The organism is Thermopolyspora sp. NPDC052614 (assembly GCF_040678635.1).
Taxonomy (GTDB): Bacteria; Actinomycetota; Actinomycetes; order Streptosporangiales; family Streptosporangiaceae; genus Thermopolyspora.
In genome coordinates this window covers 1-57,671 of the sequence record NZ_JBFATZ010000004.1, presented here as the reverse complement: position 1 = coordinate 57,671, position 57,671 = coordinate 1, and the positions used below count along the sequence as shown (strand labels likewise).

General features: G+C 71.9%; 45 protein-coding genes, 3 pseudogenes and 1 riboswitch (1 of these 49 running past the window's edge). Of the genes and pseudogenes, 37 read left to right on the top strand and 11 right to left on the bottom strand.

All coding sequences use genetic code 11. From position 1 onward, the window contains the following. From AB0K60_RS09870 to thiE, 3 genes are all read left to right on the top strand, one after another. Nucleotides 1-295: the final stretch of an FAD-dependent oxidoreductase gene (locus AB0K60_RS09870; RefSeq protein ID WP_364050781.1), read on the top strand. The gene continues 890 nt to the left of window position 1, outside the view; the window shows 295 of its 1,185 coding nt (coding positions 891-1,185); its start codon lies off the left edge, out of view; the stop codon is at nucleotides 293-295. 503 nt (nucleotides 296-798) lie between these two features. Beyond that, a complete protein-coding gene (locus tag AB0K60_RS09865; RefSeq protein WP_364050778.1) occupies nucleotides 799-1,173 on the top strand; it encodes an Rv2175c family DNA-binding protein in 375 nt (124 codons plus the stop codon). Further along, nucleotides 1,151-1,789 carry a thiamine phosphate synthase gene (gene thiE, locus AB0K60_RS09860; protein WP_364050775.1) on the top strand — a complete coding sequence of 213 codons (639 nt, stop codon included), beginning with the start codon at nucleotides 1,151-1,153 and terminating at the stop codon, nucleotides 1,787-1,789. Before AB0K60_RS09865 ends, thiE begins: the two co-directional genes overlap by 23 nt. 80 nt (nucleotides 1,790-1,869) lie before the next feature. Here thiE and AB0K60_RS09855 read toward each other — a convergent pair whose 3' ends face one another. Further along, complete coding sequence (locus AB0K60_RS09855) at nucleotides 1,870-2,937, bottom strand: polyprenyl synthetase family protein (protein WP_364050772.1); 1,068 nt, start codon at nucleotides 2,935-2,937, stop codon at nucleotides 1,870-1,872. Nucleotides 2,938-3,090: 153 nt separating this feature from the next. On the opposite strand from AB0K60_RS09855, the gene metF reads away from it, so the two are divergent. After that, complete coding sequence (metF, locus tag AB0K60_RS09850; RefSeq protein WP_364050769.1) at nucleotides 3,091-4,011, top strand: methylenetetrahydrofolate reductase [NAD(P)H]; 921 nt, start codon at nucleotides 3,091-3,093, stop codon at nucleotides 4,009-4,011. A gap of 218 nt (nucleotides 4,012-4,229) precedes the next feature. Here the strand turns inward: metF and AB0K60_RS09845 are convergent, their stop codons facing one another. Then, nucleotides 4,230-4,796: a GNAT family N-acetyltransferase gene (locus tag AB0K60_RS09845; protein WP_364050766.1), complete on the bottom strand. Its 567-nt coding sequence runs from the start codon at nucleotides 4,794-4,796 to the stop codon at nucleotides 4,230-4,232. A gap of 82 nt (nucleotides 4,797-4,878) precedes the next feature. Continuing rightward, entirely contained in the window at nucleotides 4,879-5,355 is a 477-nt protein-coding gene (locus AB0K60_RS09840) for a YbaK/EbsC family protein (RefSeq protein ID WP_364050763.1), read from the bottom strand. A gap of 168 nt (nucleotides 5,356-5,523) precedes the next feature. Between AB0K60_RS09840 and AB0K60_RS09835 the strand changes: the two genes are divergently transcribed. Both AB0K60_RS09835 and AB0K60_RS09830 read left to right on the top strand, forming a co-directional pair. After that, on the top strand, nucleotides 5,524-6,339 hold the full coding sequence (locus AB0K60_RS09835) for a L,D-transpeptidase family protein (RefSeq protein ID WP_364050760.1): 816 nt from the start codon (nucleotides 5,524-5,526) through the stop codon (nucleotides 6,337-6,339). Nucleotides 6,340-6,888: 549 nt separating this feature from the next. Then, nucleotides 6,889-7,332, top strand: coding sequence for an SAV_6107 family HEPN domain-containing protein (locus AB0K60_RS09830; RefSeq protein WP_364050757.1), 444 nt, complete (start codon nucleotides 6,889-6,891; stop codon nucleotides 7,330-7,332). Between the two features lie 447 nt (nucleotides 7,333-7,779). Here the strand turns inward: AB0K60_RS09830 and AB0K60_RS09825 are convergent, their stop codons facing one another. Both AB0K60_RS09825 and AB0K60_RS09820 read right to left on the bottom strand, forming a co-directional pair. Next, nucleotides 7,780-8,274: a transcriptional regulator gene (locus AB0K60_RS09825; protein WP_364050754.1), complete on the bottom strand. Its 495-nt coding sequence runs from the start codon at nucleotides 8,272-8,274 to the stop codon at nucleotides 7,780-7,782. Between the two features lie 313 nt (nucleotides 8,275-8,587). Next, nucleotides 8,588-9,829 (bottom strand): arginine deiminase, encoded by a 1,242-nt coding sequence (locus tag AB0K60_RS09820; protein ID WP_364050751.1) that lies wholly within the window; start codon nucleotides 9,827-9,829, stop codon nucleotides 8,588-8,590. A gap of 242 nt (nucleotides 9,830-10,071) precedes the next feature. Between AB0K60_RS09820 and pyrR the strand changes: the two genes are divergently transcribed. The 23 genes and pseudogenes from pyrR to rpe all read left to right on the top strand — a co-directional run bounded on the left by pyrR (nucleotide 10,072) and on the right by rpe (nucleotide 40,998). Next, nucleotides 10,072-10,737, top strand: coding sequence for a bifunctional pyr operon transcriptional regulator/uracil phosphoribosyltransferase PyrR (gene pyrR / locus AB0K60_RS09815; RefSeq protein WP_364050748.1), 666 nt, complete (start codon nucleotides 10,072-10,074; stop codon nucleotides 10,735-10,737). Further along, entirely contained in the window at nucleotides 10,734-11,666 is a 933-nt protein-coding gene (locus tag AB0K60_RS09810; protein ID WP_364050745.1) for an aspartate carbamoyltransferase catalytic subunit, read from the top strand. The genes pyrR and AB0K60_RS09810 overlap by 4 nt, the downstream gene beginning before the upstream one ends. Continuing rightward, the gene (locus tag AB0K60_RS09805; protein WP_364050742.1) at nucleotides 11,663-12,976 is read left to right on the top strand and encodes a dihydroorotase; all 1,314 of its coding nucleotides are present in this window, start codon (nucleotides 11,663-11,665) and stop codon (nucleotides 12,974-12,976) included. The genes AB0K60_RS09810 and AB0K60_RS09805 overlap by 4 nt, the downstream gene beginning before the upstream one ends. After that, complete coding sequence (carA, locus tag AB0K60_RS09800) at nucleotides 12,973-14,097, top strand: glutamine-hydrolyzing carbamoyl-phosphate synthase small subunit (RefSeq protein WP_364050739.1); 1,125 nt, start codon at nucleotides 12,973-12,975, stop codon at nucleotides 14,095-14,097. Before AB0K60_RS09805 ends, carA begins: the two co-directional genes overlap by 4 nt. Beyond that, nucleotides 14,090-17,380 (top strand): carbamoyl-phosphate synthase large subunit, encoded by a 3,291-nt coding sequence (gene carB, locus AB0K60_RS09795; protein ID WP_364050736.1) that lies wholly within the window; start codon nucleotides 14,090-14,092, stop codon nucleotides 17,378-17,380. Before carA ends, carB begins: the two co-directional genes overlap by 8 nt. Nucleotides 17,381-17,511: 131 nt before the next feature. Next, a pseudogene (locus tag AB0K60_RS09790) lies at nucleotides 17,512-18,339 on the top strand (dihydroorotate dehydrogenase electron transfer subunit); the annotation flags it as partial. Nucleotides 18,340-18,469: 130 nt separating this feature from the next. After that, nucleotides 18,470-19,444 carry a dihydroorotate dehydrogenase gene (locus tag AB0K60_RS09785; RefSeq protein ID WP_364050733.1) on the top strand — a complete coding sequence of 325 codons (975 nt, stop codon included), beginning with the start codon at nucleotides 18,470-18,472 and terminating at the stop codon, nucleotides 19,442-19,444. Then, nucleotides 19,441-20,142 carry an orotidine-5'-phosphate decarboxylase gene (gene pyrF / locus AB0K60_RS09780; RefSeq protein ID WP_364050730.1) on the top strand — a complete coding sequence of 234 codons (702 nt, stop codon included), beginning with the start codon at nucleotides 19,441-19,443 and terminating at the stop codon, nucleotides 20,140-20,142. The genes AB0K60_RS09785 and pyrF overlap by 4 nt, the downstream gene beginning before the upstream one ends. Nucleotides 20,143-21,090: 948 nt before the next feature. Then, complete coding sequence (mihF, locus tag AB0K60_RS09775; RefSeq protein ID WP_364050727.1) at nucleotides 21,091-21,414, top strand: integration host factor, actinobacterial type; 324 nt, start codon at nucleotides 21,091-21,093, stop codon at nucleotides 21,412-21,414. 138 nt (nucleotides 21,415-21,552) lie between these two features. Continuing rightward, nucleotides 21,553-22,281, top strand: coding sequence for a guanylate kinase (gmk, locus tag AB0K60_RS09770; protein WP_364050724.1), 729 nt, complete (start codon nucleotides 21,553-21,555; stop codon nucleotides 22,279-22,281). Between the two features lie 163 nt (nucleotides 22,282-22,444). Next, nucleotides 22,445-22,708 carry a DNA-directed RNA polymerase subunit omega gene (rpoZ, locus tag AB0K60_RS09765; RefSeq protein ID WP_364050721.1) on the top strand — a complete coding sequence of 88 codons (264 nt, stop codon included), beginning with the start codon at nucleotides 22,445-22,447 and terminating at the stop codon, nucleotides 22,706-22,708. 7 nt (nucleotides 22,709-22,715) lie between these two features. Further along, on the top strand, nucleotides 22,716-24,266 hold the full coding sequence (locus AB0K60_RS09760) for a bifunctional phosphopantothenoylcysteine decarboxylase/phosphopantothenate synthase (protein WP_364050718.1): 1,551 nt from the start codon (nucleotides 22,716-22,718) through the stop codon (nucleotides 24,264-24,266). A 240-nt stretch (nucleotides 24,267-24,506) separates the two neighbouring features. After that, the gene (gene metK, locus AB0K60_RS09755) at nucleotides 24,507-25,700 is read left to right on the top strand and encodes a methionine adenosyltransferase (protein ID WP_364050715.1); all 1,194 of its coding nucleotides are present in this window, start codon (nucleotides 24,507-24,509) and stop codon (nucleotides 25,698-25,700) included. Between the two features lie 1,147 nt (nucleotides 25,701-26,847). Beyond that, complete coding sequence (locus AB0K60_RS09750) at nucleotides 26,848-27,930, top strand: lipocalin family protein (protein ID WP_364050712.1); 1,083 nt, start codon at nucleotides 26,848-26,850, stop codon at nucleotides 27,928-27,930. 944 nt (nucleotides 27,931-28,874) lie between these two features. Further along, nucleotides 28,875-30,356, top strand: coding sequence for an NADH-ubiquinone oxidoreductase-F iron-sulfur binding region domain-containing protein (locus AB0K60_RS09745; protein WP_364050709.1), 1,482 nt, complete (start codon nucleotides 28,875-28,877; stop codon nucleotides 30,354-30,356). Between the two features lie 912 nt (nucleotides 30,357-31,268). Next, complete coding sequence (locus AB0K60_RS09740) at nucleotides 31,269-33,827, top strand: primosomal protein N' (RefSeq protein WP_364052075.1); 2,559 nt, start codon at nucleotides 31,269-31,271, stop codon at nucleotides 33,825-33,827. Between the two features lie 369 nt (nucleotides 33,828-34,196). Continuing rightward, nucleotides 34,197-35,297: a hypothetical protein gene (locus AB0K60_RS09735; RefSeq protein WP_364050707.1), complete on the top strand. Its 1,101-nt coding sequence runs from the start codon at nucleotides 34,197-34,199 to the stop codon at nucleotides 35,295-35,297. A 39-nt stretch (nucleotides 35,298-35,336) separates the two neighbouring features. After that, entirely contained in the window at nucleotides 35,337-36,752 is a 1,416-nt protein-coding gene (locus AB0K60_RS09730) for a hypothetical protein (RefSeq protein ID WP_364050705.1), read from the top strand. A 64-nt stretch (nucleotides 36,753-36,816) separates the two neighbouring features. Beyond that, nucleotides 36,817-37,365: a peptide deformylase gene (gene def / locus AB0K60_RS09725; RefSeq protein ID WP_364050702.1), complete on the top strand. Its 549-nt coding sequence runs from the start codon at nucleotides 36,817-36,819 to the stop codon at nucleotides 37,363-37,365. Nucleotides 37,366-37,459: 94 nt separating this feature from the next. After that, nucleotides 37,460-38,389, top strand: a complete 930-nt coding sequence (gene fmt, locus AB0K60_RS09720; protein ID WP_364050699.1) for a methionyl-tRNA formyltransferase — start codon at nucleotides 37,460-37,462, stop codon at nucleotides 38,387-38,389. Between the two features lie 60 nt (nucleotides 38,390-38,449). Continuing rightward, a complete protein-coding gene (locus AB0K60_RS09715) occupies nucleotides 38,450-39,934 on the top strand; it encodes a transcription antitermination factor NusB (protein WP_364050696.1) in 1,485 nt (494 codons plus the stop codon). A gap of 43 nt (nucleotides 39,935-39,977) precedes the next feature. Beyond that, nucleotides 39,978-40,229: a hypothetical protein gene (locus tag AB0K60_RS09710; RefSeq protein ID WP_364050693.1), complete on the top strand. Its 252-nt coding sequence runs from the start codon at nucleotides 39,978-39,980 to the stop codon at nucleotides 40,227-40,229. Between the two features lie 85 nt (nucleotides 40,230-40,314). Then, on the top strand, nucleotides 40,315-40,998 hold the full coding sequence (gene rpe / locus AB0K60_RS09705) for a ribulose-phosphate 3-epimerase (RefSeq protein ID WP_364050690.1): 684 nt from the start codon (nucleotides 40,315-40,317) through the stop codon (nucleotides 40,996-40,998). 185 nt (nucleotides 40,999-41,183) lie between these two features. On the opposite strand, the gene AB0K60_RS09700 is transcribed toward rpe, so the two are convergent. The 5 genes from AB0K60_RS09700 to AB0K60_RS09680 form a co-directional block, all read right to left on the bottom strand. Continuing rightward, nucleotides 41,184-42,236 carry a dipeptide ABC transporter ATP-binding protein gene (locus AB0K60_RS09700; RefSeq protein ID WP_364050687.1) on the bottom strand — a complete coding sequence of 351 codons (1,053 nt, stop codon included), beginning with the start codon at nucleotides 42,234-42,236 and terminating at the stop codon, nucleotides 41,184-41,186. After that, nucleotides 42,233-43,354 carry an ABC transporter ATP-binding protein gene (locus tag AB0K60_RS09695; RefSeq protein WP_364050684.1) on the bottom strand — a complete coding sequence of 374 codons (1,122 nt, stop codon included), beginning with the start codon at nucleotides 43,352-43,354 and terminating at the stop codon, nucleotides 42,233-42,235. The genes AB0K60_RS09700 and AB0K60_RS09695 overlap by 4 nt, the downstream gene beginning before the upstream one ends. 72 nt (nucleotides 43,355-43,426) lie before the next feature. Further along, nucleotides 43,427-44,407, bottom strand: a complete 981-nt coding sequence (locus AB0K60_RS09690) for an ABC transporter permease (protein WP_364050681.1) — start codon at nucleotides 44,405-44,407, stop codon at nucleotides 43,427-43,429. A gap of 170 nt (nucleotides 44,408-44,577) precedes the next feature. Continuing rightward, entirely contained in the window at nucleotides 44,578-46,344 is a 1,767-nt protein-coding gene (locus AB0K60_RS09685) for an ABC transporter substrate-binding protein (RefSeq protein ID WP_364050678.1), read from the bottom strand. A gap of 77 nt (nucleotides 46,345-46,421) precedes the next feature. Beyond that, the gene (locus AB0K60_RS09680) at nucleotides 46,422-47,447 is read right to left on the bottom strand and encodes an ABC transporter permease (RefSeq protein ID WP_364050675.1); all 1,026 of its coding nucleotides are present in this window, start codon (nucleotides 47,445-47,447) and stop codon (nucleotides 46,422-46,424) included. Nucleotides 47,448-48,003: 556 nt separating this feature from the next. Beyond that, a riboswitch (FMN riboswitch) is annotated at nucleotides 48,004-48,132 on the top strand. A gap of 188 nt (nucleotides 48,133-48,320) precedes the next feature. Between AB0K60_RS09680 and AB0K60_RS09675 the strand changes: the two genes are divergently transcribed. The 8 genes and pseudogenes from AB0K60_RS09675 to AB0K60_RS09640 all read left to right on the top strand — a co-directional run bounded on the left by AB0K60_RS09675 (nucleotide 48,321) and on the right by AB0K60_RS09640 (nucleotide 56,480). After that, complete coding sequence (locus AB0K60_RS09675) at nucleotides 48,321-48,944, top strand: riboflavin synthase (protein WP_364050672.1); 624 nt, start codon at nucleotides 48,321-48,323, stop codon at nucleotides 48,942-48,944. A gap of 131 nt (nucleotides 48,945-49,075) precedes the next feature. Next, nucleotides 49,076-50,281, top strand: a pseudogene (locus AB0K60_RS09670) (bifunctional 3,4-dihydroxy-2-butanone-4-phosphate synthase/GTP cyclohydrolase II); the annotation flags it as partial. Between the two features lie 260 nt (nucleotides 50,282-50,541). Continuing rightward, the gene (ribH, locus tag AB0K60_RS09665; protein ID WP_364050669.1) at nucleotides 50,542-51,012 is read left to right on the top strand and encodes a 6,7-dimethyl-8-ribityllumazine synthase; all 471 of its coding nucleotides are present in this window, start codon (nucleotides 50,542-50,544) and stop codon (nucleotides 51,010-51,012) included. After that, nucleotides 51,009-51,503, top strand: a complete 495-nt coding sequence (locus AB0K60_RS09660; protein WP_364050666.1) for a PH domain-containing protein — start codon at nucleotides 51,009-51,011, stop codon at nucleotides 51,501-51,503. Before ribH ends, AB0K60_RS09660 begins: the two co-directional genes overlap by 4 nt. Before the next feature lie 527 nt (nucleotides 51,504-52,030). Then, nucleotides 52,031-52,900, top strand: coding sequence for a MoxR family ATPase (locus AB0K60_RS09655; protein ID WP_364050663.1), 870 nt, complete (start codon nucleotides 52,031-52,033; stop codon nucleotides 52,898-52,900). Between the two features lie 319 nt (nucleotides 52,901-53,219). Continuing rightward, nucleotides 53,220-54,338 (top strand): VWA domain-containing protein, encoded by a 1,119-nt coding sequence (locus AB0K60_RS09650; protein WP_364050660.1) that lies wholly within the window; start codon nucleotides 53,220-53,222, stop codon nucleotides 54,336-54,338. A 28-nt stretch (nucleotides 54,339-54,366) separates the two neighbouring features. Beyond that, nucleotides 54,367-55,464, top strand: coding sequence for an XdhC/CoxI family protein (locus tag AB0K60_RS09645; protein ID WP_364050657.1), 1,098 nt, complete (start codon nucleotides 54,367-54,369; stop codon nucleotides 55,462-55,464). 202 nt (nucleotides 55,465-55,666) lie between these two features. Further along, nucleotides 55,667-56,480 (top strand): annotated as a pseudogene (locus AB0K60_RS09640) (IS5 family transposase). A gap of 401 nt (nucleotides 56,481-56,881) precedes the next feature. On the opposite strand, the gene AB0K60_RS09635 reads toward AB0K60_RS09640, so the two are convergent. Beyond that, the gene (locus tag AB0K60_RS09635; protein WP_364050654.1) at nucleotides 56,882-57,193 is read right to left on the bottom strand and encodes a hypothetical protein; all 312 of its coding nucleotides are present in this window, start codon (nucleotides 57,191-57,193) and stop codon (nucleotides 56,882-56,884) included. Nucleotides 57,194-57,671: the final 478 nt, after the last annotated feature.

Here is a 57,671-nt window from a genome sequence, read left to right as displayed (position 1 = left end):
GGTCTACGACCCGGTGCCGTACTTCTGGTCCGAGCAGTTCGGCCGCATGGTCCAGTACGTCGGCCACCACGTCGGCGCGCGCATGCTGCCGCGCGGCGAGCCCTCCGCCGACGCCAAGTGGGCCGTCTGCTGGCTCGCGGGCCCGCCCGGCGACGAGGTCCTCACCGCGATCCTCACCGTGGACCGGCCCCGCGACCTGGTCCAAGGCCGCCGCATCATCGAGGCCCGCCACCGCGTCGATCCGGACCGGCTCTCCGATCCCGACACCACGCTGCGCGACTGCGTCCTGAGCTGATCTTCGCCGAGCGGGCATCGGGGACGCGGGCCGGACGGGCCGACGTGGTTCGTCGCCGTCGGCGGCCGGTCGGAAGGGCCGTGGGCTTCGGTGATGGGTTCCGCGTTGCTTGCGGCCTGATCGCCGAGGCCGCCCGGATGCCGCCCGGTCGCGCCGCCGCGAGCGCCGTCGTCGCCGTCGTCGCCGTCGTCGTCGGCGTCGTCGGCGTTACTGCCGGTGGCGTCTTTCGACGGTGTGGAGAAGGGCGGGCGGGCCGGGAGCGGCGCTGCGTCGGCGTACGTCGCGACCGTCGCCGTCGTGCGGACACTTTGTCCCGTGTTGCTGGTGGGCTGGCTGATACGTCACCCATCGCGGGTAACGGGTGCCGTACGGGCGAGATGTCCGGGGGCGATTCATGGTCCCATCGGCGTTTTTATCCGCGCATGGTAAAACCTTTGCGCCGCGCGTTCTCGCACCATGCCGGGGGTGTTTGACAAGCGGTCGGCCGTGGTAATTGTGGTTGCGTGACGCTTTCTGTTGTACAGATCGACCGGGAGACGGACCAGCTCATCGGCGAGTGGCTCCCCCTGTCGGAAGTGGCCACGCGTCTCGGTATCAGCATCGGGCGCGCCAAGCAGCTCCTGAGGGACAGGAAGCTGATCGGGGTCCGGCGTGAAGGCGGAGAGCCGCAGGTCCCGGCGGTCTTCATCCGGAACGGTGACATCCTGAAGGGCCTTCCCGGCACGCTCACCGTGCTGGCCGACGCCGGCTACGACGAGGTCGAGTCGCTGCGCTGGCTGTTCACCGCCGACGACTCCCTGCCCGGAGCGCCGGTCGACGCGATCAGGGCGGGTCGGCACACCGAAGTGAAGCGGCGTGCCCAGGCGCTCGCTTTCTGACGCTCGGCTGTACCTGTGCACCGGGGCCCGGCGTCGCGAGGGGGACCTGGCGCGGTTCCTCGACGCGGTGCTGGCGAACGGCGTCGACATCGTCCAGCTTCGTGAGAAGGGCCTGGAGGCCCGTGAGGAGCTGGAGCTCCTTGAGCTGTTCCGCGCGGCCTGCGACCGGCACGGCGCGCTGCTGGCGGTCAACGATCGCGCGGACGTGGCCTACGCCGCCGGATCCGACGTCCTGCACCTCGGCCAGGGCGACCTGCCGGTGGACGTCGCCCGGCGCATTGTCGGCCCCGAGACGATGATCGGTTTGTCCACCCATTCGGCGGCCGAGGCGACGGACGCCTCGACGCGGGAGGGCGTCGATTACTTCTGCTGCGGGCCGATCTGGCCGACGCCCACCAAACCCGGGCGTCCCGCCCCCGGGCCGCCGCTGGTGAAACACGCCGCGTCCCTGCCGACGGACCGTCCGTGGTTCGGCATCGGCGGCATCGACCTGGCCAACCTCGACGACGTCCTCGCCTGGGGGGCACGCCGGGTCGTGGTGGTCCGGGCCATCACCGAGGCGGAGGATCCCGGCGCGGCGGCGGCGGAGTTCGCCCGCCGGCTCGCGGCGGCCTGACCCGCCCGGCTGCGTCCGGCCTTAGGTCCGGCCTCAGGTCCGGCCCGAGGTGCGGCCTCAGGTGGGGTCCAGGTGCGGCCTCAGGTACGGCGGGTGGTGGCGATGACGGCGAGGTCGGCCAGGGCCGTGCGGGCCTCCTGGGTCAGCGGAGAGCGCTCCAGGGCGTCCAGGGCGGACTCCAGGTAGCGCTTGATCATGTCCTCGCACTCGCCCAGTGCCCCGGTCTCGGTGATGATCTGACGCAGCCGGGCCACGCCTTCGGCGGACAGCTCCGGATCGCCCAGATGGGAGCGCACCACCTCGGCCTGGGCGTGGTTGGCGGCGGCGAGCGTGCGGGCGACGAGCATGGTGCGCTTGCCCTCCCGCAGGTCGTCGCCCGCGGGCTTGCCGGTCTCCGCCGGGTCGCCGAACACGCCGAGCACGTCGTCGCGGAGCTGGAAGGCGATGCCGACCTGCTGGCCGTACTCGACGCAGAGCGTGTCGATCCACGGCTCGACGCGCTGGGTGGCGAGCACCAGGCCCAGCCGGAGCGGGTGCTCCACGCTGTACTTGCCGCTCTTGAACAGCGCGACCCGCAGCGCGCCCTCGAACGTGCCCTCGCCGTGCGCCTGCTCCAGCAGGTCGAGGTACTGCCCGCACATCAACTCGGCGAGCATGTTGTCGTGCACCGCCTCGGCCGCGGCCAGCGACGCGTCGGGCAGGCCGCTGGTGCGCCACATCTCCCCGGCCCAGACGAGCATGAGGTTGCCGAGCAGGATCGCCGCGCCCTCGCCGAACTGCTCGGCCGAGCCGTGCCAGCCGGAGCGCTCGTGCAGCGCCTGGAAGCGGCGGTGCGCGGCCGGCATGCCGCGGCGCAGGTCGCTGGCGTCCATGACGTCGTCGTGCACGAGCGCGCTCGCCTGCAGCAGTTCCAGGGACGCCGCGGCGGTGAAGATGGCCGGCTCGTCGCCGCCGCCCGCGCCGCGCCAGCCCCAGTAGCAGAAGCCGGGGCGCAGCCGCTTCCCGCCCGCGAGCAGGTCCTCGGCCGCGGCGAGCACGGGCCCGAGCGCCGGGTCGTCGAACATGGCGCGGTGCCTGCCGACGAACGCGCTCAGGGCGCGGTCCACCTCGATGCGGACGACATCCAGCGGGTTGGCGGAAGCGGTCATGTTCCGAGACTAACGGGCCGTCGCCGATGGCCATATCGACAGGTCTTCACATGACAAGCTCTGATAATAGTATTGAAAACATTATTGTTGGCCGCATCTCACCTGGTGAGCGCCCTGATCGTCCTTGGCCCGAGACCCGGTAGCCTGGCGCTCATGTCTTTGGGACGCTCTTCGCGCATGGCCGCCCGAGTCCCCACCGTCCGCGATCTGCTCGCGTCGGGGGACCGGTCATTCTCCTTCGAATTCTTCCCGCCGAAGACCGACGAGGGGGAGCGCCAGCTCTGGCGGGCGATCCGGGAGCTTGAGGCGCTGCGCCCCACGTTCGTGTCGGTGACGTACGGCGCGGGCGGCTCCACCCGCGACCGCACGGTCGACATCGTGGAGCGCCTGGCGCACGAGACCACGCTCACCCCGGTCGCGCACTTCACCGCCGTCAACCACTCGGTGCGCGAGCTGCGGCACCTGATCGGCCGGTTCGCCGGGGCGGGCGTGCGCAACATCCTCGCCGTCCGCGGCGACCCGCCCGGCGACCCGACGGGGGAGTGGATCAAGCACCCCGAGGGCGTGGAGTACGCCGAGGACCTGGTACGGCTCATCCGCCAGGCCGGCGAGTTCTGCGTGGGCGTGGCCGCCTTCCCGTACAAGCACCCGCGCTCGCCGTCGATCGAGTCCGACACCGAGTACTTCGTGCGCAAGTGCCGTGCCGGGGCCGACTACGCCATCACCCAGATGTTCTTCCGCGCCGAGGACTACCTGCGCCTGCGCGACCGGGTGACGGCGAAGGGCTGCGACACGCCGATCATCCCCGGCGTCATGCCGGTGACGCACTACAGCACGATCGCGCGCTCCGAGCAGCTCTCCGGCGCGCCGTTCCCGCCCGAGCTGGCCAGGCGGTTCGAGGCGGTCGCGCACGACCCCGTCGCGGTACGCGAGCTCGGCATCGAGCACGCCGTCGAGATGTGCCGCACGCTGCTGGACGAGGGCGCGCCCGGCATCCACTTCATCACCTTCAACCGGTCCAGCGCGACCCGCGAGGTCTTCCAGGCGCTGGCTCCGGCGATGGCCGGCACCTGAATCCCGTGATCGGCTCGCTCAAGGCGCGAGCCTGACCCCTGCGTCCCGAAGCCGTCGGCCCGCGCTCCGTCGGCGGCTCGGCCGGGACGGGGTCGATCGGCCCGGCCGCCGACGGCACCGGCCGCCGTGCCGACTCGGCGCGGCGGCCGGGGCGATCCCGCAGGGGCGTCAGTGGCCGTCAGGGGTCGTTTGGGGCCGTCAGGGGCCGTCTGAGGGCGTCAGTGGCCGTTTGGGGTGGCGGCGGGAAGCGGCAGCGTGGTGCCGACGATGGCGTAGTGCTCGTAGCCGCCGGGGAAGGCGTAACCGCTGATCAGATCGGCGAAGCCGAGGCTGTGGTAGAGGTGGCGGGCCGCCGTGGGCTGGTCGTGCGTCGACAGCACGGCCGTACGCTCCGGGCGGCCCTCGCACAGGACGTGCATGAGGCGGCGTCCGATGCCCCGGTTCTGGTGGTCCGGGTGGATGTGGATCTCGGCGATCTCGAACGCGTCGTCGAACCAGGTCTCGGCGGCCTCCTGCCCCGCGTGCTCGGCCAGCGCGCGGCGCACCACGTCGTGCCACCACTGGCCGGGCATGCCGTGGAAGCCGTAGCCGAAGCCGACCATCCCGGTCTCGGCCGACTCCGCGAACAGGCAGGTGAAGCCGGGATAGGACGCGTGCGTACGCATGATGGCGGCGCGCCCGGTCAGTTGATCGGCCGGAGGACGCATCGCCGCCGCGTAGATATCGATCACCTTGTGCAGCGCTCGGGAGAAGCCCTCCGGACCGACGCGTCGTAGCTCGATCACCCACGCACGGTATCAGGGCGCGGTCGTGACGCCGTCCACGCCTGTAACGTCGTTTATCGGACGTGTCACGCCTCTTGGCGCGCTATTCGACCTCGACGGGGGTTCCGCCGGTGATGCGGACCAGGTCGTCGAAGGCGATGGGGAAGACGGTGTGCGGGTGCCCGCCCGCGGCCCAGACCTGGTCGTGGCGGGCCAGCCACTTGTCCACCAGGGTGCGGATCGGGGCCGGGTGGCCGACGGGGGCGACGCCGCCGATCGCCTGGCCGGTGGCCTGCCGTACGAACTCGGGGGTGGCCCTGCGCACCCGCTCCGCGCCGACGAGCTGGGCGATGAGGCCGGTGTTCACCCGGTGCGCGCCGCTGGTCAGGACCAGGAGAGGCTCGCCGTCCGCGTCGAAGATCAGGCTGTTCGCGATCGCGCCCACATCGCAGCCGAGCTGGGCCGCCGCGGCGGCGGCGGTCGGCGCGGAGTCGGGCAGTACGACGATCTCGGTGGTCAGCCCGTGCGCACGCAGCGCGTCGGCGACCTTTCGCACGTTCGGCGTCAGCTCTTCCTGCATGCGGTAACTCTAGGCAGATTGACCTTGTTGCGCGATTCGATTACAGCTAGATGACCGGCGCAAGAGACAACGTTGGCAATGCGCTACGTTGCGCGGACGCAGGATGCGGCGCGAGGAAGTGCGCGAGGCGCGAGGAGTGCGCGAGGAGCGCGCGAGGGAGTGGTGGAATTGGCGAGGACACGTCGGCTGGCCGTCGCGGTGCTGGTCACGCTGGGGACCGTGATCGCCTCGGGCGCGACCGCCGCCGAGGCCGCGTCGGGCGTGGCCCTCGACCGGCACGCCCCGCAGGCGGTGACGTTCGCCCCCGCCAGGGTCGCGCCCGGTGATCCGGGCGTGTTCGTCGCGCCGAAGACCACGCTCAAACTGGGCTCCAAGGGCGCGGTGGTGAAACAGCTGCAGGCGCGGCTGAAGGAGCTGGGCTACCTGCCCGGCAAGATCGACGGCCGGTACGGCGGAGCCACCCTGACGGCGGTGTGGGCGTTCCGCAAGGCGCAGGGGCTGCCCGCGTCCAGCAAGATCGGCACCACGGTGTGGCGGGCGCTGGAGAACCCCAAGCCGCCCCGGGTGCTGGTGCCCAACGGCAAGCCGTACCGGGTGGAGGTCAACCTGACCACCCAGCTCATGGTCCTGTACCGGAACAACCGGCCCACGCTGATCAGCCACATCTCCTCGGGCAGCGGCATCCCCTACGTCGAGTGGGCGCAGTGGAACGGCAAGCGGCAGAGGTTCAGCGGCGACGCGCGCACGCCCACCGGGGACTACAAGACCACCTGGCGCCGCTCCGGCTGGCACCGCTCCTACCTGGGCCAGCTCTACAACCCGATCTTCTTCAACGGCGGCATCGCCCTCCACGGAGCGTACTCGGTCCCGCTCTACCCGGCCTCCCACGGGTGCGTGCGCCTGCCCATGCACGTCGCCGAGGTCCTGCCGGACCTCCTGGGCACGGGCGTCCCCGTCCACGTCCGCGGCAAGTTCCGCCGCTGAGGCAATTCACCGGGCCTTCGCCGGGTCTTCTACCGGGTCTTCTACTGGGCCTTCTAAAGGGCTAAAGGGCCGGCCGGTCGGGCCGGCCCTTTTTGTGCCGGGCGGCAGGGGCGTGTTCGTGTGCGCGCCTGGTCTTTCATCGCCGCGCTGATCGTTGACCTTGACGGTTCAGGCGGCGTTTAGGGTGCGTTGATCGAAAGTGTGTTTGGTGTTTCGCTTGACACGGGGAGTGATCGAATCTATGTTCGATCTAGCGGGGGTGGGACTCGCGGCTCACCCCCGCGTCCAGCGGGCGAGCCCCTCGTCGTCGGCGGAGACGGTTCGGGCACGACCCGTCGGGCCGGGCGGGGAGAGGGGAAGCTCCTCGTCCGGCCGCCCATCGGCGGGGCGAAATTGTCGGTGGGATCTGTGAATGTGTGCAGAGCGGGGCGCTTCACGGGAAGCGCCACCACCAAAGGAGGCCGAAATGGCCGGGCGAGGCGAGGAATCACCAGAGGAATCACGGTAGAAGAGTCGCCCGCGTCAGGAAAGGCCGACGAAGGAGGGCCTGTGTCCGAGCACCAGCCAGAGGATCTGGGCGGGCCACGGTTGTCGAGCGCCGTGCGCACCCATCTCGCCGACGCGCGTTCCTGCTTGGCGGAGTCAGCCGCCGCGCGCACCCCGGCCGAGCGTTACGTCGCGGCCCACCTGGCCGCCCTGCGTGCGGCCGCCGCGATCCTGGCCGCACGGCCCAAGCTGATCGACGGGCGACGCCGCCGCCTGCGCAGCGCGTGGGAGCTGCTGCCGGAGGCCGAGCCGAGGCTGGCCGACTGGGCGGCCTACTTCGCGACGAGCGCGAGCAAGCGGGCCGCGGCCGAGGCCGGCATGACCCGCGTCGTGTCGGCGAGGGACGCGGATGAGCTCACGGCCGAGGCGCAGAGGTTCGTGACCACCGTGGAGGTGATTCTGGGGCTTCCCGGCCAGCCCGCGCTGCCGATCACCCTCGCGGGATGACGGGGCGGCCGCCGGTCGCGTGTGGCGGGCCGGGCCGAAGCCGCAGGTGGGCGGGATCGGGGCATTCCCTTTCGGGGTGCGGACCGGGGCTCCGGTCGCGTCACCGCGAGATCGTCGATGTCCTGTGTGGCACGGCCACATGCGCCTTGAGGCGTCCGTCCTCTGCCGCGCGGGCTCAAGGCGGCGTGACCATACCGGTGCCCGGTCGGTCGGAGCGGCTCAGACCGGTGACAGGGCGTTCGGGTCACGTGCGCGGAGCAGGTTCGGATCACGGTCAGACCGGCTTCGCGCGTGTCCGGACGGCCTGGCCGGGTCCCCGGCGAAGTCCTGTGAGGCGAGGTTCGCCGGAGCCGGAGTAGGTCAGACCGTCGGGCGTGGCCGTACCAGGGGGAGGAGAGATCCCGCGGACGGATCCGCGGGGATGCCCCGATCAGCAGGAGTACCCGATCAGAAGGTCTCTATGGCGCGGCGTGCCTCCGCGTCCAGTACGCCCCAGCCGATCAGTTCCTCGGTCAGCTCGCCGGGGGACTTGTCGTAGATGACGGCGAGCGAGCGCAGGTCCTCCTGGCGGATGGACAACACCTTCCCGTTGTAGTCACCGCGCTGGCTCTGGATCGTGGCCGCGTAGCGGGCCAGCGCGCCGGCCTTCTCCTTGGGCAGTTGCGCCAAGCGCTCCAGGTCGATGACGAGCTTCGGCGTCGGGCCGAGCGGGCTCGGCGCCGCTCCGCCCGGCAGCAGTTCGGAGACGGGCACACCGTAGAAGTCGGCCAGCTCGGCCAGCTTCTGCACGGTGACGGCCCGGTCGCCACGCTCGTAGGAGCCCACGACCACGGCCTTCCAGCGACCGCGGGACTTCTCTTCGACTCCGTGCAGGGACAGGCCCTGCTGGGTGCGGATGGCGCGGAGTCGTGCACCCAGAGACTTGGCATAATCAGACGGCATTTGTCTGGCCCCCGGCTTTCTTGTCTGTTCTAACTAGATTGTGCTCCCTTGCCGCGAGTAGACCGACCACCGGGTCGGTGCCAGGGGTGGAGGCACCATCGGTGACCGCTGCGTCGGGTTTTACCCGGGAAGGTCGCGAGTTGCGGTTACGCACAGTGACGGTAAAGGTGTGGACGCCCAAGGTCAAGCTGATTGGAAAAAAGACCCGAATCCCGTCCGGTCCGATCTTGCCAACTCGCCCCGAAAAAGTCTGACTTGTACCGATTTTTGCATGTTGTTTGGTTGACTTGTGACCGCGATTGGGACGCCCCTGTCAGGCGTCCCGCTCCAGCGGGCAGCTCATGCAGCGCGGGCCTCCCCGGCCCCGCCCCAGCTCGCTGCCCCGGATCGCCACGACCTCGATCCCGCGCGACCGCAGGTGGTTGTTGGTCGTCGTGTTGCGCTCGTAGGCGACCACCACGCCCGGCCGCACCGCCAGCACGTTGCAGCCGTCGTCCCACTGCTCCCGCTCGGCCGCGCGCACGTCCTGCGTCGGGGTGAGAATTTCAATGTCGTCCAGGTCAAGCGCCTTGGCGATGGCCCGGTGCATCTCCTCGGGCGGATGATCGGTGACCTTGAGCTCCTTGTCGTTGTCCCCCGGCTCGATCGTGTACGACGGCAGCATGCCGAGCCCCGCGTACTTGGTGAACACGCCGACGTCCACGTTGGTCATGACCGTGTCCAGGTGCATGAACGCCCGCGTCTGCGGCATCCGCAGCGCGACGATGCGCTGCACCGACCCGGCGGCGAACAGCCTGCGCGCCAGCATCTCCACCGCCTGCGGCTGGGTCCGCTCGCTCATCCCGACCAGCACCGCGCCGTTGCCGATCACCATCACGTCCCCGCCCTCGATCGTGGCGGGCGCGCTGGCCATGCCCTCGTTCCACACGTGGAAGCCGCCCTCGCCCGGCCGGCCGTACCCGGGGGCGAACATGGGGTGCCAGCGGTAGATCGCCTCCATGTGCACGGTCTCGCGCCTGCGGGCCTTCTTGCGCATCGGGTTGATCGACACCCCGTCGTACACCCAGCAGGAGGTGTCGCGGGTGAACAGGTGGTTGGGCAGCGGCGTCAGCACGAAGTCGTCCGGGTCCAGCGTGTGGAACGCCAGGCTCTTGGGCGCGGCGCCCCGCTCGGCCATCTCGCGCTTGGTGATGCCGCCGATCAGGTACTCCTGCAGCGTGGGCGCGTCCATCGCCTCCAGCACGGCCCGGATCGCGTCGGTGGCCAGCGGGCCGAACCACCGCTCGTCCACGATCGCGGACAGGATGTGCTCGCGCGCCTCGGGGATCTCCAGGGTCTCGCGCAGCAGGTCCGCCAGCAGGTGGACGACGACGCCGTGGTCCCGCAGCACCTGCTGGAACTCCTCGTGCTCCTCGATCGCCCGTGCCACCCACGGGATGTCGTCGAACAGCAGCTCGTCCTTGTTGCTCGGGGTGAGCCGCTTGAGCGCCAGCTCGGGCCGGTGGAGCAGGACCCGGCGCAGCCGGCCCACCTCCGAGTCGACGTGGAAGGTCATCGCATGCCTCCGGGGTCGTCCGAGTCGTCCGAAGGGTACCCGCCGTCGTCCCGCCCTCCCACGGCCCGGCGAGGGCGGGACGCGGAGCGTTCGCTGCGGGCTGCTAACGTGTGGGGCGAGACAGGCCGCCGAGCCGGACGCCGTGAACGGGCCGACCGGAGCGGGCCGGCGAGGCGACCTCGATCGCGATCACTGCTTCCTTTAAGACCCGTCCCGTGAGGCGGGAAAGGTGGTGCGTCTCATTGGCCGATGCCATTCCGCATGCCCACGATCATCCTCGCGCGCCGGACGGCGCCCGCGACGGGCGTGACGAATCCCACTCCGATTCCGGCCAGGCTTCCGGTCCGGCTTCCGGTCCTACGCCCCAGGCACCCCGCGCGGTCCTGGAGGGTCCCGACATCAACCGCGCGCTGATCCGGATCGCGCACGAGATCCTGGAACGCACTAAGGGCGCCGACGACGTCGTGCTGCTGGGCATCCCCACCCGCGGGGTCCAGCTCGCCGCCCGCCTCGCCGGGCACATCGAGCAGTTCGAGGGCGCCAAGGTGCCCGTCGGCTCGCTCGACGTCACCATGTACCGCGACGACCTGCGGCTGCGCCCCGCCCGCGCGCTCGGCGCCACCCGGCTGCCGTCCGCCGGGATCGACGACCGCGTCGTCGTCCTCGTCGACGACGTGCTCTACTCCGGCCGCACCGTGCGCGCCGCCCTCGACGCGCTCAACGACCTCGGCCGCCCCCGCGCCGTGCAGCTCGCCGCCCTGGTCGACCGCGGCCACCGCGAGCTGCCCATCCGCGCCGACTACGTCGGCAAGAACCTGCCGACCGCCAAGTCCGAGACCGTCAAGGTCTACCTGAACGAGGTCGACGACCGCGACGCCGTGGTTCTGATCAAGAAGGAGGGCGCATGAGGCGTCATCTGATCTCCGCGGCCGACCTGTCCAAGGACGACGCGCTGCTCATCCTCGACACCGCCGAGGAGCTCGCCGCCGTCTCCGAGCGGTCGGTGAAGAAGCTGCCGACGCTGCGCGGCCGTACCGTGGTGAACCTGTTCTTCGAGGACTCCACCCGCACCCGCATCTCCTTCGAGGCCGCCGCCAAGCGGCTGTCCGCCGACGTGATCAACTTCTCGGCGAAGGGCTCCAGCGTCTCCAAGGGCGAGAGCCTCAAGGACACCGCGCTCACCCTGGAGGCGATGGGCGCCGACGCGGTCGTCATCCGGCACAGCGCCTCGGGGGCCCCGCACCGGCTCGCCACCTGGGTGCGCGGCAGCGTGCTCAACGCCGGGGACGGCACCCACGAGCACCCCACCCAGGCGCTGCTGGACGCGTTCACCATGCGCCGCAGGCTCGGGCGGCTGGACGGCCGCCGCATCACGATCGTCGGCGACGTCCTGCACAGCCGGGTGGCACGCTCCAACGTGCTGCTGCTGAACACCCTCGGCGCCGAGGTCACGCTGGTGGCCCCGCCCACACTGCTGCCGGTGTCGGTGGAGACCTGGCCGTGCGAGGTCTCCTACGACCTGGACGCGGTGCTGCCCAAGTCGGACGCGGTGATGATGCTGCGCGTGCAGCGCGAGCGGATGAACGCCGCCTACTTCCCCTCCGCCCGGGAGTACAGCCGCCGCTACGGGCTCGACCCCGACCGGCTGGCGAAGATGCCCGACGAGGCGCTGGTGATGCATCCGGGACCGATGAACCGCGGCATGGAGATCGCCGCCGACGTGGCCGACAGCGCCCGCTCCACGATCGTGGAGCAGGTGACCAACGGCGTGACCATCCGCATGGCCGTGCTGTATCTCCTGCTCGGAGGCGCGGCGCTCGAAGGGGGAGAGCAGTGAGCACCGGCGGGGAGTACCTGATCAAGGGGGCGCGGGTCCTCGGCGGCGAGGCGGCCGACCTGCTGCTGCGCGACGGCGTCGTCGCCGCCGTCGGGCCGGACGCCGCGTCGGAGGCGGCGGCGCACGTGATCGACGCCGACGGGCTGATCGCCCTGCCCGGCCTCGTCGATCTGCACACCCACCTGCGCGAGCCCGGCCGCGAGGACGCCGAGACCGTCGAGACCGGCACCGCCGCCGCCGCGCTCGGCGGCTTCACCGCCGTGCACGCGATGGCGAACACCAGCCCCGTCGCCGACACCGCCGGAGTCGTCGAGCAGGTGTGGCGGCTCGGCCGCCAGGCCGGCCACTGCGACGTCCAGCCCGTCGGCGCCGTCACCACCGGCCTCGGCGGCGCCATGCTCGCCGAGCTCGGCGCGATGGCCGACTCCGCCGCCCGGGTGCGGGTGTTCTCCGACGACGGCAGGTGCGTCTCCGACGCGGTGCTGATGCGCCGGGCCCTGGAGTACGTCAAGGCGTTCGACGGCGTCATCGCCCAGCACGCCCAGGAGCCCCGGCTCACCGAGGGCGCGCAGATGAACGAGGGCGTCGTCTCCGGACGGCTCGGCCTGGTCGGCTGGCCCGCCGTCGCCGAGGAGGCGATCATCGCCCGGGACTGCCTGCTCGCCGCGCACGTCGGCTCCCGGCTGCACGTCTGCCACGTCTCCACCGCCGGATCGGTGGAGATCCTGCGCTGGGCCAAGTCCAAGGGCTGGAACGTCACCGCCGAGGTGACCCCGCACCACCTGCTGCTCACCGACGAGCTCGTCGAGTCCTCGCCGCTGGGCTCGTACAACCCGATCTACAAGGTGAACCCGCCGCTGCGCACCCGCGAGGACGTCGAGGCGCTGCGCGCCGCGCTCGCCGACGGCACCATCGACTGCGTCGCCACCGACCACGCCCCCCACCCGGTCGAGGACAAGGAGACCGAGTGGGACGCCGCGGCGATGGGCATGATCGGCCTGGAGACGGCGCTTTCGGTGGTGCAGCGGGCGATGGTCGAGACCGGCCTGCTCGACTGGGCGGGGGTCGCCGACCGCATGTCCGCACGGCCCGCCGCCATCGGCCGCCTGAGCGGCCACGGACGGCCGATCCGGCCCGGAGAGGTGGCGAACATCACCCTGTACGACCCCTCGGCGTCGCGCCGCGTGGAGCCGTCCGGCTTCGCCTCCCGCAGCCGCAACACCCCCTACACCGGCCTGACCCTGCCCGGCCGCGTCGTGGCCACGTTCCTGCGCGGCCGGCCCACCGTTCTGGAAGGAAAACTGCAATGAGCGCGCTGCTCGTGCTGGAGGACGGCCGGGCGTTCCGCGGCGAGCCGTACGGCGCGGTGGGGGAGACCTTCGGCGAGATGGTGTTCAACACCGGCATGACCGGCTACCAGGAGACCCTCACCGACCCCTCCTACCACGGCCAGATCGTCGCGATGACCGCGCCGCACATCGGCAACACCGGCGTCAACGACGAGGACCCCGAGTCCGGCCGCGTCTGGGTCGCCGGGTACGTGGTGCGCGAGCCGTCGCGCATCCCGTCGAACTGGCGCTCGCGGCGCACGCTGGAGGACGAGCTGCGCGCCCAGGGGATCGTCGGCATCGCCATGCCCGGCACCCGGGCCCTCACCCGGCATCTGCGCGAGCGCGGCGCGATGCGCGCCGGGGTGTTCTCCGGCGACGCCCTCGCGGGCGTGGACGAGCTCGTCGAGCGCGTACGGCGCAGCCCCTCGATGGTCGGCGCGGACCTCGCCCGCCAGGTGTCCACGGCCGAGCCGTACGTGGTCAAGGCGCACGGCGCGACCCGCCACCGGGTGGCCGCGCTCGACCTCGGCATCAAGGCGATGACGCCGTACCGCATGGCCGAGCGCGGCTGCGAGGTGCACGTGCTGCCCGCCACCGCGACCGCCGCCGACATCCTCGCCCTAGACCCCGACGGCGTCTTCCTGTCCAACGGCCCCGGCGACCCGGCGGCGGCCGACTACGCCGTCGAGGCCGTCACCGGCGTGCTGCGGGCGGGCAGGCCGGTGTTCGGCATCTGCTTCGGCAACCAGATCCTCGGCCGCGCCCTCGGCCTCGGCACCTACAAGCTCCGCTACGGCCACCGCGGCGTCAACCAGCCGGTCAAGGACCGGCGCACCGGGAGGGTGCACATCACCAGCCACAACCACGGCTTCGCCGTACAGGCGCCGCTGGACGGCCCGTTCGACACCCCGTACGGCCGGGCCGAGGTCAGCCACGTCAACCTCAACGACGACTGCGTCGAGGGCCTGCGGCTGCTCGACTACCCGGCGTTCAGCGTCCAGTACCACCCCGAGGCGGCGGCCGGGCCGCACGACGCCAAGGGCCTGTTCGACGAGTTCTGCGCCCTCATGGAGCAGGGCAGGGGAGGCGCGCATGCCTAGGCGTACGGACATCGAGTCGATCCTGGTCATCGGCTCGGGACCGATCGTGATCGGCCAGGCGTGCGAGTTCGACTACTCCGGCACCCAGGCCTGCCGGGTGCTGCGCGCCGAGGGCTTCCGCGTGATCCTCGTCAACAGCAACCCGGCGACGATCATGACGGACCCGGAGTTCGCCGACGCCACGTACGTCGAGCCGATCACCCCCGACATCGTCGAGAAGATCATCGAGAAGGAGCGGCCGGACGCCCTGCTGCCCACCCTCGGCGGCCAGACGGCCCTCAACACCGCCGTCGCCCTGCACGAGTCCGGGGTCCTCGAACGCCACGGCGTCGAGCTGATCGGCGCCGACATCGAGGCGATCCGCGCCGGCGAGGACCGCGACCGCTTCAAGGCGGTCGTCGCCAAGGTCGCGGCCGAGCACGGCCTCAACGCCGAGTCGGCCCGCTCGGCGATCTGCCACACCCTCGACGAGTGCCTCGCCGCCGCCGCGGACCTCGGCTACCCGGTCGTGGTACGGCCCAGCTTCACCATGGGCGGCGCCGGCTCCGGCTTCGCCCACGACGAGGCCGAGCTGCGCCGCATCGCCGGGGCGGGCCTCGACGCCTCGCCGACCACCGAGGTGCTCCTGGAGGAGTCGATCCTCGGCTGGAAGGAGTACGAGCTGGAGGTGATGCGCGACCGGGCCGACAACGTCGTGATCGTCTGCTCGATCGAGAACGTCGACCCGATGGGCGTGCACACCGGCGACAGCGTCACCGTCGCCCCGGCGATGACGCTCACCGACCGCGAGTACCAGAACATGCGCGACGTGGCGATCGCGGTCATCCGCGAGGTCGGCGTCGACACCGGCGGCTGCAACATCCAGTTCGCCGTGGACCCCCGCACCGGCCGCATGATCGTCATCGAGATGAACCCGCGCGTGTCGCGGTCCTCGGCGCTGGCGTCGAAGGCCACCGGCTTCCCCATCGCGAAGATCGCGGCCCGGCTCGCCGTCGGCTACACCCTCGACGAGATCCCCAACGACATCACCCGCGAGACCCCGGCCTCGTTCGAGCCGGCGCTCGACTACGTGGTGGTGAAGGTGCCCCGGTTCGCGTTCGAGAAGTTCGCCGGGGCCGACGAGACGCTCACCACGCACATGAAGTCGGTGGGCGAGGCGATGGCGATCGGCCGGTCGTTCCCCGAGGCGCTCCAGAAGGCCCTCAGATCGCTTGAGCGCAAGGACACGTCGTTCTCCTGGTCGCGGGAGCCCGGCGACCTCGACGAGCTGCTGAGCGCCTGCCGGACCCCGCACGACGGGCGGCTGCGCACCATGCACCGGGCGATCAGGGCCGGGGCGACCCTCCGGCAGCTGCACGAGGCCACCGCCATCGACCCCTGGTTCATCGACCAGCTTTTCGCCATCGAGGAGGAGGCGCGCGCCCTGGCGTCCGGCGACCTGACCGCGGACGCGCTCGTCAGGGCCAAGCGGCACGGCTTCTCCGACGCGCAGATCGGCGAGATCCGCGGCATGTCCGAACAGGTCGTCCGGGAGCTGCGGCACGCGCTCGGCGTGCGGCCGGTCTACAACACCGTGGACACCTGCGCCGCCGAGTTCGCCGCCCGCACGCCGTACCTGTACTCCACCTACGACGAGGAGACCGAGGTCCCGCACGGCGACCGGCCCAAGGTGATCATCCTGGGCAGCGGGCCGAACCGCATCGGGCAGGGCATCGAGTTCGACTACGCGTGCGTGCACGCCTCGTTCGAGCTGGCGAAGGCGGGCTACGAGACCGTCATGGTCAACTGCAACCCCGAGACGGTCTCCACCGACTACGACACCAGCGACCGGCTCTACTTCGAGCCGCTGACGCTGGAGGACGTGCTGGAGGTCGTGCACGCCGAGACCGCGACCGGCCCCGTCGCCGGGGTGATCGTGCAGCTCGGCGGGCAGACGCCGCTCGGGCTCGCGCAGGCGCTCAAGGACGCCGGGGTGCCGGTCGTCGGCACCTCGCCGGAGTCGATCCACCTCGCCGAGGAGCGCGGCGCGTTCGGCCGGGTGCTCGCCGAGGCCGGGCTCGCCGCGCCCAGGCACGGCACCGCCGTCAGCGTCGCCGAGGCCGAGGCGATCGCCGCCGAGATCGGCTACCCGGTGCTGGTGCGGCCCTCGTACGTGCTCGGCGGTGCCGGGATGGCGATCGTGTACGACGACGACACGCTGCGCGCGTACATGACCCGGGCGGTGAGCGACCACGACCACCCGATCCTGGTGGACCGGTTCCTCGACGAGGCCATCGAGATCGACGTGGACGCGCTGTTCGACGGCGAGGAGCTCTACCTCGGCGGCGTGATGGAGCACATCGAGGAGGCCGGCATCCACTCCGGCGACTCGGCGTGCGCGCTGCCGCCGATCACGCTCGGCGGGCACGACGTCAAGCGCATCCGGGCCGCGACCGAGGCGATCGCGCGCGGCGTCGGGGCGCGGGGGCTGCTCAACGTGCAGTACGCGGTGTCGGCCGGGGCGCTGTTCGTGCTGGAGGCCAATCCGCGGGCGAGCCGTACGGTGCCGTTCGTGTCGAAGGCGACCGCGGTGCCGCTGGCGAAGGCGGCGGCCCGGATCATGCTCGGCGCCACGATCGCGGACCTGCGCGCCGAGGGCATGCTGCCCGCCGAGGGCGACGGCGGCACGCTGCCGCTGGACGCCCCCATCGCGGTCAAGGAGGCCGTGCTGCCGTTCAACCGGTTCCACGGCGTGGACACCGTGCTCGGGCCGGAGATGCGCTCCACGGGCGAGGTGATGGGCGTCGACGAGGTGTTCGGCACCGCGTTCGCCAAGTCCCAGGCCGCCGCGTACGGGGAGCTGCCCACCAAGGGCCGCGCGTTCGTCTCGGTGGCCAACCGCGACAAAAGGGCGATGATCTTCCCGGTGAAGGCGCTCGCCGACCTCGGATTCGAGATCCTCGCCACCGAGGGCACCGCCGAGGTGCTGCGCCGCAACGGCGTCCATGCCAAGATCGTGCGAAAGCAGGGCGACGGGCCCGGGCCGGACGGCGAGCCGACCGTGGTGCGCCGCATCCTCGACGGCGAGGTGGACCTCATCGTGAACACGCCCTTCGGCAGCCCGGGGCAGTCCGGCCCGCGGCTGGACGGCTACGAGATCCGGACCGCGGCGGTGCTACGCGGCATCCCGTGCGTCACCACCGTGCAGGGACTCGCCGCGGCGGTCCAGGGCATCCAGGCCATGATCAGAGGCGATGTGGGCGTACGGTCGCTCCAGGAACACGCACGGCGGCTCCGGGGTTGATCGAGGTTGACCTGCCCGGCGTCGGCGGGTCTTTGACGGTGAGGGGAGTGCAGACGGCAAAGTTGGGCTGACAGATCGAGCGAGCGAGGGCGCGTGCTCCGGCGGAGGTGAGACAGACGGCTGCTAGTCCGGTGCAGGTGACCGGCACGGTGCTGACGACGCGCCGCGTCGACGCCTACCATGCGCTCACCGTCGTCGCCCCCGGCATCGCCGAGCGCTTCCGCCCCGGCCACTTCGTCACCGTCGCGGTGGGCGGCGCGTGGTCCTCGACGCTCGCCCGCCGCGCCTTCTCGGTGCACGACGTCAAGCCCGACTACGGCGGCACGGTGGAGTTCGTCTTCACCGTGCGCGGCCCCGGCACGGCGTGGCTCGCCGAGCGCAAGGCGCGCGACACGCTCGACCTGGTCGGCCCGCTCGGCCGCCCCTTTCCGCTGCCCCGCGACCCGGTGAACTGCGTCCTGGTCGGCGGCGAGTACGGCACCGCCACCCTGTTCGCCCTCGCCGACCTGCTGCAGCGGCGGGGCTGCCGCGTCGACTTCGTGCTGGGCGCGGCGAGCGCCGACCGGGTGTTCGGCGCGCTGCGCGCCCGGCGCATGGGCGAGACGACGACGCTGACGACCGAGGACGGCTCGCTGGGCGTACGGGGCAGGGTGACCGACGTGCTGCCCGCCGTGATCGCCGACACGCGCGCCGACGTGGTGTACGCGTGCGGCCCGATGGCGACCCTGCGCGGGGTCGCCGCGGTGGCGATCGAGTTCGACATCCCCGTGCAGGTCGCGGTGGAGCAGCAGATGGTCTGCGGCATCGGGGTGTGCATGTCGTGCGTGCTGCCGGTGATCGGCGAGGACGGGGTCACGCGCATGGTGCGCTCGTGCGTGGACGGCCCGGTGTTCCGCGGCGAGCGGGTGCGCTTCGAGGACATCGGCACGATCCCGTTCGATGCCCTGGGCGCTCCGGGCGCTCCCGGGACATCGGGGGCCTTGGGTGCTCCGGGGGCCTCGGGGGCCTCGGGGGCCTCGGGGGCTTCGGGTGCTTCAGGGACGCCGGGCGTGCGCGCCCAGCACGACGGCGGCCAGACAGGGAACCGACATGTCAGTTGATATGCGGACCTACCTGGCACACGTCGAACTCGCCAACCCGATCACGACGGCCGCCGGATGCGCGGGCTCCGGGCGCGAGCTGGCCCAGTTCTTCGACCTGAACCGGCTCGGCGCGCTGGTCACCCGCACGATCACGATGGCCCCGAGATCGGGCCGCCCCACCCCGCGCACCGCCGAGACGCCCTCCGGCCTGCTCAACGCCGTCGGCCTGCAGGGGCCGGGCATCGACGCCTTCCTCGACCGCGAGCTGCCCTGGCTCGCCGAGCGCGGCGTCACCACGATCGTCTCCATCGGCGGAGGCAGCGTCGCCGAATACGGCGCGCTGGCCCGGCGGCTGGCCGACGCCCCCGGCGTGACGGCGATCGAGGTGAACCTATCCTGCCCCAACGTCGAGGACCGCGGGCGGGTTTTCGCCAGAGACGGCGCCGCCGCCGCCGAGGTGATCGCCTCGGTCCGCGCCTCCAGCCGGTACGACACGCCGGTGATCGCCAAGCTCTCGCCGGACGTGGCCGACGTGGTGACCGTCGCCCGCGCCTGCGTCGACGGGGGCGCCGACGCGCTCTCCATGATCAACACGCCGCTCGGCATGAGCATCGACGTGGACACCATGCGCCCGGCCCTCGCCGCCGGGACCGGGGGGCTGTCCGGGCCCGCCGTACGGCCGCTGGCGGTGCGCTGCCTGTGGCAGGTGCACGCCGCGCTGCCCGGCGTGCCCATCGTCGGCATGGGCGGCGTCATGACCGGCCGCGACGCGCTGGAGCTGATCCTGGCGGGCGCCTGCGTCGTCGGGGTCGGCACCGCCGTCTTCCACGACCCCTACGCCTGCCTGCGCATCCTGCGCGAGCTGGAGGACCTGCTGCACAAACGCGGCTTCGAGCGGCTGGCCGACGCCGTGGGCCTCGCCCACCGCCCGCCGGGCTCCGGCGCCCGAGGCCGTACCGATCTTGAGGAGAGTTCGCTGTGACGCCCGCCCCCATCGCCGTCGCGCTGGACGCGCCCGACCTGGAGACCGCCGCCCGCTGGGCCGGCCTGGTCACCCCCCACGTCAGCACCGTGAAGGTGGGTCTTGAACTGTACCTGCGCTACGGCCCCGACGTGATCGCCTCGGTGCGCGGGGCGAGCGGCGTACGGGTCTTCCTCGACCTGAAGCTGCACGACATCCCCAACACCGTCGCCGGGGCGACCCGCGCCGTCGCCCGCTTCAAGCCCGCCATCCTCACCGTGCACGCCGCCGGCGGCGCCGCCATGATCCGCGCCGCCGTCGAGGCCGCCCCGCAGACCCAGATCGCGGCCGTGACGGTGCTGACGTCGCTCACCGCCGACGATCTCGGCGCGGTCGGCCTCCGAGGCCCGGCCACCGACGCCGCCCGCCGCCTGGCGGCCCTGGCGGTCGGCGCGGGCGCCCAGGCGCTGGTGTGCTCCCCGCACGAGGTCGCCGACGTCCGCGCCGAGGTCGGCCCGGACATCACCCTCATCACCCCGGGCGTACGCCCCGCCGGCGCCGACACCCAGGACCAGGCCCGCGTCGCCACGCCGGAGGAGGCCCTCGCCGCCGGCGCCGACCTGCTCGTCATCGGCCGCCCCATCACCGGCTCCGCCGACCCCGGCGCCGCCGCCGCGGGCATCGCCGCCGCCCTCCGCCGCCGCGTCGCCCCCCGCTGAGCAGCCGGTCCCGCCGACCCGGTGCCGCTGCCCTCCGCCGCGTCGTCGCCTCCGCTGGACAGCCGCCTCCGGCGAGCCGTGGGGAACCCTGGCGATCGGCTGCTGATCACCGATGTGGTCCCGGTGGTGGCCGGTGACGACCATGCCGTCGGGCCCTTGCGCCGACGGCCGTCCATGCGCCCTCTGGGGGCCTGGCAGGCCGTCGCGCGGGTCCGGGCGATCACCGACACCGCGGCGCATTCGCCCGACGTGGCGTCCCGCCGCCCGCCTCTGAGGCCCCCGGAGACCCACCCGGCCGGAGCCGGGCGTCCTTATCTCGCGCGGGTTGTCTTGTGAAAAATCTCTCACCGACCCCGGCCCGCGTCCGCCGGGCCGGGGCCTTGGCCGACGGCGCGCATGACGTCCCAGGGCCGGACTCGGGCGGACCGGGAAGGCCGTGGCGCGGGCCGTCGGCGGCGTGGCGGAGCGGCGGGTCGGGGGTCTGCGAAGCCGAGCGCCGGATACGGAGAGTAACCAGAACCTGGTTCGAATTGGTTCTCGAAATTCGGATATATCGGACTATTGATGTGCGTTCAACGGCCCTTTCGGAGCGCTTCCGACCCCCTTCTCGGGGGCTCGCGGGGCCGGTCGAAAGCCTTGCCGGGACCTGTCGGAGGGGCGCGGCGGAGGTTCTCGCGTTCGCGAGGAGACGGCCCGAGGGGCGCGCGACGGTGCCGCCCTGCGGCCCGCCGAGGGGTCTGGAGCGTCCGCCGGGCGGGGCTGCGGAGGCCGCCGGAAATCCGGATGGTGGGGGGCTTTTGGTAGACGGAACGTACATTTCCAGTCACGGAACGACATGAACGAGATTTTGTAAGGGGATAAACCTCCTTTGACGTTGCCTGAAGGCCAAAGACCAGCTAGTTTCCCCTCCCGTCCGAGTACATCGACAGAAATTCGAGGTGACCCGGCGTGGCTCTTCCTCCTCTGACCCCCGAGCAGCGCGCCGCAGCCCTGGAGAAGGCTGCCAAGGCCCGCAAAGAGCGTGCCGAGGTCAAGAACCGGCTCAAGCATGGCGCGGTTTCTCTGGCTGAGGTGCTGAAAGACGGGCAGGCCGACGACGTCATCGGAAAGATGAAGGTGTCGGCGTTGCTGGAGTCGCTACCCGGCGTGGGCAAGGTCCGCGCCAAGCAGCTCATGGAGCGGCTCGGTATCGCCGAGTCCCGGCGTGTGCGGGGACTCGGGGCAAACCAGCGTTCCGCCCTGGAGCGCGAGTTCGGCGGGGCCGAGGCCTGATCGGCTCCGACCGGACGGTCGACCCCGCGTGAGTGGGCGGTGCGTGCGAACCGGTAGGTTCGGCAGCGTCCCACTCGCGGCGCCTCCGCGAGAGGCGGCGTGAGCGGGGATGGTCTACGGGGGGATGAAGTGACCGGCATGTCCTGGTCCGGCGAAGGCCGGATTCACGCGACCGTCGCGGCGCACGCCGCGGGGGGTCCGACGAGGGCCGCCCGCGACGGCTTCGAGACGGGCGCCGGTGAGCTTCCCTCCCGCAACGGCCACCCGGAGGAGACGGCATCCGTGCACGGGCGCTTCTCCGGGCCGACCGGCAACCGCCTGACGGTCCTGTCCGGGCCGTCGGGCGTGGGTAAGTCCACGGTCGTCGCCGAGCTCCGGCGGACACACCCCGAGGTGTGGCTGTCGGTCTCGGTGACCACCCGGAGGCCTCGCCCGGGCGAGACCGACGGGGTGGAGTACCACTTCGTGGACGACGTGGAGTTCGACCGCCTGGTGGCCGCCGGCGAACTGCTCGAATGGGCGGAGTTCGCCGGCAACCGGTACGGCACGCCCGCCGGGCCGGTCATCGAGCGGCTGAACTCGGGCGTCCCCACGCTGCTGGAGATCGACCTGCAGGGCGCGCGGCAGGTCCGCGCGGCCATGCCCGAGGCCCTGCTGGTCTTCCTCGCCCCGCCGAGCTGGCAGGTCCTTGAGGAGCGGCTGCGCGGCCGGGGCACCGAGCCCGAGGACGTGATCGCGCGGCGGCTGGCCGCCGGACGCGTCGAGATGGCCGCCGAGCCGGAGTTCGACATCACCCTGGTCAACACATCGGTCCAGGACGTGTGCGAGCGGCTGATAGCCTTGATGAGGGTCCACAGCGTCCGATGATCGATTCGCCGTCCGGGTACGGCGAGCGGTCGCCCGGCGGGATCGAAGCCCGGCGGCACCCATCGGTCACCTCTGGCACGACCGCAGCCGGTTCGCCGGACGGAGGTCCGCCGCGGCGTGAGCGACCCGCCCGACAGCTCTCACCGACATGGGGGACGACAACGTGCCAGGTACTGCCCCGGTTGCCGAAGGCATCACCAACCCGCCGATCGACCAGCTGCTCGACGTCGTCGACAGCAAGTACAGCCTGGTGATCATGGGGGCGAAGCGCGCCCGCCAGATCAACGCCTACTACTCGCAGCTCGGCGAGGGCCTGCTGGAGTACGTGGGACCCCTGGTGGAGACGCACGCCCAGGAGAAGCCGCTGTCCATCGCGCTGCGCGAGGTCGCCGAAGGGCTGCTCACCTCCGAGCCGGTGGAAAGCTGACCCTCCGATGACCGCTCCCGGTGCCCCGTCTCCGGGCGCGTCGCGGGGTCCGTCCCAGGGCTCGTCTCAGGGTTCGTCGCGGGGCTCCTCGGGGGGCTCGTCGCCCGCCGCCGATCGGCCGCGGGTCGTTCTCGGCGTCGGCGGCGGGATCGCCGCCTACAAGGCGTGCGAGCTGCTGCGGCTGTTCACCGAGTCGGGCCACGACGTGCGCGTGGTGCCGACGCGCGACGCGCTGCGTTTCGTCGGCGCGCCCACCTGGGCCGCGCTGTCCGGGCACCCCGTGTCCGCCGAGGTGTGGGACGACGTGCACGAGGTTCCGCACGTGCGCATCGGCCAGGAGGCCGACCTGGTGGTGGTCGCGCCGGCCACCGCCGACCTGCTCGCCAAGGCCGCCCACGGCCTCGCCGGCGACCTGCTCACCGGAACCCTGCTGACCGCCCGCTGCCCGGTCGTGTTCGCCCCGGCGATGCACACCGAGATGTGGGAGCACCCGGCCACCCGCGCCAACGTCGCCACCCTGCGCGAGCGCGGTTCGCTCGTGCTCGACCCCGCCGTGGGCAGGCTCACCGGGGCCGACACCGGGCGCGGCCGCCTGCCCGACCCGGCCGACATCTTCGCGTACTGCCGCGAGGTGCTGGCCTCGAACGCCGGTTCCCGCGGCGGACGGGATTCCGGCGTCCATGCCTCAGACGCCGGTGTCGCCGATGCCCGTGCTTCCGACGCCGGTGTTTCCGGCGTCCCTGCTTCCGACGCCGGGGTGTCCGAGGTTCATGCCTCCGATGCCGGGGTTTCCGGTGGCCAGGCCGACCTCGGTCCTGTGGCTCCGGGCCGAGGGGACCCGGCGAGCGGCGGTTTGGGCCGGGGCGTGTCGGACCGAGGTGACCTCGCGGCCCGGCGTGTGGTGGTCACGGCGGGAGGGACCCGGGAGGCCATCGACCCGGTGCGCTTCATCGGCAACCGCTCCTCCGGGCTGCAGGGCTACGCCCTGGCCGAGACGGCGGCGGCGCGGGGGGCCGAGGTCACGCTGATCTCGGCGAACGTGGCGCTGGCCGATCCCGAGGGCGTGAAGGTGATCCGCGTGGAGTCCGCGCTCGACATGCGGGCGGCGGTGCTTGAGGCCGCCACGCACGCGGACGCGGTCGTCATGGCCGCGGCGGTCGCCGATTTCCGCCCCGCCGTACAGGCGGAGTCGAAAATCAAGAAATCGGATGCCGAGCCCGAACCCATTCATTTGGTGAAAAATCCAGACATCTTGGCTGAATTGTGTGATCGTCGCCGGGACGGGGACGAGAACATGCCGCCGGTGATCGTGGGGTTCGCCGCCGAGACCGACGACGTGCTCGCGAACGGCCGCGCCAAACTCCGCCGCAAGGGATGCGACCTGCTGGTGGTCAACCAGGTCGGCGCGAATCTCGCGTTCGGGACCCCGGACAACGCCGCCGTCGTGCTCGGCGCCGACGGTTCCGCGGTCGAAATTCCCAAAGGGCCCAAACATGCTCTCGCCACCGTGGTGTGGGACCTGGTGGCCGCGCGATTGCCGGAGCCGGAGCGGGGCTGACCGATCGTTTACCGGCCCGGTGAGCCGAAATTGAGACGGTTCTCATTGTGGCTGTTTCGCTGCGCGCCGGGACGTGAGGCTAGACTCGGCGAAGCGCCATGAGCGCGGGACGAGGCAGCCGAGCCGGGCACGGTCGCTGCGGAATGGCGGTGAATCCCGCCCGGACAGGCGACTCGCCCGCCGACCGGCGCCAGCACGCCCCCCTATCCGTCAGCAGCCGCTGCATGAGGAGCCACTGAGTTGTCCCGCCGCCTGTTCACATCCGAGTCGGTGACCGAAGGCCACCCGGACAAGATCGCCGACCAGATCAGCGACGCGATTCTCGACGCCATGCTGAAGGACGACCCGAAGAGCCGGGTCGCCGTCGAGACGATGATCACCACGGGTCAGGTCCACGTCGCGGGCGAGGTGACCACGGAGACGTACGTCGACATTCCCGGCGTCATCCGGGAGAAGATCCTGGAGATCGGCTACGACGCCTCCCACAAGGGCTTCGACGGGGCCTCGTGCGGCGTGTCGGTGTCCATCGGCGCCCAGTCGCCGGACATCGCCCAGGGCGTGGACGACGCCTACGAGCACCGCGAGGGCGAGGGGGCCGACGAGCTCGACCGCCAGGGCGCCGGCGACCAGGGCCTCATGTTCGGGTACGCGTGCCGGGAGACCCCCGAGCTGATGCCGCTGCCGATCATGCTCGCGCACCGCATGGCGCGCCGGCTGTCCGAGGCCCGTAAGACCGGCAACATCCCCTACCTGCGTCCGGACGGCAAGACCCAGGTCACGATCGAGTACGACGGGGACCGCCCGGTCCGCCTCGACACCGTGGTGGTCTCCACGCAGCACGCCCCGGAGATCGACCTGCGGGAGATGCTCACCCCGGACATCCGCGAGCACGTCGTCGAGCCGCTGCTCGCCGACCTCGACCTCGACGTGTCGAACTACCGGCTGCTGGTCAACCCCACCGGCCGCTTCGAGATCGGCGGCCCGATGGGCGACGCGGGCCTCACCGGCCGCAAGATCATCATTGACACCTACGGCGGCATGGCCCGGCACGGCGGCGGCGCCTTCTCCGGCAAGGACCCCTCCAAGGTGGACCGCTCGGCCGCGTACGCGATGCGCTGGGTGGCCAAGAACGTGGTCGCCGCCGGCCTCGCCGACCGCTGCGAGGTCCAGGTCGCCTACGCCATCGGCAAGGCGAAGCCGGTGGGCCTGTTCGTGGAGTGCTTCGGCACCGAGAAGATCGACGTCGACCGCATCCAGGACGCGGTGCTCGCCACCTTCGACCTGCGCCCCGCCGCGATCATCCGCGACCTCGACCTGCTGCGCCCCATCTACTCCCAGACGGCCGCCTACGGCCACTTCGGCCGCGAGGAGCCCAACTTCTCCTGGGAGCGCACCGACCGCGCCGAAGCGTTGAAGCAGGCCGCGGGCCTCTGAACGACGCCTCTCCGGCCAACCGGACCGGCCCGTCCCGGGCCGGTCCCCTTGCACCCACGTCCAGCGGGTATCGCGACCCGCCCTGATGTGGGCATCCCGCCCCCGACCCGTCGGATGTATGGATGGCGGCGGCTCGGACCGCCGACCGGCCGCCGGGCGAATGAACGGGGCCGCAGCCCGCTTGGCCCGGTCCACGTGCCCTCGGCGCAGCCGACCGCTTCCCGACGCCGGGGTCCGGCCGATGACGCTTCGGTGGGCTCGGCGGGGGTTTCCCATCTGGGTCGGCCCGTAAGCGACGATTTCCTCCCTCCGGCGGCCGGTTCGTGTCGCCTGAGCCGCAAACCGCCGCTCGCCCGGGGCGAGGCCGTCCGTGCCGCATGCCGCCGGGCGTGCCGCGCATCGGCGTCGATGGGGACCCTGGCGACCGCCCTTCACCTGGTCGGTCTTCGGCTCGACCGACACGCGGAAGTCACCGCCGCGCCTCAATCGGCAAGGGCACGGCAGCGCGACGAGACGACCATGCCATGCCGTTCCTGCGGCGGACTGGCGAAGGTGTTCGGCGACGAACCGCCCCGCGACGCCCGCAACGCCCTGCAGACCTACATGGCCCGCCTGCGCCAGGCGCTGGGCGCGGACGGCGTGCTCACCCGCCCGCCCGGCTACCTCCTCGACCTGCCGCCCGACGCCGTGGACGCGACGCGCTTCGGCGCTCTGATCGCCCGCGCCGCCGAGCGCGGCGTCGCCGCCGGCGACCGCCTGGCCCTGCTGGAGGAGGCGCTCGGGCTGTGGCGCGGCCCCGCGCTCGCCGCATTCGGCTTCCCGTACGCCCAGGCGCACGGCGAGACGCGCGCCTGGATTCGCACATGGATTGTCGTGCACACGCGAACCGGCCCCCCACCCGTACCATGCCGGGCCTTTGTCGTGCGGTCGGCCGTCCTGACCGCTTGGTCACCGGGGAGGGAGGCGAAGCCGGCACCGCGCCGATCACCGTCCTCGGGCATTCGACTTGATTTGTATTACCAACAATGTATGGTTGGTAATACAAGCCAATGCCCGCCCAGGGCGGTGCGTAGTGATCGATCGTGCTGCCGTTCGGCGTTGGCGAAAGACGTTCTCGTCCACTCCCTGACCTTCAGGAGGAGTTCTCATGCCCGCAATCCGGATCAAGCGCCGAGCGGCAACCCTGGTCACCGCGGCATCGGTCGTCGCGTTCGGCACGTTCGTCGGCTCTTCGGCACAGGCGTCCGTCCCGTCCGCGGCACCGGGCGCCCGCTCCGCCACCTCGGGGATCCCGGGCCTGGTCGATCCCGCGGCCGACCTCGGAGGGCACGCACCCGGACCCCAGCCGACCTGGTTCGACTCGATCTACTTCACCAGTGCGCTCAAGGCCAACGGTCAGGAGTTCGGTCTTCAGGTCCACACGCGCGTCCTCCCGGCCAGAGGCGAGGGTGCGTACCGCTGGACGTTCGCGGTGAGGAACAAGACCACCGGCTGGTACAAGGACTACGACGCACCGGTCAAGCCGGAGGACTATCGGTGGAGCAAGGGCAAGCTCGACATCAAGGCGCCGGGGCTGACCTGGACGGGGGACTCGGTCCGCCAGTCGGTGCAGGTCGAGACGCCCTGGGGATCCCTCGACGTCGAACTGGTACCCACCGGCCCCGCCATGAACTACGCGTCGACCGGCCTGTTCAACCTGGCCGATGGCGTGCCGAACTACGAGTTCGCGCTCCCGCAGATGCGGACGTCCGGAACTCTCGTCGTCAACGGCACCAAGCACAAGGTCACGGGCACCTCCTGGCTGGACAGGCAATGGGGTGAGATGCCGACGTCCCTGGTCCGGTGGACGTGGATGAACCTCGACATGCCCAACGGCGACAAGGTCGCCATCTGGGACACGGTCGGCGCCAAGACCAAGGACAGCTGGGCGACGGTCCTGCATCCCGACGGGTCCTACCACGTGGTCGACGTCGAGCCCCTCGCGCAGGGCGCCACCAGGAAGTGGACGAGCCCGGCCACCGGCCAGGTGTATCCCACCCGTTGGCGCATCCGTATCCCCGCCCTGCGCTCCGAGCTCGACGTGCGGATCACCGGGGACCCGGACCAGGAGATCGGGACTCCCGACGGAAGCGGCTACCTGGAGGCCACGGCCGCGTTCACCGGTGATTACATGGGCAAGAAGGTCCGTGGCGAGAACTACGTCGAGATGACCGGCGAGTGGAAGTCCTGATCACCGCAGAGGCCGTCTCCGCCTGACGAACGCCATCACCCCGGATCCAGCGCTGGTCCCAGGGCGAACCGTTGGGAAGGGACGGGCTCAGCTGGGGAGTGCAGGACGGTGTGCGGCAACTGGACGAGCCGGTCGCGCTCCCGGGGTCGAGCCGGTCCATCGCGGGCGCCGGGGCGCGCCGGACCTCGCCGTACACCTGCCTGCTCCGCCGGTTCCAGGCCGACGCGGGTGAGGAACCCATCAACGGCGCGGCGGTCCTGGGGGTTCTGGCCCCCTGGCCACCAGCCCTCGGCGTTCGGCACGGTCGATCAGACCGGACAGGGTCGATTCTCCAAGCCGAGGAACGCCGAGGAACCCCGAAGGAACCCCGAGGAACCCCAAGGAACGCGGCAAGCTCGGTCATGCGTGGGCGGCGGTCGCGGAGGATGCCGAGGACCCGTCCGAGGACCCGCAGCCGGCCGGGTGAGCGAGAGGTCGCGCTCGGCTCCGATACGGGTGAGCACCCCGGCTGAGCGACCCGAGGCGGCGCCGCCCTCCAGCGGAGCTCCGCCGGAGGGCGACGCGACCGGCCGGTCCGGACGCCGGCCGTCGGCGGCCGTCCCCGGATCCCCTGGTGAGCTGCGGGTGACTTCCGTCCCGGACAACCTCTGCTCATTTGGTGAAAAAGTTACTCATGAGACAGGGAGAGGGGTTACCTTTTGGACGATGCGCGCCCGGTATGCAGCGAAAGGCTGGGCCCGGGCGCAGCACCGCTCCAACGAATCGGCACGGTACCGCGGACCGATGGAACCAGGTGATGCGATTGATCAGGGAAGTCGACGGGGTGTTCGCGGGGTTCTCGGGTCCGGGGTCGGTCACGTACGGCGGGTGGGCCCGTACGACCCCGTGACGATCGCCATGAGCGAGCAGTTCTCAACACCCGCCCGTCGAGAGGTGCGTTCGACATGAGATCCGGCCTACCCGAGGTGCGCAACATTGGACCCGCCTGGCTGACCGCAGGGCTGGACCGCGTACGCCGCCTCGACTGGCCCTCCCACCGCGCGTTGCACGGCGAGATCCCCCTGCTGTCCCTCGGCGAGCTGATCATGCTGGCCGAGGCGGGCGACCTGCGCGGCCGCGGCGGCGCGGGATTCCCCTTCGCCAGAAAGATCATGGCCGTCGCCGAGTCGGCGAACCAGAAGCGCAGCGAGGTCGTCGTCGTCGTGAACGGCACCGAGGGCGAACCCGGCAGCTTCAAGGACAAGGTGCTGCTCACCCGGGCGCCCCACCTCATGCTCGACGGCGCCGTGCTCGCCGCCACCGCGCTGCGGGCGCGCGAGGTCGTCGTCGGGGTCACCGACGCCGAGGCCCAGGTGTCGGTGGACAGCGCGATCGCGGAGCGGGGCCTGACCGGGCTGGCCCGCGTGGTACGGCTGCCCGAGCGGTTCGTCAGCGGCGAGGGCGGCGCGCTGGTGCGCGGCATCAACGGCCTCAAGCCGATCCCGCCGGGGCGCAAGGTCCGCGCCAGCGAGAGCGGCGTCGCGGGCGTGCCCACGCTGCTGTCCAACACCGAGACCTTCTCCCAGCTCGCCATGCTCGCGGCGCTCGGCGCCGACGGCTACCGCACCGCGGGCACCACCGACGAGCCCGGCACGATCCTGCTCACCGTCCTGGGCTCGGCGAGGGCCCCGGCGGTCGTCGAGGCGCCCGCCGGCATCCCGCTGCGCGTCGTGCTCGAACTCTGCGACGCCGACCCCGGTGACGGCGTCGTCGTGGGCGGCTACCACGGCAAGTTCATCTCCGGCGAGGCGGCCATGCGCGCGGAGCTGTCGCGGGCCGGCCTGAAGCCGGTCGGCACCCAGCTCGGCGCCGGCATCATCCTCCCGCTCGGCTCCTCGACCTGCCCGATCGGCGAGGCCGCCCGCGTCACCCGCTACATGGCCGGCGAGTCCGCGGGCCAGTGCGGCCCGTGCGCGCTCGGCCTGCCCGTCCTCGCCGAGGCCATGGAGGCCCTGGCCGAGGGCCGCGGCGGCTCGATCACCCTGGAGACCGTACGCCGCGCCGCCGGCGCGGTGAAGGGCCGAGGCGCCTGCTCCCACCCCGACGGCCTGTCCAGGTTCGTGCTGTCGTCCCTGGACGCCTTCAGCGAGGACGTCAACGCGCACGTGCTCAACGGCACCTGCGGCCGCAAGGTCCAGGGCATGCTGCCGGTCCCGATGGAGGAGTCGAGCCAGCCCGGCATCGGCCGCCTCGTCGTCGACTGGAGCCGCTGCGACGGCCACGGCCTATGCGCCGGCCTGCTCCCCGGCCACGTGACCCTCGACATCCACGGCTTCCCGGTCATCCCCAACACCCCCCTCCCGGCCCGCCTGGAGCGCGACGCCGAAAAGGCCATCGCCATGTGCCCCGCCCTGGCCCTCCGCCTCGAACGCAGCGGCGGCCACTGACCCCGACCCGGCCCAGCCTCCCCTCGGGCCGACGCCACCGGCCTGGGCCGAATCCCGGACGCGCCGCGCCGGCGGTCGCGGCTCGCGTCACGCGCTCACACGGCGGGACCGAATCTGCGCCATGTGTGGCGGACGCGGCCCTCGCCGTGCGGCGGTGGTCGGGTCCGTGGAGTGACTGTCGTGGCGGCGGTCCGTGCGAGGCGGCGCTGGCCGGTCGCGTGACGTGCTTGTGCGGCGAGGCCGGGGTTGTGCCGTGTGTGGTGGGGGTGGTCGTTGCCGTGCGGTGGTGGTGGGTCTGTGGAGTGGTGGACCGCTTCCAGCCCGGCGCGATCGTGGCGGCGGTCCGGGGGCGGCCCTGGCCGGTCGCGTGAGGTGCTTGTGCGGCGAGGCCGGGGTTGTGCCGTGTGTGGTGGGGGTGGTCCTTGCCGTGCGGTGGTGGTGGGTCTGTGGAGTGGTTAACCGCTTCCAGCCCGGCGCGATCGTGGCGGCGGTCCGGAGGCGGCCCTGGCCGGTCGCGTGAGGTGCTTGTGCGGCGAGGCCGGGCTTGTGCCGGGTGTGGTGGGGGCGGTCCTTGCCGTGCGGCGGTGGGTCTGTGGAGTGATTTAACGCCGGTCCCCAGCCCGGCGCGATGGTGGCGGCGGTCCGGGGGCGGCCCTGGCCGGTCGAGTGAGGTGCTTGCGTGGCGAGGGTGGGTTTGTGCCGATGCAGGGTGGGGGCGGTCCGCCGGGCGGCGGTGGTCGGGTCCGTGGAGCGAATATCGTGGCGACGGCGGCCCGGGTGACGCAACCCTGATTGAGGGGTCGCCGTGGTGCGACGGGGGCGGAGGCGGAGTTCGCGATGCCGGGATCAGGGCCGGGGTCTGGTAGGACGGTTGGCGTGAAACCTCACCCCGAGGAGATACCTCTGCCGGGGGTGCCGAAGGTCGCGGCCGGCCGGGGCGGGAGCGGCGGAGAGGCCGCCGCGTCGGCGCCAATCGCGCGGGTCGTGGTGGAGAGCCCGCTGCCGCATCTGGATCGCGCCTTCGACTATCTCATTCCGGCGACCATGGACGCCGAGGCCGTGCCGGGATGCCGGGTGCGGGTTCGGTTCGCGGGCAAGCTCGTGGGTGGGTTCCTGCTGGAGCGCGTCGAGTCCAGTGATCATGACGGCACGCTGATGTGGCTGGACCGGGTGGTGTCGCCGGAGCCCGTGCTGACCCCGGAGATCGCCGGACTGGCGCGGGCGGTGGCCGACCGGTACGCCGGGACCCTGTCGGACGTGCTGCGTCTGGCCGTACCGCCCCGGCACGCTCGCGTGGAGGCCGAACCGGTCCCGCCGGAACCGCCGACCGGCCCGGTCGGCGGACCGAGCGGCGGGAGGCCCGGGACCGTTGGCGAGGGCGCCGACGCGCCGGGGCGGGTGGAGCCGGTGAGCGGCGCGGCCGGTGCGCCGGTCGCGGACATGCGGCCCGCCGCCGCGGGGCAGCGCGTCAGCGAGGTGACGGCCGACGGGGTGGGGCCGGTGAGCGGCGCGGCCGGTGCGCCGGTCGCGGACGTGCGGCCCGCCGCCGCGGGGCAGCGCGCCGTCGAGGTGAGGGCCGACGGGGCGGGGCCGGGCGGGAAAGGGGCCTGGGAGCGTCTGGCAGGGGAGTGGGCGGACTATCCGGCCGGACCCTACTTCCTGGCCGCGGTCGCGGATGGAAGGGCTCCCAGGGCCGTCTGGAGCGCCGTGCCGGGGACCGGGGGCGAGGGGCCGGGGTGGGCGCGGTGCGTGGCGGCGGCGGTGCGCGTCGCGGTCGAGGCCGGGCGGGGGGCGCTGGTGGTGGTGCCCGACGGCAAGGACGTCGCTCTGGTGCACCGGGCGCTGGGGGACGTGCCGCATGTGGCGCTCACCGCCGACCTGGGACCGGCCGAGCGGTATCGGCGGTGGCTGCGGGTGCTGCGCGGCGGGGTGCGGGCCGTGGTCGGGACGCGTGCGGCGATGTTCGCGCCGGTGCGGGGCCTCGGGCTCGCCGTGATCTGGGACGACGGGGACGACCTGCACTCCGAGCCGCGTGCGCCCTATCCGCACGCGCGGGAGGTGCTGATGCTGCGGGCCCACCGGGAGGGGGCGGCGCTGCTGATCGGCGGGTACGCGCGGACGGCTGAGGCGGCGCGGCTGGTCGCGACCGGCTGGGCTCGGGCGATCGTCCCTGATCGGACGGCGGTCCGGGCCGCCGCGCCCCGGGTACGGCCCGCGGGCGACGACGCCGAACTGGCGCGCGACGAGGCGGCGCGGGCCGCCCGGCTGCCCAGCGTGGCGTGGCGGGCGCTCAGGAAAGGGCTGGAGAGCGGCCCCGTGCTCGTCCAGGTGCCCAGGCGCGGCTACCTGCCCGCGCTGGCCTGCCAGAACTGCCGGGCCCCGGCGCGCTGCGCGCACAGCCCGGCCGCGTACGGCCCGGCCGCGCAGGGACCGGTCTCGCCGGGTGGACCGGCCGCGCCGCCCGGCCCAAGCCCCGTGCCGGGTCCGGGCTCGGTGCCAGGTCCGGGGTCGGTATACGGTCCGAGGTCGGCGCATGGTCCGGACTCGATACACGCTTCGGGGTCGGTGCATGGTTCGGACTCGGTACACAATGCGGGCCCCGTGCACGGCCTGGGCTCGCCATACGGCCTGACGACGCGGGCACCCGCCTGCGGGGGGCCGCTGGCGCTGCGCAGTGGGCACGCGATGCCGTACTGCCGCTGGTGCGGGCGCGTCGCCGGGAACTGGCGGTGCCCCTCGTGCGGCGGGATCCGGGTGCGCGCCCTGGTCGTGGGGGCCAGACGCACCGCGGAGGAACTGGGCCGCGCGTTCCCGTCGGTCCCCGTGAAGACCTCCGGGCGAGACGGGGTGCTGGCCACCGTCGGCCCCGGCGCCGCGCTGGTCGTCGCGACGCCGGGCGCGGAGCCCGTGCCGGAGGGGGGATACGCGGCGGCGGTGCTGCTGGACGGCTGGGCCCTGCTGGGACGGCCCGATTTGCGGGCGGCGGAGGAGACGCTGCGCCGCTGGATGAACGCCGCCGCCCTGCTGCGCCCCGGAGCCGAACTCGTGGTGATCGCCGACGCCGCCCTGGCACCGGTGCAGGCGCTGCTGCGCTGGGACCCGGTGACGTTCTCCGACCGCGAGCTCGCCGAGCGCGCCGAGCTGGGCTTCCCACCCGCCGTGCGCATGGCCACGCTCACCGGCGTGCCCGCGGCGGTCCGCGAGATGGCCGCCACGCTGACGCTCCCGCCCGGCGCCCAGCTCCTCGGCCCGGTCCCGCTCGACCGTCCCCGCGCCGCCGCCTCCGCCGACCCCGGCCGGGATGGCGGGGACGGCGGGGACGACCGTCCCCGCGAGCGGCTCATGATCCGTGTCCCCCAGCGGCAGGGCGCCGAACTGTCCAAGGCGGTCAAGGCCGCCTGCGGCGTCCGCTCGGCCCGCAAGGCCCCCGACCCGGTCCAGGTACGCATGGACCCCCTCGATCTGGTGTGAGATCCGCGCAGGGGTCTCAATGCCTCTCCGACGCCGCCGGGACGGCGGATCCGTGTCTAGGTACGCATGGACCCCCTCGATCTGGTGTGAGATCCGCACAGGGGTCTCAAGTCCTCTCCGACGCCGCCGGGACGGCGGATCCGTGTCTAGGTACGCGTGGAGCCCCTCGATCTGGTGTGAGATCCGCACGGGGGTCTTAAGGACTCTCCGACGCCGCCGGGATGGCGGATCCGTTCGTTTGCGGGCCGAAAGGCCGGGGCCGGGCCCGCCATCGCACGGGTACGCCCAACGGCCGTGTGACCTGGAGGAATGGACGCTGTTTGGTTTCGCCGATTCGCGGTGCTGTCAGTAAGCCGTTAGTTTCTGCGTGTGTCGATCGAATGGGTGAACCAGGCCGTCGAGCACATGCGCGACTGGGGGCGGGCGCGCGGCGTGGCCGTAGATCTTGACGAGATGCGGCTGCTGTGCGACTACGCCAGTGACTACCTTGAGGTCAAGACGCTGGGCGATTTCACGCCCGACACCTTCGAGCGCCTGCTGCTCGACATCTACCCGCGCAAGGTGATCACACCGCCGGAGAGCGCGGGCGAGACCGTGGCCGCGGCGCGGTCGCTGGTGGACTTCCTGCAGGACGGCGGGCACGTCGGGGCCGACGTGGCGGAGGCGATGCGCGCGCGGCTCGACGAGATCGAGCCGGAGATGCCGGAGGCGCTCGCCGACACCACCCGGTACGGCATGGCCAAGAGCATCTTCAGCGCCATCGACGCCGACTCGCTGGAGAAGTCCGCCGAGTTGTCGATCTCACTGTCCGGCGCTGACCACAACACGCCCGGCGGCGTGGCGGCCGGATCTCCCGCCGAGGACGTCGCGGGGGCCGACGAGGGCGCCGACCACCACTTCGACCCGGACGGCGACCTGGCGGAGGCGAGCGCGCCGGGCCTGATCGCCTGGCTGATGGGCGGCGTGCCGGAGGAGGCCGCCGAGCGCGTCGTCGACGGGTGGCTGGCCTGCCGTACGGCGCTGGTGGCGGCGGGGGAGCTGCTCGCCGCGGTGGCGGGCGCGCCCGCCGTGGTACGCGGTATCGCGATCTCGATCGTGGACCGGCTCGGCGAGGAGGCCGAGGAGGCGCTGCGCGCCCGCCTGGACGACCCCGAGCTGCGCCCGCACGCCATCCACTGGCTGTCCGCGCGCGGCCTGCCCGCGCCGGCGCTGACCCCGGAGGAGGCGCTGTGGGTGAGCGTGGACATGCTCGCCCTGGCGCTGCCGGGCGCGATGGACGACCCCGAGAACTTCGCGCAGAACCTGGCCGCCTCAGGCCCGCCCGCCCATATGATCGAGGAGATGTGGCGGGTCGACCACGCGGACGTGGTCGAGGTCCTTGAGCTGCTGGGACGTACCCTCCCCGACGCCTCCGCGGCGAAGGCCGCGCGCAAGGCCGCGTTCAAGGCGCGATCTCGAGGCATCGGATAGCCGTACTCTCCTGGGGCCGGTGTGGAGTAAGTTGCGGGAATGGCCAAGAGTGGGAAGACGGGGAACGTCATCGACCTCAGCGCGCTGCGCGGACCGGCCGGGGCGCCGGGCGGCACGTCCTCCGCGGGAGGACCCTTCGAGGAGGAGCTTCTCGACCAGGTCGACCAGATCGAGGAGGTCGCCGACGATCATGAGGGCTGTGAGTGCTCCGACTGCGGCGGCGACGTGCTGAGCTTCCCGCCGGTCGAGCTGCTGCCCGACGACGAGCTGGCCGCGATGGTGCCGCGGGTGCCGCTCGTGCGCGACGTGCGGAAGCTGGCGGAGTGGACCGGCTCCCGCGAGGTGACCGTCGACGGCTTCCTGCAGCCCGCGGACGCCGCCCTCGCCGTGGCCGAGCTGGGCGTGGCCCCCGAGCGGCTGCGCCTGCTGTGGATCGTCGCGGTGAACACCGGCCTGGTGCAGATCACCCGCTCGGGCGCCGCGCCCGGCCGCGGCTTCCCCGAGGAGGTGCTGGAGTTCTGGGACGGCGTCGTGATGGACGTCCTGGACCGCACCGACGACGAGCTGACCGGCTCGGCGGTGGTCGACGAGCACCTCACCGAGATGCTCGCCACCATGTACGCGATGAGCGACGGCATCACGCTCCCCGCCCTGGCCGAGGGCATGCTGCAGGCGCACGAGATCGGCTGCGAGGCCCGGCCGGAGGAGATGCGCGAGCTGCGCTCCAGGCTGCCCGGCGACCTCGCCGCCGCGGCCGACCTGCTGGAGTACTGCGGCCTGTTCGAGCGGCTGCCCGCGGGCCCGCACGAGGGGCACGCCGACGCGGTCCGGCTCACCCCGCTCGGCGTCTGGGCGGTGCGCCAGGACCTGCTGCGCGAGGGCCATGACGCGCCGCTGCTGTCCGACGTGGCCGGGTTCGCCGAGCTGACCGCCGCCGAGCTGATCGACGCCATGCTGCGCGGCGACGCGCCCTCCAGCGCCGCCGCGCTGTGGGTGGATCGCCGTACGCCGCAGGACGCCGCCCGCGAGCTGATCAAGGTGGCGGCGACGGGCACGGCCGGTCGCCGCGGCGTGGTGGGCACCATCCTGGAGGAGGTCGGCCCGGAGGCCGAGCCCGCCGTGCGCGAGGCACTCTCCGAGCCGATGATGTGGCGGCACGCGGCCGTGTGGCTGGGCGTACGGGACCTGGACGCCCCCGCGCTCACCGACGCCGACAGCACCTGGCTCGCCGTGGACACGCTCGCCACCCTGCTGCACATCGCCGACGTGCCCGAGGCGATGGACGAGTTCGAGGCGCTGGAGGGCGGCGAGGACCTGCTGCGGCTCATCGACGACATGGCCGGGTGCGACCATCCGGACACGCTCGCCGTGCTGGACCTGCTCGGCCATCACCATCCGGATCCGGCGGTGGGCAAGGCGGCGCGCAAGGCGGTCATGAAGGCGCGCTCGCGCTGACCCCTCGGGCAGGGCCGTAAACTGGGGGTCTCCCACACACGAGGCAGAGGAACGGAGCCCCTTCGTGGCCATACAGCCCATCCGCCTGTTCGGCGACCCGGTGCTGCGCACTCCAGCGGAGCCGGTGGTGGACTTCGACAAGGAGCTGCGCAAGCTTGTCAAGGACCTCACCGACACGATGATGGACGCGCCCGGGGCCGGCTTGGCCGCGCCGCAGATCGGGGTCGGGCTGCGGGTGTTCACCTACTACATCGAGGAGCAGGTCGGGCACCTGGTCAATCCCGACCTCGACCTGTCCGACGAGCTGGACGAGGAGGGCGAGGAGGGCTGCCTGTCCTTCCCCGGCCTGTCGTTCCCGACGCCGCGCGCGGTGCGGGCGGTGGCCAAGGGCTTCACCATGTACGGCGAGCCGATCACGCTGGAGGGCACCGACCTGATGGCCCGCTGCCTCCAGCACGAGACCGACCACCTCGACGGGGTGCTGTTCATCGACCGCATGGACCCCAAGCAGCGCAAGCTGGCGATGAAGGCGATCCGCGAGGCGGAGTGGAGCGGCCTGAAGCCGCCCACCGTCAAGTTCTCGCCGCACGCCACCCAGGGCAAGGCCCTGTAACCTTCCTTCGGCTTCGCCCCGGCCGCGCGGCGCGGCCGGCGGATCATCCGGCCCGCGTGTCCCGGGCCCGTACCAGAGAGGCGATGGGGAAACCTTGCGTTTGGTCTTCGCCGGAACGCCGGAAACCGCGCTGCCGTCGCTGCGCGTCCTGCTGGACTCGCCGAGGCACGACGTCGTCGCCGTGGTGACGCGGCCGGACGCCCAGTCGGGGCGGGGCCGCAAAGTGCACCCGAGCCCGGTGGCCGAACTCGCCGCCGAGGCCGGGATCGACGTGCTCAAGCCGGTCAAAGCGGGCGATCCGGAGTTCCTGGCGCGGCTGCGCGAGATCGGGCCGGACTGCTGCCCGGTCGTGGCGTACGGGGCGCTGCTGCCGCAGGCGGCGCTCGACATCCCCCCGCACGGATGGATCAACCTGCACTTCTCCCTGCTGCCGGCCTGGCGCGGCGCGGCCCCGGTGCAGCACGCCGTGCTGCACGGTGACGAGATCACCGGCGCGACCACGTTCCGGATCGTCAAGGAGCTCGACGCCGGTCCCGTGTTCGGCGTGGTCACCGAGGAGGTACGGCCCGGCGACACCAGCGGCGACCTGCTCGCCCGCTTGGCCGAGTCCGGCGCGGGCCTGCTCGCCGCCACCCTCGACGGCATCGAGGACGGCAAGCTGGAGGCCCGGCCGCAGCCAGCGGAGGGCGTCTCGTTCGCGCCGAAGATCGGCGTGGAGGACGCCCGCGTCGACTGGACCGCCCCGGCCCTGCGCGTGGACCGCCTCATCCGCGCCTGCACCCCCGCCCCGGGCGCGTGGACCGAATTCCGCGGCGCCCGGCTCAAGCTGGGCCCCGTCGGGCCCGTCCCCGACGCGCCCTCGCTCGCGCCCGGCGAGCTCGCCGCCACCAGAGACGAGGTGCTGGCCGGCACCGCCACCACCCCGGTACGGCTCGGCGACGTCCGCCCCGAGGGCAAACGCGCGATGACCGCCGTCGAGTGGGCCCGCGGCGCCCGCCTCGCCCCCGGCGACCGGCTCGCCTGACGAGCGCCCGACGACCAGCGCGACGATCAGCGCCCGACGACCAGCGATGGAGCGAACGTGATGGGGGAACGGCGAGGGGGCCGCGCCCGGCCTCGCCGCCCGGCCGGGAACCGGCCGAGGCCGACCCGGGACCCGGCGCGGGACGACGCGCGGGACCCTGCCCGGAATGACGCGCGGGACCCTGCCCGGGACAAGGCGCGGGGCAAGGTGCGGGACCAGGCCAGGAACGCCGCCTTCGACCTGCTGCGGGCCGTGGACGAGCGGGACGCCTACGCCAACCTGCTCATGCCCCGCCTGCTGCGCGAGCGCGGCGTGACCGGCCGGGACGCCGCCCTCGCCACCGAGCTCGGCTACGGCACCCTGCGCGGCCTCGGCACCTACGACGAGATCATCGCGGCGTGCAGCGACCGGGCCCCCGAAGAGCTCGACCCGCCGTTGCTCGACGCCGTCCGCCTGGGCGTGCACCAGCTTCTGCGCACCCGCATCCCGGTGCACGCCGCCGTCAGCGCCACCGTCGAGCTGGTACGCCGCCGCGTCGGCGTCGGCCCGTCGAAATACGCCAACGCGGTGCTGCGCCGCGTCGCGAGCCGCACTCTGGAGGAGTGGCTCCCGATCGTGGCCCCGGACCCGGACGAGGACCCGATCGGGCACCTCGCCGTGACCGGCAGCCACCCCCGCTGGATCGTCACCGCGTTGCGCGACGCCCTCGGCGGCGACGCGGCGGAGACGGCCGCGCTGCTCGCCGCCGACAACGAGCGGCCCCGGGTCACCCTGGTCGCCCGCCCCGGCCGCGCCACCGTCGAGGAGCTGGTGGCCGCCGGCGCGGAACCGGCCAGGTTCTCCCCGTACGGGGCCTATCTGCCCGACGGAGACCCGGCGGCGATCCCCGCCGTGGCCGAGTCCCGGGCGGCGGTGCAGGACGAGGCGAGCCAGCTCGTCGCCCTCGCCCTCACCCGCGTGCCCGTCGCCGGGACCGACCGGCTGTGGCTGGACCTCGCCGCGGGCCCCGGCGGCAAGGCCGGCCTGCTCGACGCCCTGGCCGCCGCCCGCGGCGCGCACCTGCTCGCCAACGACGTCCAGTACCACCGGGCCAGGCTGGTCCGGCAGGCCACCCGCGAGGCCGGCGTGATCGTCGCCGACGGCACCGCGTCGGCGTGGCGTCCGGGAGCGTTCGACCGGGTCATGCTCGACGCCCCCTGCACCGGCCTGGGCGCGCTGCGCCGCCGCCCCGAGGCCCGCTGGCGGCGCGCCCCGGAGGCCCTGCCGGAGCTGACCGCGCTGCAGCGGCGGCTGCTCGACGCCGCCGCCGACGCGGTGCGCCCCGGCGGCGTCGTCGCCTACGTCACCTGCTCCCCGCATCTGGCCGAGACCGTCGTGGTCGTCGGCGACGTCGTCCGGCGCAGGGGCGACCTGGAGACGCTGGACGCGCGGACGTTCCTGCCGGAGGCCGAGGGGCTGGGCGGCGGGCCGTACGCCCAGTTCTGGCCGCACCGGCACGGCACGGACGCGATGTTCCTGGCCCTGCTGCGCCGCCGGGAGAGGTGAGGCGGCGGGTGTGAGCCGCGGCCGTCCGGGCATTGGTGCGGGCATGACGCAACAGACAGCGATCGCCGAGGTCACCCGGGTCATCGACGGCCTGTACGCGACGCCCAGCGAGCGGGTGACCCGCAACGATATCCACGCCCACGCCGTCGCGGCGGACCTGGCGCCCGACCTGATGGTCCACTTCGACCACCTGCCGGAGGGCGACTACGAGCGCGATGAGCTCATCGAGACCCTCAACCAGATGATCCGGGACCGAGGCGAGGAGAAGACCCTGGGCCTGATTCCGGAGTTCTGAGCGGCCGTCCGGGGCGGCCCGGCGGCTGAGCGGTGGCGGCCCCGTCGCGTGGACGCCCCCGTGGGTCCCAATAGACTCGCCCATCATGGTGGTACAGATTTCGCCCAGCATCCTGTCCGCGGACTTCGCACGCCTCGCCGACGAGGCCGCCCGGGTCGGTGACGTGGCCGACTGGCTGCACGTCGACGTCATGGACAACCACTTCGTGCCGAACCTGACGCTCGGCCTGCCCGTCGTCGAGTCGCTGCTGAAGGCCACGCAGCTGCCGGTCGACTGCCACCTGATGATCGAGGACCCGGACCGGTGGGCCGTCGGCTACGCCGAGGCGGGGGCGGGCAGCGTGACCATCCACGCCGAGGCGGCCAAGGCCCCGGTGCGTACGCTGCGCGCGATCAGGGAGGCCGGGGCGCGAGCTGGGTTCGCGCTCAACCCCGCCACCCCCGTCGAGCCGTACGAGGACCTGCTCGGCGAGATCGACATGCTGCTGGTGATGACCGTCGAGCCGGGCTTCGGCGGTCAGCGCTTCCTCGACATCGTCCTGCCCAAGGTCCGCCGCGCCCGCGAGCTCATCGAACGGCACGGCGGCGAGATCTGGCTCCAGGTGGACGGCGGCGTCTCCGCGGCCACGATCGAGCGATGCGCCGACGCGGGCGCCGACGTCTTCGTGGCCGGCAACGCCGTCTACGGCGCGGAAGACGCCGCCCAGGCCGTCCGCGACCTGCGCGACCGCGCCGAATCCGCCTTCAAGAAGCGCACCGCCGCGTCCTGACGGGCGCGGGTGCGGGCGGGCCGACGGCCCGGCGGGTTCCGGGTCTCCGCGCCGCGTTCGCGCGCCGGGAGTTCCGCCGGGACGGGTGCCCGCGACCGCCGAGCGGCGTCAGGCCGGTACGGCAGGCGGCGGCGACACCCCGCCCCGATGTCCTGGCCTGACGCCGCCGAGCGGCGTCGAGGGCGTCAGGTCGCGGACGGGGAGGCGTCGCCGGCGAGGGCGGGGTCGAGGATGACCTCACGGTCCGTTTCGCCGGGCTCCACCGGGAAGTGGCAGGCGGTGAGGTGGCCGTCGGCGTTCCCGGAAATCTGCAGCAGGGGAGGGGCCTCCTCGGCGCACTTGTCCTTCGCCTTCCAGCAGCGGGTGCGGAAGCGGCAGCCCGACGGCGGGTCGATGGGGGAGGGGACGTCGCCGGCGAGGCGGATGCGCTCGCGGCCCGGCTCCTGATCGACCTCGGGCACGGCCGACAGCAGGGCGTGCGTGTAGGGGTGGCGGGGCCGCTCGTAGATCGAGACCCGGTCGCCGATCTCGACGACCTTGCCCAGGTACATGACGGCGACCCGCTGGGAGAAGTGCCGGACCACGGCCAGGTCGTGGGCGATGAACAGGAACGCGATGCCGAGGTCCCGCTGCAGGTCCCGCAGCAGGTTCACGACCTGGGCCTGGATGGAGACGTCCAGGGCGGACACCGGCTCGTCGGCCACGATCAGCTTGGGCTGGAGGGCGAGCGCCCGGGCGACGCCGATGCGCTGCCGCTGGCCGCCGGAGAACTCGTGCGGGAAGCGGTTGTAGTGCTCGGGGTTGAGGCCGACGATCTCCAGCAGCTCGCGCACCCGCCGCTCCCTGCCGCCCGGCGGATTGATGCCGTTGATCTCCATCGGGCCGCGGATGATCGACCCGACCGTGTGCCGCGGGTTGAGCGACGAGTACGGATCCTGGAAGATCATCTGGATCTGCGGGCGGAGCGGCTTGAGGTCTTTGCGCTTGGTGTGGGTGATGTCGCGCCCGGCGAACCGGATCGTCCCCGCCGTGGGCTCCAGCAGCTTCGCCACCAGGCGGCCGGTCGTGGACTTGCCGCAGCCGGACTCGCCGACCAGCCCCACGGTCTCCCCGGCCTCGATCGTCAGGTCGAGGTCGTCCACCGCGTGCACCGACCCCACCCGGCGTTTGATGAACGCGCCGGCCATGACCGGAAAGTGCTTGGTCAGCCCGGACAGTTCGAGCAACGGCTCGCTCACGGCTGTTCTCCTCCATCGGCTTCGTCGCCCGGCTTCCGCTCGGCGGCGGCCGCCGCGAGGGTCCCGGCGGACCGTTCGGCCAGGATCTCCTGCTTCTGCGCCGGGGTGAGGTGGCAGGCGTCGCCGTGCCCCCGCTCGGGCGTGAGCGCGGGCCGCTCGCCGACGCAGAACTCCCGCCCCACCAGGTCCACGAAGTCGCACCGGGGATGGAACGGGCATCCGGACGGCGGGTCGAGCAGGCTCGGCGGCGTGCCCCGCACCGGCACCAGCGGCACGTCCAGCGGCGAGCTCAGGCTCGGCATCGACGACAGCAGCCCCCACGTGTAGGGGTGGCGGGGCTCGCGCAGCACCTCGCGGACCGTGCCCCGCTCGACCGCCCGCCCGGCGTACATGACCAGCACGTCGTGCGCGGTGTTCGCCACCACGCCCAGGTCGTGCGTGATCAGGATGATCGAGGTGCCGAACTGCTGCTGCAGGTCCTTGAGCAGGTCGAGGATCTGCGCCTGCACGGTCACGTCAAGCGCCGTGGTGGGCTCGTCGGCGATGAGCAGGTCGGGGTCGCACACCAGCGCCATCGCGATCATCGCCCGCTGCCGCATGCCGCCGGAGAAGTGGTGGGGGTAGTCGTCCACCCGCATCTCCGGGCGCGGGATGCCCACCCGCCGCAGCATCTCGATCGCCCGGTCCCGGGCCTCGCGCTTGCTCGCCCCCTTGTGGCGGCGGTAGACCTCGGCGATCTGCCGCCCCACCGTGTGGTACGGCGAGAGCGCGGTGAGCGGATCCTGGAAGATCATGGCGATGCGGTTGCCGCGCAGCCGCTCCATCGTGCCGCGGCTCGCCGACACCAGCTCCTGGTCCTCCAGCCAGATCTCGCCCTGGACCTTGGTGGACTCGGGGTTGTGCAGGCCGAGGATCGTCAGGTTGGTGACCGACTTGCCGGAGCCGGACTCGCCCACGATCCCGAGCGTGGTGCCCTTCTCCAGGTCGAAGGAGAGGTTGTCCACCGCGTGCACCACGCCGTCCTCGGTGCTGAAGTCGACGGTGAGGTCGCGAACCGCGAGGAACGGCCCGGGACCTTTGCGTACGGCGGGCTCGGTGGTCCAGGTCGCGGTGGTCACTCCATGCTCCTCGAAACTCCTTTGAACGCGGCTTACAAGGGCTTACAAGGTGGCGGGTGGCGAGGCCGCCGGTCAGCTCAGCCGTACGCGGGGGTCGATGACGGCGTACAGGATGTCGACGATCACGTTGAACACCACGATCGCGGCGGCGGCGAGCAGCACCGTCGCCATCAGCATCGGCAGGTCCGAGTCGGTCACCGCCCGGATCGCCAGCCGTCCGATGCCCTGCAGGCCGAACGTGGTCTCGGTGATGATCGCGCCGCCGATGAGCTGCCCGAGGTCCACGCCGAAGATCGTGACGATCGGGATCAGCGTGCCGCGCAGCGCGAACCGCATCACCACCGTACGGCGCGGCATGCCCTTCGCCGTGGCCGTGCGCACGTAGTCCTCCGAGAGCTGCTCCACCATCGTCGAGCGCGTCATGCGCGTGTAGTTGGCGGTGAAGATGATCGACAGCACGACCCAGGGCAGCAGCAGGCCGTACGCCCAGGCGATCGGGTTGTCGGTGAGCGGGATGTACTGCGGCCGGCCGAGGATCTGCCACTGGTAGACCAGGAAGTACATGGCCAGGGTGCCCACGAAGTAGATCTGCACCGACGCGCCGATCAGCGACGACACGCTGGCGATCTTGTCGAGTGCCTTGCCCTGCTTGAGCGCGGCGATCATGCCGGTGCCGACGCCGAACAGCAGGAACAGCAGCGCCGCCCCGAAGGTGAGCGACAGGGTGAGCGGCAGCCGGTCGAGGATCGTCTCCAGCACCGGCTCGCGGTTGACGAACGAGTAGCCCAGGCAGGGCGCCGGGCAGTGCCCCAGCCCCTCGTAGTCGCGGCCGGCGACGAGGCCGCCCACCCACGCGAGGAACTGCTGCCACACCGGCATGTCCATGCCGAGGTTGTGCCGCGCCTGTTCCAGCAGCTCGGGCGGGCAGACCTTCCCGCAGGCCAGCCGCGCCGGATCGGCGGGCACGGCGAAGAACAGGAAGAACGTGACCGCCGCGATGATCAGCAGCGTGACCACGGCCCCGATGGAGCGGCGGGTGAGGAAGGCGAGCATGGTCTGCGGGACTCCTGGGGTGGGACTCCTGGGGTGGGACTCCGGGCGTAGGGGCCCGCGCGGCCCCTGGACCGGCCGCCGGCGGGGTGTCGCCGCGGCGGCCGGCCAGGGGGTCAGCGCGGGTTCATACGAGCGTCACTCGGGGATCACTTGGGGGATCGCTCGGGGGATCACTGCTGCTTGACGAAGATGGTGTTGGGCGAGACGGCCCAGCTCTGCGGGTCGATCTCGGCGCCGCCGATCAGCGACCCGTGCAGCATGGTGCCGATGTCGTTGAGGTCGGGGACGAGCGGGGTGATCGTCTCCACGATCTTCTTGTCAAGGGCGCTCCACGCCGCGTTCGCCTCGTTGGCGTCCGACAGCGAGAGGATGCGCTTCATCTCCGCGTCGACTCCCGGGTCGCGCAGGTGGGACTGGTTGTAGCCGCCGTCGCGCACCGGGCCGAAGATGACCGGGAACACCGTCGAGCCTGACGGCCAGTCCTGGCCCCAGCCGCCCCAGTACATGTCGAAGCCGTTGTCCACCTTGCTGATCTGGTCGTAGTAGGTCTTGCGGGCCAGCGGCTTCGGCACCACGTTGATGCCGATCTTGGCGAGCTGGTTCTTGATGACGACCGTCTTGCGCTCCTCGGTGGGAGTCTGGTTGTACGCGTAGATGATCGTCGGGTTGGGGGTGCTCGACTCGGCCAGGAGCTGCTTGGCCTTCTCGATGTCGCCGTCCGGCTTGGCCTTCTGGCCGAACACGTCGAAGTCCGACCACCCGGCCACGACCGGGTTGAGGATGGTGGTGGAGATCACCTTGGCCGCGGGGCCGCCCTCGATCTGCTGGAGCTGGCGGGTCGGCCACGCGTAGTTGATCGCCTGCCGTACCTTGATGTCCTTCATCCGGTCGAGGTTGAAGTAGTAGTAGTTACCGTACGGCGAGGGCTGGCGCAGCAGCCGCGGCTTGAGGCTCTCGTCCTTCAGGACCTGCTGCAGCCGCTCGGGGGCGACGTAGCTGTAGAACGACATCGCGGTCTTGTCGGCCCCGGCGTCGGCGATGAACCGGTCACTGATCTGGATGGCCTCCTGGCCGAACTCGAAGCGCCACTTGTCCGGGTAGGCGCCGCGGATCGGGTCGGTGGCCGGGTCCCAGTTCGGGTTGCGCTCCAGCTCCATCGACTTGTCCGGAGTGTGCGCGGTGATCATGTACGGCCCGCTGGAGAAGGGCTGCTTGTCGTACTTCTCCTTGGTGTCCTTGGCCTTGGGCACCAGGTAGTAGCCGGCCATCGCGAAGGCGAAGTTGGCGTCGGCGTGCGGCTCCTTGAACTTGAAGACGACCGTCTTGTCGTCGGGCGTCTGGATGCTGTCCAGGTGCTTGCCGTCGTAGGGGCCCTGGTAGTCCTTCTTGTAGTCCTCTTGGGTGAGCCACTGCTGGATGTAGGCCGGGCCGAAGGTGATGTGCGGGGCGAACAGCCGCTCGATCGTCCACTTGACGTCCTCGGACGTGATCGCGCTGCCGTCCTGCCACTTCACCCCGTCCTTGAGGGTGAACGTCCAGGTCTTGCCGCCGTCGGAGACGGTGCCGGTGTCGGTGGCGAGGTCGCCGACGAGCTTGTACTCGCCCTTGGTCACGCGCCTGTAGCCGGTCAGGCCCCGCGCGTACAGCAGGGCCATGTTGCCTTCGGTGTTGACGTAGATCTGGCCCGGGTCGAGGTGGGCGAAGTCGTCGCGGTCGATCATCGTGACCGTGCCGCCCTTGACCACGCCCTCGGGCTCGGGGGCGGGCCCGCGAGAGTCGTCGGCGGTGCCGATCGTCACTTTCGGCGCGGTGAACGTCTCCGTCGCCGGAGCGGACGCCGAGGCGGCGGGCGCGTTGCCGCCGCCGCCCCCGCCCGCGTTGCCCGGGGCGCACGCCGCGCCGATCGCCAGTACGCCGATCGCCAGAACGGCCGTCACCGACCGTCTCCGTCGAATCATGTGGTATTGCTCCTATCTCCTACCTGAGGGGGTCATGACGTTCGGCAGGCGCGACATCAGCGCCTGATCTTGGGGTCGAAGGCGTCCCTGACCGAGTCGCCGAGCAGGTTGAAGGCGACCACGAAGATCAGCAACGCGATACCGGGGAACATCAGGTACGTGATGTCGTCCTGGTAGACCTCGGTGCCGCGCAGGAACATCCGGCCCCAGTCCGGCGTGGGCTCGATCATGCCGACGCCCAGGAAGGACAGCGCGGCCTCCGTGGTGACCAGGCTGGGCAGCAGCAGGGTGGACTGGATGAGGATGGGCGTCCAGAGGTTGGGCAGCAGTTCCTTGAAGATGATCCGTGTGGGGGAGGCCCCGGTCACCCGCGCGGCCTCGACGAACTCCCGCTCGCGCAGCGACAGCACGTTGCCGCGCAGCAGGCGGGCGAGTCCCGCCCAGCCGAAGATCGTGAGCACGATGATGAGCGTCACCGCCCGCAGCCAGATCGGCGTCGATTCCTCGGGCCGGACGAACAGGTTCTCCACCACCGGCATGAACGCGATGATGAACAGCGTCGAGGGGAACGACAGCATGACGTCGATGACGCGGCCGATGAAGTAGTCGGTCCTGCCGCCGAAGTAGCCGCTGACGATGCCGACCACGATGCCGACCAGCGTGGTGGCGATCGAGGCGGCGAGCGCGATCGCCAGCGAGGTGCGAATGCCGTACACGAGCTGCATGAACACGTCTCGGCCGAGGCTCGGCTCGATGCCGAACCAGAATTCCGAGCTGATGCCGCCGTTCGGCAGGATGGGGAAGCCGTACTCGTTGAGTAGACCCGGATTATCCAGGCCATATGTCGTATAGGGGTCTTTGCCGTACACGAGCGAGATGAGTGGCGCGCACACGGCGACGAGGATGAAGAACAGCACGATGGCCGCGGAGACCATGCCCGTGCGATCGCGGCGGAAGCGCAGCCACATCAGCCGGCCGGGGGAACGCCCCACGACGCTTCGGCTCGGCGTCGCCGGAGCCGTCGTCGCCGTGTCCACCGCGTCCGGAGGGGTGTCCGTGGTGGCGTGAGAGGGGAACGTCATTGCGCAGCGGCTCCCGGGTTACGTGAAAGATCGGGCAAAAAGCCGACCTGCTGGCACCCTGACAACTTATTTTCTTTGGGTCAACGGCTTGGGAGGGGTATCGGGTTTCTTGGTCACTTCGTTGTTCAACGTCAACCAGCTTGTGTCCCATAAACCTGTTGACCTGGGAAGACATCATAAGGAAAACTGTGAGTCAGCTGGCCTCCAGTTGTTCACGGTTCTGTGACACAATCCCGACACGATCGGGACAGATGGGGTTCGAGTGAGAGCGGCAATCATCTCCGGCCGAGGTGGCCGCCCGGCCAATTTGTAATTGACGGCTTACGGATCCCGGTTGTCAGGATTGTCAAGGCTTCCGGCCCGGGCCTGCCGTGATGACCGGCGGCGACCGTGCGCTCTCCGTCCGCTTTCCGTCCGCCCTCCGTCCGTCCACGGCCCCCGCGCCGCCCCGGCCGCCTCTCGCCGGTCTCCCGGGGCCCGTCGGCGGCATCGCGGCCCGTGAGGTGGGGCCCCCGCGCGTTCACCCGATCGGACATGGCACACTACAAGTGCAGCACAGCGTGCTCCGGGGTCGGTGAAAATCCGAACCGGCGGTGACAGTCCGCGACCCGGCCGAGGCCATCGGCCGGTTGACCCGGTGGAACTCCGGGACCGACGGTGAAAGTCCGGATGGGAGGAAGCGCGCGCGGCGGGGCCTACGCCCTGCCGCCTACGTCGGTGCGCCTTGAGCGCCGGTCCCGTTCCCCGGGGTTCGCCTCGGCACTTGCGGTACTGGCGACTAGGAGGCCCCGGTGATCGTTCCCCCTTCTGTTTTCCGGTCGCGTTCCTCGCGCGCCCGGCGTTTTCCCCGCGCCCGGCGAAAGGACTGACCGGATGTTCACCGGAATCGTCGAGGAGATCGGCGAGATAGCGGGCGTCGAGCACGTGGGCGACCGGGCGGGCGAGCTCGCGCGGATCGCGATCCGCGGCAAGACCGTCACCTCCGACGCCCGGCACGGCGACTCGATCGCGGTGGACGGCGTCTGCCTCACCGTGGTCGCCCTGGACGGCGAGGTGTTCACCGTGGACGCCGTCGCCGAGACGCTCGCCCGCACCACGCTGGGCGACCGGGCCGTGGGCTCGCGGGTCAACCTGGAGCGGGCCGTACGGGCCGATCAGCGGCTGGGCGGGCACATCGTGCAGGGGCACGTGGACGGCACCGGCACGGTGCTCTCCCGCGAGCCCGGCGAGCGGTGGGAGCGGGTGCGGTTCTCGCTGCCGCCCGCGCTCGCCCGGTACGTCGTGGAGAAGGGCTCCGTCGCCGTCGACGGGGTCAGCCTCACCGTGGCCGGAGTGGACGCCGAGAGCTTCACCGTCGCCCTCATCCCGGCCACCCTCGAGCTCACCACGCTCGGCGCGAAACGGCCGGGGGACCGGGTGAACCTGGAGGTCGACGTCATCGCCAAGTACGTCGAGAAGCAGGTCGCCGCCTACGCCGAGAGCGAGGCCGGGCGATGAGCGGGGCGATCGCGGGCGTCCCCGCGGCCACCACGGGCAGCCCCGTCGACAGGGCCGTCGACAGGGCCGTCGACAGGGCCGTCGACAGGGCCGTCGACAGGGCCGTCGACAGGGCCGAGGACACGCCGGACATCGTCCTTGACCCGGTCGAGCGGGCCATCGCCGACATCCGCGAGGGCCGGCCGGTCGTCGTGGTCGACGACGAGAACCGCGAGAACGAGGGCGACATCATCTTCGCCGCGTCGAAGGCCACGCCCGAGCTGCTGGCCTTCACCATCCGGCACACCAGCGGCGTCATCTGCGTGCCGATGCTCGGCGAGGACCTGGACAGGCTCGGCCTGCCGCTCATGGTGCACCAGAACCGGGAGCGGCTGCGCACCGCCTACACGGTCAGCGTGGACGCCCGCGACGGCGTCACCACGGGCATCTCGGCGGCCGACCGGGCGAAGACGATCCGGACCCTCGCCGACTCGGCCACCGAGCCGTACGAGCTGGTCCGTCCCGGGCACATCTTCCCGCTGCGCTACCGCGAGGGCGGCGTCCTCGTCAGGCCCGGCCACACCGAGGCCGCCGTGGACCTGGCCCGCCTCGCCGGGCTCACCCCGGCCGGCGTGCTCGCCGAGGTGGTCAACGACGACGGCACCATGGCCCGGCTGCCGGAGCTGCGGCGCTTCGCCGACGAGCACGACCTGGCGCTGATCTCGATCGAGCAGCTCATCGACCACCGCAGGCGCGTCGAGCGATTCGTCACCCGGGCCGCCGAGACCCGGCTGCCCAACCGGTACGGGATGTGGCGGGCGTACGGGTACGTCAGCGCGCTCGACGGCGGCGAGCACGTGGCGCTGGTCTACGGCGACAACGTGGCCGACTCCGGCGTGGAGAACGTCCTGGTCCGGGTGCACTCGGAGTGCCTCACCGGCGACGTGCTCGGCTCGCTGCGCTGCGACTGCGGCGTCCAGCTCGACAACGCCATGCGCATGATCGCCGCCGAGGGCCGGGGCGTCGTCGTCTACCTGCGCGGCCACGAGGGGCGCGGCATCGGCCTGACGGCCAAGCTGCGCGCCTACAGCCTGCAGGACAACGGCAGCGACACCGTGGACGCCAACGTGGAGCTCGGCCTGCCGGTGGACGCGCGGGAGTTCTCCAACGCCGGTCAGATCCTCGCCGACCTGGGGATAAGGTCGGTCCGGGTGCTCACCAACAACCCCGCCAAGGTGCGCGGGATGGACGGCTACGGCGTCAAGGTGCTCGGCCGCGAGGCCATGCCGGTGGCGGTCAACCCGCACAACGTGCGCTACCTGACGGTCAAGCGCGACCGGCTGGGCCACGACATCCCGGGGAACATCCCGGTCGCCGCCCCGAACGGCGCCCCGAATGGGGTACCGAACGGCGCCCCGAATGGCGTACCGAACGGCGCCCTGCGGGAGACCGGCCTGGCGGCGGAGTCCGGTGCGGCGCCCGGGCGGCCCCTCACCCCCGTCGATCCGGACATTCCGGTTTCGCCGGGAACGGGGACGCCGGTGCGGGTGGGAACGGAGCCGGGAGCGACGCGACCGGACGCGACACATCGGGGAGCGACGAACGTGGAGGACGAACGGTGAGCGGCATCGGCAGGCCCGACACGGGGGCGGTGAACGCGAGCGGCCTGAGCCTGGGCATCGTCGGCGCCCGCTGGCACGAGAAGATCACCGATCAGCTCGTCGCGCGGGCCGAGCAGGCGGCCCGCGACTGCGGCGCCCGCGCCGTGACCGTACGGGTGGCGGGATCGCTGGAGATCCCCGTGGTGGCCCAGGCGATGGCCCGCCGGTACGACGCGGTGGTCGCGCTCGGCGCGGTCATCCGCGGCGAGACCGCGCACTTCGACTACGTGTGCGAGTCGGTGACCTCGGGCCTGACCCGCATCGCGCTCGACGAGGCCACGCCCGTCGGCAACGGCGTGCTCACCTGTGACACCCTCGACCAGGCCCTGGACCGCTCGGGACTGCCCGGCAGCCGCGAGGACAAGGGGTACGAGGCCACCATCGCCGCTCTGGAGACCGCGCTGCTGCTGCGCGCCCTGGCCCGGTGAGCCCCTCGCCCGGCCGTACGGCCCCGCCGCTGCCGATCGTCTGGCTCCCGCGCCGGACCCGCTCGGTCGCCTACGCGGTGGCGGCGGTGCTCGTGGTCGGCTCGGTGGTGTTCGCCGTGCTGCTGCCCGCCCGGTTCCACATGCCGGACCGGGTGGGCGTGGTCGTCTTCTTCTGCGGGGTCGCCTGGCTGCTGTACATGCTCGGCCGTTCGCGCGTCAAGGCCGACGAGCGCGGGGTCACCCTGGTGAACGCCTTCCGCGTCCGGCGCTACGAGTGGGCCGAGCTGATCGGCGTCTCCATGCAGGTGGGCGACCCCTGGCCCCGGCTCGACCTCGCCGACGGCTCCAGCATCGGGGCGATGGGCATCCAGGGCTCGGAGAAACAGGCCGCCGACCGCGCGGTCGCCGAACTACGCGCGCTGATCAAGGAACACGGCGAGGCCCCCGAGCCCGGCACGTCCCCCGGCGGGGAAGAGTCCACCGGGGCCTGAAGGGGGCTCGCCGACGGCCCCTCGACCTACCGGCACCCAAGGTCGCGCCGACTACCGGGAACGCCGTCGGGTCCGACCCCGCCGCCAGGCGCGTGCCGTGTTCGGCACGTCGGCATGTCTGGCGGGGGGAGAGCCCGCCAGAGCGGGCGCGCACTCGCCGACGTCCCCTCGACGCCGTGGGACGCCATGGTGACACAGCCCACCGGCATCGCCGAGGTCGCGCCGACCACCGGGAACGCCGTCGGGTCCGACCCCGCCGCCAGGCGCGTGCCGTGCCCGGCATGTCCGGCGTGCCGGAGGGCCTGCCAGGGCGTGAGGGATGTCCGCCGTGTCCGGTACGTCCGTCGGGTCGGCGGCCTCTCGCGATGCGGAATCGGCCGACATAGGCTTGGAGCCCCGGGTGTGGCGGGTGCGGCTCCGTCATCTCCTGGGATCGGCGGCGTGAACGTAAGGGGCAGGCGTTTTGGCAGTTATTGCGATGTCCTGGCGAAGCGTACCCTTGAGGGGTGTTGCGGCAGGATATGCAGATGTTTGATATTGAATCGCCCGAAATGCTGGCCAAGGTGCTGGAGAAGCACTCCTACCTCGCCGACGACGGGCTGGCGACCGCGTGCTTCCTGGCGTTGCGCATGGGGCGCCCCCTGTTCCTGGAGGGGGAGGCCGGGGTGGGCAAGACCGAGCTGGCCAAGACCATCGCGACCGTGCTCGACGCCCCGCTGATCCGGCTGCAGTGCTACGAGGGCCTCGACGCCGCCCAGGCGCTGTACGACTGGGACTTCCCCCGCCAGCTTCTGCACCTCAAGGCCGCCGAGGCCGCCGGCATCGACGACGCCGCCCGGCTGGAGGGCGAGCTGTACGACCGCCGCTACCTGATTTCCCGGCCGCTGCTGCGTGCGCTGGAGACCCAGCCGAGCGTGCTGCTGGTGGACGAGGTGGACCGCGCCGACGACGAGTTCGAGGCGTTCCTGCTGGAGGTGCTCAGCGACTTCCAGATCTCCATCCCCGAGCTCGGCACGGTCAGCGCCGAGCGCCCACCGGTCGTGGTGATCACCTCCAACCGCACGCGCGAGGTGCACGACGCGCTCAAGCGCCGCTGCCTCTACCACTGGCTGGAGCACCCGACGTTCGAGCGGGAGGTGGCCATCCTGCTCAAGCGCCTCCCGGCATGCGGGGAGGCCCTCGCCGCCCAGGTCGCCCGCGCCACCGAGCGGCTGCGCGAGGCCGACCTGGTCAAGCCGCCGGGCATCGCCGAGACCCTCGACTGGACCGAGGCCCTGCTCACCCTGGGCGCGCGCGACCTCGACCCCGGGCTCGCCGCCGCCACCCTCGGGGCCGTGCTCAAGTACCGCGAGGACCAGGAGACGGTCCTCAAGAACGGCCTGCTCAACCATGTCTGACCCGGTGCCCGGCGCGGTGTCCGGCCCGATGTCCGGCCCTAGGTCCAGCAGGGCGTCCGGCGCGGTGTCCGGCCCGATGACCGGCCCTGGGTCCAGTACGGCGTCCAGCGAGGTATCCGGCGCGGCCCGCGCCGGCGGTGACGGCAGGTCCTCCCGAGGCGAGTCGGCACCGGTCACGGGACGGTACGCCGTACCGGGGATGAGTCTCGGGCCCGCGCTGCCGCCCGTTCTCCGGGGTCCCCTCGCATCCGGCCCAGGCGGCGGGCACGCGACCGGAGCGGGTGCGGGGCCGGAAGCGGCGGGAGCCGGATCCGGGCGAGTGGACGAGCGCCTGCTGGCGGTCATGACCGGATTCGCGCGGACGCTGCGCGCCGCCGGGGTCGCCGCCGACCGGGAGCGTACGCAGAACCTCATCGAGGCGCTGGCCCAGGTGGACGTGACCCGCCCGATGGACGTGTACTGGGCCGGGCGCTTCACCCTGTGCTCAGGACCCGACGACTTCCCCAGGTACGACCGCTGCTTCGCCGCCTACTTCAACGGGGAGCGGGCCGTGCCGGGGCCGTCCCGCACGATCGTGACCGTCACCCGCCACCTGGCCGCCCTCGACGACGACGGGGACGGCGAGGAGTCCGGCGGCGACGCGACGCCGATGTCGGCGAGCCGTATCGAGGTGCTCCGGCAGCGTGACGTGGCCCGGATGACGGCCGCCGAACGCGACGAGGTTCACCGCATGCTCGCCCTGCTGGAGCCGGAGCGCCGCCAGCGCGTGTCGCGCCGCTTCACCCCCGCGCATCGCGGCAGGCTCGACAACCGCCGTACGATCCGGGAGACCCTGCGGCGCGGCGGCGAGACCGCCCGCCTGCGCTACCGGACGCACCGCACCCGGCCGCGCCGCGTCGTCTTGCTGGTCGACGTCAGCGGCTCGATGTCTCCGTACGCCGACACGCTGCTGCGTTTCGCGCACGCGCTGGTCCGCCGCGAGCCCCGCGCCACCCAGGTCTTCACCGTCGGCACCCGGCTCACCCGCGTCACCGACGAGTTGCGGCACCGCGACCCCGGCACCGCGATGCGCGAGGTGTCGGCCGCGATCCCCGACTGGAGCGGCGGCACCCGGCTCGGCGACGAGCTGAAGGAGTTCCTCGCCACGGGCTCCCACGCCCGGGGCGCCATCGTCGTGATCGCCTCCGACGGGTGGGAACGCGGCGACCCGTCCCTGCTGGGCCGCCAGATGGCCCGCCTGTCCCGCCTCGCCGCCCGCGTGGTCTGGGTCAACCCGCACAAGGGCAACGCGGGCTATGAGCCGCTGACCGGGGGCATAAGGGCCGCCCTGCCGTACGTTGACGACTTCGTGGCCGGGCACAGCCTGGCCGCCTTCGAGGACCTGGCCGTCTTGCTCTCCGCACGACGGTCCACGCCCCGGCGTACGGCGTGGCGATAGGCAGAACTTGATCGACCGGGAGGCCACAGTGCGTGACGTGCTTTCGCAAATCATCCGATGGTGGGAGGCCGGGGAGTCGTTCGGGTTGGCCACCGTGGTCAACACCTTCCGCAGCGCGCCCCGGCCGCCCGGCGCGTCGATGGCCGTGCTGAGGAGCGAGGCCGTGGGCAGCGTCTCCGGCGGCTGCGTCGAGGGGGCGGTGTACGAGCTGGCCGGCGAGGTGGTGGCGTCCGGCCCGCCGGTGCTGCAGCGGTACGGCGTGTCCGACGACGACGCCTTCACCGTGGGGCTGACCTGCGGCGGCATCATCGACATCTTCGTGGAGAAGATTTCCCGTGAGACCTTCCCCGAGCTGGGCGAGATCGCGGCGTCGATCGACAAGCACGAACCGGTGGCCGTCGCGACCATCCTGTCCGGCCCGGGCACGGTGGGGGCGCGCCGGGTCATCTGGCCCGACCGATCGTCGGGTTCGCTGGGGAGCGAGCGGCTCGACCAGGCGGTCGACGACGACGCGCGCGGCATGCTCGCCCAGGGCTCCACCGGGGTCCGCCGGTACGGCGCGGCGGGCGAGCGGCGTCTCGACGACCTCCAGGTGTTCGTGCACTCCTTCGCGCCGCCGCCGCGCATGCTCGTCTTCGGCGCGATCGACTTCGCCGCCGCCGTGGCGCGGATCGGCAAGTTCCTCGGCTACCACGTGGTCGTCTGCGACGCCCGGCCGGTGTTCGCCACCACCAAGCGGTTCCCCGACGCCGACGAGGTGATCGTGAAGTGGCCGCACGACTACCTCTCCGAGGCGCACGTGGACGAGCGCACCGTGATCTGCGTGCTCACCCACGACCCCAAGTTCGACGTGCCGCTGCTGGAGGTGGCCCTGCGGACCGACGCGGGCTACGTGGGCGCGATGGGCTCCCGCCGTACCCACGAGGACCGCATGGCGCGACTGCGCGAGGTCGGCCTGTCGGAGTCGGAACTGGCCCGCCTGCGCTCGCCGATCGGCCTCGACCTCGGCTCCCGCACCCCCGAGGAGACCGCCGTGTCGATCGCGGCCGAGCTGATCCAGTTGCGCTGGGGCGGCTCGGGCCGTCCCCTCACCGACACTGACGGGCGCATCCACCGGGACATTTAACCGCTCCCCTCGTGAACGAGGGGAGCGCCCGCTTACGCCGCCGGACGGGACGGCGTCCCGCCCGGTCCTATGCGATCGCCGCCGGACGGGGGTGTAGCCCGGCTTCGGGAGCATCACTCGCGTGGAGCTCTTAGAACGCCTAACAGAATGATCTCTGTTGTGGTTTGATCTCTCGCTGTAGCAAAGGCGAGAGGAGCGGTAGGTGGCGCGGCCGAAGCCGTGGGAGGTCAGCGATGAGTTGTGGGCGGTCGTCGAGCCGTTGCTGCCCAAGCATCAGCGGCGGACCCATCATCCGGGACGCAAGCGCCTGGACGACCGGCTGGTCCTGCAGGGCATCTTGTTCGTCCCGCACACCGGCATCGCCTGGGAGCACCTGCCCCGGGAACTGGGCTACGGCTCGGGCATGACCTGCCGGCGGCGCCTGGCCGAGTGGCAGAAGGCCGGCGTCCGGCAGCGACTGCACCAGGTCCTGCTCGATCGGCTGCGGGCCGCCGACGCGCTGGACTTCTCCCGTACCGCGGTGGACTCCTCCCACATCAGAGCGTTGAAAGGGGGGCGCAGACAGGCCCGAGCCCGGTCGGCAGAGGCCGGCCGGGCGGCAAGCACCACCTGATCACCGACGCCACCGGCATCCTGCTGGCGGCCATCGTCACCGGCGGCAACCGCAACGACGTCACCCGGCTTGTCCCGCTGCTGGAGGCCATTCGCCGGTGCGCGGCAAGCGAGGACGGCCCCGCCGACGCCCTGATGTGGTTCTAGGTGATCGCGGCTACGACCACGACAGGTACCGCAAGCTGGTGCGCGCGCTCGGGGTATGGCCCCAGATCGCCCGCCGCAGCACCGAGCACGGCTCTGGCCTGGGTAAACAGCGGTGGGTCGTCGAGCAGACCTTCGCCCTGCTACACGGCTTCCGCCGACTGCGGATCCGCTGGGAGATCCGCCTCGACATCCACCAGGCCTTCCTCAGCCTCGGCTGCGCGTTGATCTGCTGGCGCCGTCTCAGCTCATTGTGTTAGGCCTTCTTAGCGTGAGAGAGATCGCCTCTGCCGGCGGCGCGGCAGTGTGTGCTCGGCTGTCGCCGCACCGGCCGCAGTCTATCGTGCTGTACGCCGTGCACACCGGACGCGGGGGTGTGACCGTGCTTGCGTACCATGAAGATCAACGCGGCATTGGCTGGGGACATAGCGGCGTCCACCGCCTTGCGCGCCATCGTGGACTTGGTCGGCAACTTCGGTCGAAGGTATAAAGTGCCGTCCGGAACCTGGATCTGCGTGACGCTGCGGAAACTGGATCGCTGTGCGACGGCGACAGACGCAGCGTTCTCCAATTCCACCCTGATCACTGCCTATGTCGCCCCTTGGGCAGCTGCGAATTGGCAAGCCAGGTGGACCGCGAGGGTGGCAAGGTCAGGTCCCCGTCATTTCGGGTAGAGCCCGTAGGCGATGCTCACCTGGCCTTCGGTCAAGTCCTCCGTCCCGAATCGCACGTCGATGGTGCCCACCAGGTCCGCTTGGGCGGCGATGTGGATCCCGAAGGCGCGCAATGTGCCGTTGATGCTCCACTGCTGCTTGCACCTTCGTATGTATGCCACGGTTCCAGCTCGAAAGCTCGACCTCCCGGTGAGCCACCGCACCAGTTGGTCATCCTTGCTGGCCAGGTGCGCATCCAGGTCATCCAGAGATAGCGGGGAGAGGGTGGCAACGCCGTCGGACAGCCGCAATCTGCTCATCTGACAACTTGTAGGTGTCGAGAACCTCACAAGCAACCGGATATCGAAGTGTCGCCGTTCGGTCGTCTGTGCTGGGCCTGCTCATCGCCCCGGCCAAATCGGCGGCTAGGGGGTCGAGGAACATCGGAACGAAAACCGCCTCTAAGCTTCCGTCGCTCCTGGTAGGGGCACATGGTGGTGTATGGCATCTGCTGTAGTTCCACGTTCAACCACGCCGGGTTTATTGCAGGTCGGTTTCTGGCCCCGGCCGGATGGCGGGACCGTCTCGCAGTGCCCCGCTATCACCTCAGACAGGTGTAACGTCATCCCCTCGATCCCAGGGCTCCGGCGTAGTCGCAGTTTGAGGCCTGATGTCCGGATCTTGTGAGGCGGCGGCCGGAATACGTGAGCAGGCACGACCTTCGCGATCATGAGGTTGTCGAAGCCTTGATCGTGAGAGAAGACCGTGCCTGCCCCCTCATCCCCGATCTGCGCCGTC

Bases quoted from the DNA above. Each gene is read 5' to 3' on its own strand.
- AB0K60_RS09855 (WP_364050772.1), bottom strand. From the start codon at position 2,937: ATGACCGCTTCCGCCAACCCGCTGGATGTCGTCCGCATCGAGGTGGAC.
- metF (WP_364050769.1), top strand. From the start codon at position 3,091: ATGTCTTTGGGACGCTCTTCGCGCATGGCCGCCCGAGTCCCCACCGTC.
- AB0K60_RS09840 (WP_364050763.1), bottom strand. From the start codon at position 5,355: ATGCAGGAAGAGCTGACGCCGAACGTGCGAAAGGTCGCCGACGCGCTG.
- AB0K60_RS09825 (WP_364050754.1), bottom strand. From the start codon at position 8,274: ATGCCGTCTGATTATGCCAAGTCTCTGGGTGCACGACTCCGCGCCATC.
- AB0K60_RS09820 (WP_364050751.1), bottom strand. From the start codon at position 9,829: ATGACCTTCCACGTCGACTCGGAGGTGGGCCGGCTGCGCCGGGTCCTG.
- AB0K60_RS09810 (WP_364050745.1), top strand. From the start codon at position 10,734: ATGAGGCGTCATCTGATCTCCGCGGCCGACCTGTCCAAGGACGACGCG.
- carA (WP_364050739.1), top strand. From the start codon at position 12,973: ATGAGCGCGCTGCTCGTGCTGGAGGACGGCCGGGCGTTCCGCGGCGAG.
- carB (WP_364050736.1), top strand. From the start codon at position 14,090: ATGCCTAGGCGTACGGACATCGAGTCGATCCTGGTCATCGGCTCGGGA.
- AB0K60_RS09785 (WP_364050733.1), top strand. From the start codon at position 18,470: ATGTCAGTTGATATGCGGACCTACCTGGCACACGTCGAACTCGCCAAC.
- gmk (WP_364050724.1), top strand. From the start codon at position 21,553: ATGTCCTGGTCCGGCGAAGGCCGGATTCACGCGACCGTCGCGGCGCAC.
- AB0K60_RS09760 (WP_364050718.1), top strand. From the start codon at position 22,716: ATGACCGCTCCCGGTGCCCCGTCTCCGGGCGCGTCGCGGGGTCCGTCC.
- AB0K60_RS09750 (WP_364050712.1), top strand. From the start codon at position 26,848: ATGCCCGCAATCCGGATCAAGCGCCGAGCGGCAACCCTGGTCACCGCG.
- AB0K60_RS09745 (WP_364050709.1), top strand. From the start codon at position 28,875: ATGAGATCCGGCCTACCCGAGGTGCGCAACATTGGACCCGCCTGGCTG.
- AB0K60_RS09730 (WP_364050705.1), top strand. From the start codon at position 35,337: ATGGCCAAGAGTGGGAAGACGGGGAACGTCATCGACCTCAGCGCGCTG.
- AB0K60_RS09715 (WP_364050696.1), top strand. From the start codon at position 38,450: ATGGGGGAACGGCGAGGGGGCCGCGCCCGGCCTCGCCGCCCGGCCGGG.
- AB0K60_RS09710 (WP_364050693.1), top strand. From the start codon at position 39,978: ATGACGCAACAGACAGCGATCGCCGAGGTCACCCGGGTCATCGACGGC.
- rpe (WP_364050690.1), top strand. From the start codon at position 40,315: ATGGTGGTACAGATTTCGCCCAGCATCCTGTCCGCGGACTTCGCACGC.
- AB0K60_RS09690 (WP_364050681.1), bottom strand. From the start codon at position 44,407: ATGCTCGCCTTCCTCACCCGCCGCTCCATCGGGGCCGTGGTCACGCTG.
- AB0K60_RS09680 (WP_364050675.1), bottom strand. From the start codon at position 47,447: ATGACGTTCCCCTCTCACGCCACCACGGACACCCCTCCGGACGCGGTG.
- AB0K60_RS09675 (WP_364050672.1), top strand. From the start codon at position 48,321: ATGTTCACCGGAATCGTCGAGGAGATCGGCGAGATAGCGGGCGTCGAG.
- AB0K60_RS09655 (WP_364050663.1), top strand. From the start codon at position 52,031: ATGTTTGATATTGAATCGCCCGAAATGCTGGCCAAGGTGCTGGAGAAG.
- AB0K60_RS09635 (WP_364050654.1), bottom strand. From the start codon at position 57,193: ATGAGCAGATTGCGGCTGTCCGACGGCGTTGCCACCCTCTCCCCGCTA.